Consider the following 54,612-nt stretch of genomic DNA (forward strand, 5'->3'; position numbering starts at 1 on the left):
CCATTATTGTTTTTTTCTTATTTATTAGCCACTTATAGCCACTTCACGCCATTTTTTACGCTGAACTTCCGTTAAAAACCTGCTTATAGTCCTCTTTGCACGCAAAAGACTCAGCTAGTTTTGCAGTATATTTAAGATGCTTTGACAAATCATGCTTCTCATTGTCACTATTTTCTGAATGTGCATAGTACCTCACATTTTCCTCCCACTGTTAGCTGACTCCCAAGTGTCAATGAAATTATTACTTTTGCAAAAACTAACTAAATGTAATTTTACTGTATTTATATAATATCTAAAATGTAGCTTGTTTGCAATACATATATTTAATAAATCATATATTCTGTACATGAATACTTTAAATAATCCCAATTTAAAATATCAAGTAAAAATAAATATTTTTCTTCTATATATGCATTATCTGTAAAAAATAATCATTATTCTAATGATATTAATACACACAATTATAAGCATAAACTCTTAGCTAATACCAAATTGCAGCGGAAGTAAACGCAGGTAGCTGGGAGCAAACGACTCAGGCATACTTTTTCGTACGTTAAAGAGCTTGTGACGATGCCAACAAAGTTAGACGATTGAATTCAACTTGGTATAACAGTATTTTTTTTATTTGTCATTGTGAGGAGCATTTGCGACCATGGGAACCCCCTTTTAGGGGAGGGCAATCTCAGCCTTTAAAAATAATGAACGGAATTATGCACATCGCTATAATTGGAGACCAACTCTATAATTCCCTGCAATTTCATCCCCTCACTACTGTCCCCTTACTATGAGAAATCCATGAGTTGAACTTATCAACGTAGATGTAAAACACAGGTGTAATATAGAGAGTCATAAACTGAGAGAAAAAAAGGCCGCCTACAACACAAATACCAAGGGGCTGGCGTGCCTCACCACCTGCGCCTATTCCCAGGGCGATAGGAAGGGTGCCGAAGAGCGCCGCCATCGTGGTCATCATAATCGGCCTAAAGCGTATTTGGCAGGCTTTAAATATTGATTCCTCAGCGGTAAGCCCCTCATTTCTCTCTGCATCAAGGGCAAAGTCAACCATCATAATCCCGTTTTTCTTAACTATTCCTATAAGCATAATCATACCGACGTAGGCGTACATGTCAAGCTCCTTGTTAAACATCCACAAGGCAAACAGGGAACCAAAACCGGCAAGAGGCAGAGCTGTCAGTATTGTAAGAGGATGAAAAAAACTTTCATAAAGCATTCCCAAAACAAGATATATAATTACCACCGTAACTATGAGTAAAAACCCCATACTTGAAAATGATTTTTTAAAAGCCTGCGCAGAGCCCTGGAAACCTGTGGTAATCGTGGCAGGCAGGGTCTCTTTGGCAAGTTTGTTTATATCTTCCATAGCCGAACCTATGGAGTAGCCCGGTTTAAGATTAAACGACACGGTGGCCGCAGGCACCTGCCCAATGTGATTTATGCTAAGCGGTGAGACTGTGTGTCGAATTTGGGCCACTGTTGACAGTGGTACCAGTTTACCGTTAGAAGACTTAATATAAAGCAGGGAAAGGAGCTCGGGAGATTGTTGATACTCAGGGGCAAGCTCCAATATAACATAGTACTGGTTTGTAGTGGTGTACATTGTTGAGACCTGCCTGTCACTATAAGCGCTATAAAAAGCATCCTGAATCTGTTTAAGCGTAAGCCCCAGCTTTGAGGCCTTGTCTCTGTCAATAATTACTTCTATGGCTGGTTTTCTCATCTGGAGGTCAGACCTGACGTCAGTCAGGGCAGGCAGCTTCCTGAGATTTTCCTCTGTTTGGCTGCCGTATTTAAATAATTCATCTATATCTGTGGTTTGCAAAGTGTACTGCCATTGGGCACTGGTAATCCTTGCCCCGATAGTTATAAGCGGCGGGTTTACTAAAGAGACGATGAGGCCAGGTACCTGATTGAGTTTGGGCCTCAGGCGATTGATGATTTCGTCAACTGAACTTTTACGCTCCTCCTTGTCCTTAAGTCCGACAAATATAATACCTCCGGTATCTCCAGGAAAGCCGGCGGCAGATGCCCCTTTAGCTTCTTTAATATCAGGGTCCTCTAAAATCAGTTTAATTAGCGCCTCCTGATGCTTCACCATATTCTCAAAAGAAATACTGTCTGAGGCTATGGAAAAGACTCTGAAAAAGTTTTGATCCTGAGTCGGAATAAACCCCTTGGGAACAGCTTGTGCCAGATAGACGGTACCAAAGACAATAAAGACTAAAAATATAAGAGTATATTTCCGGTGATAGATAACCCACTTTAACGTGTGGGAATAGAAGTCAATCATGCGCTTAAAAAACGCCTCCGAGTACTGGTAAAGACGGCCATGTGTGTGAGTAATAGCTCCCATAAAGCGGCTTCCCATAACAGGGGTAAGCGTCAGGGAAACAAGCCCGGAAAAAAGTATGGCTGATGTAATGCACACGGAAAACTCCCTGAAAAGGCGGCCTATAATGCCTCCCATAAACATAATGGGAATGAACACCACAACCAGGGAAATTGTCATCGAGAGAATTGTAAAACCGATTTCTTTGGAGCCGTTGAGGGAGGCGGTCATAGGGTCCTCACCCATCTCCATTCGCCGTACAATGTTTTCAAGCACTACGATGGCGTCATCAACCACAAATCCAACAGCAAGAGTGAGGGACATAAGGGACAAATTATTTAGAGAGTAGCCCATCAAATCCATCACGGCAAATGTCCCGATAAGGGACAGTGGAACGCTCAGGCTCGGAATTAGAGTCGGTCTTACGGCTCTTATAAAAAGAAATATGACAACAATGACTAAAAAAATCGTAAGAAGCAGAGTAAACTGAACATCATCGATAGATTCTTTTATAAATAGTGACTGGTCATAGAAAATGGCCATATCCATAGAGGCCGGCATGGAGGCCTTAAGTACCGGCATGAGGGATTTTATCTTATTGGCAAGCTCCACGGTGTTTGTCCCGGGCTGTCTGTTTACAAGAAGAAATATCCCGCGTTTTGCCTGTCCGTTAGCAAAAAACCAAGCTCTCTGTTTTTTATATTCAACGCCGTCAACGGCCTGCCCTATGTCTTTAATCCTAACCGGATAGCCGTTTTGGTAAGTGACAATAAGATTGTTATATCCCTCCGTGTCAAGTATCTGCCCGTAGGGTTTAAGCATAAAGCCGGTGGTAGTACCCTGCAGTTCCCCCCCCGGCAGGTTGACGTTACCTGAGGACAGGGCATCGGAAACCTCGTTTATTCCTATCCCCTTACTTGAAAGCGCATGTGGATTAACCTGCACTCTGACGGCATATCGCTGAGTGCCGACAATACGCACCTGTGCAATACCATTTATAGTAGAAAGGTACGGAGTAAGAATGTTCTCAGCATAATCATTAATGGCTGTAACAGGAAGTGTTTCAGAGATCAATCCTATAAAAATAATCGGCATATCACCGGGGTTAACCTTTATGTATGTAGGCGGATTAGGCAGATTTTTGGGCAGCACACCCATAGCAGATGAAATAGCGGCATTAACATCCTGAGCGGCGGCGTCAATGTTTCTCTCCAGAGAAAATTGAATATTAATTGTCGTCTTACCCTGAACACTTGTTGAGACCATAGAGTCAACACCTGAAATGGTAGAAAGCTGTTTTTCTAAAGGCATAGCAACAGTGGAGGCCATAGTTTCACTGTTAGCGCCTGGTAAAATGGCTGTTACCTCTATAGTAGGGAAGTCAACATTAGGAAGGTTATTAATCGGAAGTTTTTTATAACTTATTACGCCAAAAAACAAAATACCGGCCATAAACAGGATGGTCATAATTGGACGTCTTATCCATATTTCGGAAAGGTTCACGGCTATGGGCCTTTTTTAGGTGGCGGGCTTTGCTCCGGTGCCGGCTGTGCCGTGGAGACGTCATTGAATTTTACTGTTAAGCCGTCTTTTAGCTTTATATGGCCGTCGGTCACAACAGTTTCACCGGCAACGATACCGGATTTGATAACAGTTTCGTCTCTTTGCACTCTGTCAACAACTACCGCCCTCAGTTGGGCAGTCATATCAGGTTTAACAACAAAAGCGTAATTACCCTTAAGCCCTGACTGGACGGAAGCGGATGGAACCACGACGGCATTGGGTGTAACTGACAGGTGCATAACAACATTAACAAACTGCCCGGGCCAGAGAAAACCGTCCTTGTTTTCATACTCCGCCTTAAGCTCTATCATACCGGAGTTCTGGTCAACGGAGTTGCTTATGAAAGTGAGCTTTCCCTCACGCGGTGTTTTTTCGTACTTAGGCGGAAATGCCAGCACTTTAAGAGTATTTTTGTCACTAAACTCTTTGATTTCATTGAGAAACCTTTCCGGCACGGAAAACTTGACCAAAATTGGTTGAATTTGGTTTATTGTGACAACTTTGGTTTTATTTTCCTCAACCACGGCGCCTTCCTTGAGGATAAGAGCGCCTGTTTTACCATCAATGGGGGAGTGGACGGAGCAGTAGGCAAGGTTTAGTCTTGCCTGTTTTACGACAGCCTCATCTGACCTTACAAGCTCCTCCTGAGCCTTGTAACTGCTTGTGCTTTTATCGTAATCAGAGCGGGAGACGGCACCTTTTTCAAGTAGAAACGTGTATCGTTGAGCCTCTTCTTTGGCATACGTCAGATTTGCTCTGTCTTTGGCAAGCGTGCCCTCAGCCTGACTGAGTTTCTCTTTGTACGGGGCCGGGTCTATGGTAATAAGTAAGTCGCCTTTCTTTACAAACTGTCCTTCTTTAAAATGAATTTTCAGGATTTTCCCAGGGATTTGCGGTATAAGCGACAGAGAATTAAAAGCCTCTACCGTACCAAATGCCGTTATTTCAACAGGCATGGACTTAGCAACCGCCTTTTGCACGGAAACAGGCACAGGAGGCTGAGCTTTCTTCTGTCCGGTTGCCATATTATTACAGCTTATAATAAATAGAAATATAAAGGCTGAAACAGTTATCCTTATACTTGTCTTTATTTTCATTTTTATCTTAAATAATAAAACATTTTATTAAATAAGATTATAACCTTAATTTATCGGACTGTGTCAAGGTTTAGTTTTATGCTTACCTCCGATGTTTAACAACACAAACATAAAACCTGAACCTAACCCCAGTACGGCAGTGACGCCGATACTATGTAACGCAGGGTGTTTAGCCAAAATCAGTGAGCCAAACCCAAAAACAGTCGTAAGCACTGAAAGTGCTACTGAGCCGAAGGTACGGTCAAACTTATCACTGCTGTCCTGCTCGCTGCTCCACCCCAGCACTACTGAATAGTCTATAACCAGGCCAAACATGAAAATAACCACCAGGGTTGCCATCAGATCAAAGGGCAAGCCGGCAAACCCCATAACTCCAAAGGTAAAAATAAATGCCTGCAAAAGCGGCAAAATAAAGACTCCCGTTGCTTTTATGCTCCTTGTGAAAATAAACACAATCAACAGCAACAAAACCATTGAAGCAGTGCCCAGTTTGATAAATTCAGAAAACATCAGATTTACCATCTTATTTGTAAAGGACTTACCGTCAACGGTAAAGGCAAAGGGCAGATTTTTTTTTAACATTGTATCAAACGACTCAGGTATTTTGGCGTTGCTGCTCCAGAACTTCGTTAAAAGTATTCCCTCTCCCCGCTCGTTTTTAAATAATGACTGAACAAGCAATTGTTTAAAAAAGGGCTGATCATAAAGAGCATCAAGATTACAGTTGTGGTTATCACCTGGAAGCTTCTTTACGTAATCTACAAAAAACTCCGGACGCATTCCGTACTTTGCACATACAGTTTTCAGGTTCTCTGTAAGCTCTTCTTTACGCTGCTGTGTCCAGAAGTTAATCCAGTTTTTAGTGTTTGCCATAAGAGTATTGTCTGAGGGCAGCAGCCAGGCTACAGAAGTATAACCGTCAATGCCCTGCTCCCCTGAGTGCTCCGACAGCCAACGGTCTGTCTGTTCGTTTTTTGAAAATAAATCATTCTGATTACGCTCCCTTACCGCTATGTAGGAGGCATTCATCAATGAGGGAAAGGTCTGTCTGAGCAGATTAAAATCCCGTTGTGTCTCAGAGGAGGCCATGTTTAGTTTTGCAATTTCACCGTCGAGACGGAGACTTTGAAGGCCGGGAAGTGCAACGAGAGTCAGGACAACGGACATTAACCGGAAAAGTCCCGCATACCTGCCTGCAAGGCGGCGAAACATCTCAGCAACAGGCGTAAACGGCACAAGCGGATGACTACCCTCACTTTTGATTTTTACTATTATTACGGGAAGAACTGTCAGCACAAAAACAAAAGAAGCCGTCAGGCAAAGCATCGAAAAGCGGCCGAGCTGCACATACCCCGGGATATCTGAAAACAGCAAAACACTAAAAGCAATCATAGTTGTTACAAAACACAGTAAAAAGGGTCTGGTAACATCTTTAACTATTCCCGTAAGCATTGCCTCATCGGGGGTGTCCATCCGGTCGGCCTTGTATAAGATAATTATCCCGTAATCAGCTACAATGCCTGAAAGCGCCCCCCCCATTCCCAGCACTATAGCCGATATCCCGGGTAAAAAGGCAGATACCGAGGCAGCAAATAAATTACCAAACAAGGCGGGAAGTAGGGCTATGAGAAAAAAATACTTTCTTGCAAATACCAAAAAACACAACAATGTAATACTAACCAGGGAAACAACAGTTATTACAGTAATGTCCCGCTTAACCGAACCGGCATTATAAACGGCAAATCTGTGCCCGCTTAACCATGTTATCGTCACCATATTATTATATTTATCCGTCACAGTTTTAACAGCAGAGTTGATTTCGTTGACAAGTTCAAGGCCTTTTATGGAGTCTGTCATAGAAACACCGGTTGATGCCGTAAAGAGCAAGGTTTGCTCATCAGATGAAAACACTATGCCGTCTTTTATCTTAAGAGAGCCGGAAACTCCATAGAGGCTTTGAAGCCTTTTCAAAAACAGATGGTTAATGCCCAGAGGGTCTTTTTTAACCATTTGTGTAATATACGGAACCGGCGTCTCTATAAGCATCGCCTTTATCTTAGCCATCATTTTATCAATTGACTCCAATGTTAATGCACTACTGAGAGTTGCGCTGTTTAATTCTGAAAAGAAACAGTGGCTATAGGTATTAAGTTTTTCCAACGCCGTATTTATATCATCTATGTCCCACTTGTACCGCACCTGCTCAATGTATCTGCTGTCTTTTAATTTATCCGAGAGACTCTGCGCCGCATCAGTTAAAACATCATCCCGCATGTTTGTCTGTACCATAAAAACAATCTGGTTCGAGTTTTTGAAATTAAGCAACACATCGGCATAGTCCCTTACGGACTTATCGTTCAGTGGTAAGATATTCATTATATCATCACTTAAATGCAGCCCGGAGGATATCCACCCCATAAGGGCAAACATACACAGACAGACAATAAGCACGATGTTGGAGTGTGCGAAGAGTTTTTTCAGAATGTATGTAAGAATCAACCTTACGGCCTTTTTATAAATCAGGAGTCTTGCTGAGTATAATTTTACTGTTTTTCAGCCCTTCTTTAATATCTGTTATGATAAGGCTGAATTTATAATGATATTCATAATTGGTGACTGTTATTTCTGCGGGTATATTTCCTGCCCAGCCTTCAAATTTTTTCCAGCCTTGATATGTAACCCCCCGTGTAAGTGCGCCGCCGGAAATTTCCTTAGAGTCTGCAATGCTGCCGTTTTCATCAAAAGTATATATGACGGAGCCTCTGAGGGATTTAGTAATAAGGCAGTTTATACCACATGCCTGCGCAGTACCCACAGTGTGCAGTGTGTGCAGGATAAGGCTAATATCCCTTACAGGGCCGTTTTTTACCACCTGATGCGGGATTTGTCCCGGACATGCAAGTACCTCTGTTGTATTGTCATTGAACAGGAAATCAAAAAAACGGCTGCCTATCTCCGCCATGCCAAGTGCCCTGAAATTATCTCCGTCAAAAGCCGTATAGCTTACGAAATCAAATTCAAGCTCATTGAGATTGAGCACAACATGTCCGGTAAAGGTGCCTCTCTCAGGCATTGTATTACGTAATTTTGTAAGCAGCCTGAAATGATCCGGAGATAAGTCGTATGACTCAGGAAGTGTCACTTCCTTTGCCACACAAGAAGCCATAAACACCAGCATGGCAAGTAAAATGTAAACAATCTGTTTTTTCAATTTAGCAGCTCCGCAAAAGACAACAACACAGACACTTTCAAAAGATGTGTTGATATTAAGCTTTTTTTCTCCCTTTATTGTCAATTATGTATATACTTCTGAACCTTATACTATCGCGGGCAAAACAGGACAGTAAACATCAGTAGAATGACCACGGATTTGGAAAAGGTTCAGAGATAAGCTCTGCTTGAAACTCATCGGACTTTATGAGTTCTGTTACCTGTTCGATCTCCTGATGCAGAGGTCTATCTTCTATAAGCTTAGGGAAAACGCTTCTGATAAGTGACCACATTTTTTTATAACCCTCTCCCATAACAGAGCTATCCCCTCTGCAGTCTGCCGCCTGTACCAGAGCCATGGCTTCCACAGCGGCAATTTTCCATGCCATTGGGAGCACTCTCTGAGTGTATTTTGCGCCTGTTAACCCCATGCTTACAATATCCTGATTATTGCCGTTAGTGGGGATGGATTGTATCGAGGCAGGGCTGCCCATCATTCTGGCCTCGGCTGCCAGTGAGGTACACAGGAGCTGACAGCCCGCCATGCCTGAGTTAAGTCCCGGCTCAGCAGCCGTCAGCATAGGGGAGAGCCCCTGTGAATAACGCCAGTTGAGGAGGCGGTCAATCTGCCGCTCGGCAAGCAAAAGCATTTTAATTATACTGAGCCTCAGGTAGTCCGATGCAAAGGATATCTGCTGCCCGTAGAAGTTACCGCCATGCAGGACAGTCTCTGTTTCAGGGAAAATCAGAGGATTATCAGTTGAGGCATTGAGCTCCCGTGTAACAACCTGTTCAACATGCCAGATTACATCCTGACATGCACCCAGTATCTGCGGAACACAACGGATGGAGTACGCATCCTGTATTTCAACGCCGGCTCTTACAGGTTTTTCTCTTGCGCCCCACCTATGTTCTCTTATCTCACAGGCATAGCGATCATTCTTTAGTAGATACTCAGTCATACGCCCGGCCACAGTTGCCTGCCCGCGATGCCCGCGCGCCCTGTGTAACTGCTCACACAGTACCTCAGGCTCTGCAAACATCACCTGAATAAGGCAGGCGGAGAGAAACTCCAGTGTATTTAAGAGCTTCTGAGACTCTACAACAGAAAGACACATCAGCCCTGTCATAGCAGACGTTCCATTTACAAGGGCCAACCCCTCTTTACTTTTCATCCTAATTGGCTTAAGGCCTGCTTTGGAGAGTGCCTCCTGAGCGCTAAGACGCTGCCCTTTATATGAAGCCCATCCAAAACCGGCAAACACACGTGCCATATGAGCCAGCGGAATCAGATCCCCGCTTGCCCCCACCGAACCCTCCGAGGGTATCTCCGGCAGGAGATTCACCTCTAAAGCCTTAATGATGTTGTCAACAACCTCTGAGCGTATCCCTGAAAAACCTCTTGCCAGTGCATTGGCCCTGGCTACCATTATAGCGCGGGTCTCTGAATGTGAAAAAAGGCTCCCCTGGCCGCAACACAGATGATGAAATAGATTTATCTGGTGCTGCTCTAAATCTTCCTTTGATATCCGTGTCCCGGAGAGAGGCCCAAAACCTGTATTTATACCATATATCACTCTTCCATTATTTTCAAAACGCTCCACCAGCTCTCTGGATTTAGCCATTTTCCGCTTAGCACCCTCGCTAAGCTTACACTCAGCATTGGAAATGACTATATCATACACATTACGAAGTGTTAATCCGTGTCCGTTTATTTCTATCACATCCGCCTCATCTCTGTAGTGCTTCAAAACAGTTTGGGATTGGTTTGGGAGAAAATCTCATCCGGCAGTTTTTTATTTTCTGACTCTGTCTTAAAATCTATCTCTATTCTGTCCCCTGTGTTTTTATTATCCTCGCTTTGCTCTGTTATGATTAACCTTGTAACACGGTAATTGGCAGGGTTTATATGGAACGTAAAAGAGCTTAATTTTGACGGCTTGCCGGAGGAGTACGGAGCAAGCATAACCCTGATTTCTTTGTCTTTTTTAACTTCCAGATTATACGTTTTGTTAAGGGATGTAAAATCTCCTTTTATGAATTTCATCATCTGCTCCATCACCTGTGCAAAAAACTCAGAACCCGCAAGTTTCATCTTTCTTGTCTTACCTTCTGTCACCTCATATTTGGAAGCGGCCCCCTGACTAAATATTAAAATACTTTTGTACGGTTCAGTTATCTCCCATCTCATCATATTTGGAGCTTGAAAATACAGGCGTCCCTTAGACGTCAGACGCTCTTCAAAAAGGCTTAAATATCGTGTTTGTGTAAAGGCAGCCTCCAATGATTCCACCTTGCCTAAATTGCTTTTTAGATCTTCCAGCAGTTTTTGATTATTTTCCGTAAACTCCGCCGCCTCTGCTATATTGCATAGCAGTGACACGCAAATGAATATTAATGAGAATGTTTTAAACATTTTCCACCTGTGATTATATAGTTTTGAAAACACTTATCTTTCCCTCTTTTGATTATGATTCTCTCTTGCCGGCCGATTGCCTTACCACTGAGTGTCACCTGTTTGCTTTTAATAACTGCGGCTGCACAAAGGTACAGAGCGTCAACGCAGGGGCTGTAACCGCAAATCCTCTCTATGCCCGATAACTCAGAACTTAAGGAGGGCTCTGAGCCACTATTGCCCTGCGAGATTTCTAAAGTGTACTGAACTGTGCACCCAACGCCATAATCAAAACCACTACTTTGGATTTCCTTTATGCAGCCGTACTTTGCATTGTCATCTTTGCTAAGTACAAAGGAGACAAAGAACTCACCCGGCTCATACACCACATCATCCTGTGCACAGCCCTCCTTAAACAAAGCCGTGGCATAGTTTCTGAGCATGTGATTCTCATCTCCGATACAAGCAAACACATAATCACAAGAGTCTTGTTTAAGCCATGCGGCGGCGGTTTCTATCACCTGGGCTGTGGTTAGCTCAAAGCTGCTGATTGTTGTGACAGGCCCGGTTATCTTTAAAGCTATTGATATCTGAGCGCATATGGAATTATGCACGGAATTTATAAAATCAGTAGGCGATGGGGCACTGTCACCATAATCAATAAGACTATCCTGAAAATTAAAAGAAGCATTTAAACACCCATAACCGGTGCCTGTTACTATCCCGATATTTTTATTAGTATCATCAACTATGCCGGCATCTTTTAAGGCTAATATGGAGCAAAGGAGCGCCTTTTGTGCAAGTGGGTCAATTCTCCTTAGTAATGCAGGCGAGATGTAATCTTTCAATCCCTCAGCCACAGCCTTAAACATGCCAAGTTCTCTTTGGCCCTGTGCCAGATCAATAAGCTCCATTACATATTGCGGTTTCCTCCGGCCTCTAAGCCCCTGCCAAAAATGCTCCACCCCAACCCCAAACGGAGTTATCATGCCAAGCCCTGAGATGCCTGCCTTCACTGCTCTGTCCCTGTAAGCAGCAGAGCTGAGTTTGTACCGCCAAAAGCCAGTGAGGTGGAAAGCGCTGCACTGGTTTTAACTGCTGTTGTCTTTATAGTGGGAGAGAGCATACATTTTTCATCATAATGCTCAAAACCCAAAGTGGCGGGTATCATTCCGTCACACAGCGACTTTACGGAAAACACGGCCTCAAGAGCCCCTGCTGCTCCCAATGTGTGTCCTGTGTATGATTTGGTGGACGTCACAGGTATCTCTGTGCTAAATAGCCGGCTAATAATAGCTCCCTCCGCACAGTCGTTAGCCTCCGTTGATGTGCCATGGGAATTGATGAAGGAAATATCTCTGATATTGAGTGTGCTTTGGCTTAAAGCAAAGGTTATAGCTTTTTTCAAACCGGTACCGTCAGGATGCGGTGAGGAACAGTGAAAAGCGTCCGCTGCCGTGCCGTATCCGGCGGCATAGGCAAGGGCTTTTGCCTTGCGGTTATTAGCGGCGCTATCCCGCTCAAGGACCAACACACCGGCGCCCTCGCCTAAATTTAACCCCTTCCGTCTTGCATCAAACGGGCGGCATGGCTCATCAGATGTTACCAGCAAGGAAGCAAACCCTAAGTATGTTGTGCGGCAGAGTTCATCTGTTCCGCCCGCTATCACTATGTCGCATAAGTCCTGACTCAGCCAGTGCATTGATATACCTATGGCGTCTGTGCCTGATGAGCAGGCGTTAGCCACAGTGGCGGCAGGGCCTTTGAGGTTATACCGTTTTCTGATAAATAAGGCGGGATTATTACTGAGGTATCTCTCTATAGCTTCAAAGCCGGGGGTCTTGTTGTCTTTCCATGCACGGTAAAATTGCTCGTTATTTAATGTACAGGCCACCGTTGTTCCTATGCAAACCCCTACACGGTATCCTGAGGAGAGATCACTCTCTGTAAGTTGCGCCTGATTTAATGCCTCATGGAGTGCCTTTAAGAGAAGTCTGACAGAACGTGTCACCATAGTATTACTTTCCTCAGGCAACCGGCCCTTATACTCAAAGACCGGATATTGCACTTTTAAATCAGCTTCAAACAAGGAGGGCGGTGAGGGATTTCGAATGCCGGCGTACATATTTTGCAGGCATTGTTCTACATTACCGCCGGAGGCACATACCGCCCCTAATCCTGTTATCTTTATTGTTGAAGCCATTGCCCGTTATTGACTTTCATCGTCTTCTTTGGGTGACGTTGTTGTTACACTAAGGCCATTGTCGTCAAAGGCAAGAACTTTCTTTTTACGTGTGGCATACCAGTATGTCCACTTTTTCTTTTCTAATGAAGGGGTGACATGCTCAGGCGGATAACCATATGATATCAAAACAGCTCTTTTTGTCATCCCTGCGGTGACAACACCCCCTTTTATGCTTTTTATCTCTTCCTCCGTTAACCCTGTAACCAGAATTTCAAATGGTTTCTTTGTAAATAACCTCTTTGCAAACGCCTCAGGACTCATGTTCCCATGATGGACAGGGTAGTATTTTATATAATGCCTTACATTATCACTTTTTGTTTGGAACTGTATATATTCAGGTTTTATATCAATATTATAAACCTCTGTACCGGCTGCAATTATGCTGCCCTTTTTGTAGTTAAGACTCCATGCTGTAGAGCGCTCAAACCAAAGATTGTACGACGTATAATATGTCCCTGTACTCATATCCTCATCGTCAGCGGCAGCTAATTGGGTGCACACTATTGTAAGAGTAAGTAGAATAACTGCTGCTGTTATAGAAGAAAGTATTCTTTTCATGTTACACCTCTGTTGTTAAGAGTGTCCAGATAATATTTATCCGTTGGTATAGTACTATGTGGCGTTTTGCACACTACGGATGTAGTCACTCAGGGTTTTAATGGACGTAAATATCTCCCGAACCTTCTGCATATCTTTAATTTCACAGTTAAAATGACGCTGTAATATTACTACCAGCTCCACGGCATCCAGTGAATCCAGCCCTAATCCCTCCTCACCAAAAAGGAAGTCATCATCTTTAATGTCCTCCGCCTTGATGTGGGTAAGCTTAAGGTCCCTGACTATTATCTCTTTTAACTTATCCTCTGTCGTCAAATAAACCCTCCATTTTGTTAAATACTAGTTTAATTATTCTCTTAAAGAGTCCCCATCTTTAAGAGGGCTGCCCCAGAAATTACTGAAATTGTACCACATGTAAGGGTGTTTTGTTAAGAAATCTTCTATGAAGCCGGCATAACTCCTGACAAGGTATTTTTCGGCATCAGCCCGGGGCATATCTGAGGTCTTAAGTTCATCAGTCAGGCACTTGTACTCTATATAATACTTCATAGGGCCTATGCGTGAAGTTAGGAGCACAACTATGTCTGAGTTTGTAGCTGTTGCCAGCCGGTATGGATAAGCCGGGAAATGGGCATCATCCCCTAAAAAAGGTGTTACTACAGTGTCGGTTGTTGATATCCGGTCGCCCATTACGCATAAGCATTGTCCCTTTAACAGCACATTGGTTGCTTCTATCATTCCACCCATGAAATTACGCGGAGAGATCACACTGAAATTCTTTTTTTTGTTGTTCAGATCAAAAAAGTGTCCCCCTTGCCAGTTTTCCGTATCGAAGTGGAAGTGTACATTGCAGTGCATTTTATCATAAGTGGCCATTATGTTTTGCCACGGTCCGATATGTGTTGTCAGAAGAATCAACCCCCGGTTCTTTTTAACAAGCCCGGCAAATTGCTCCCTCTGTGGAAACTCCACCCCTATGCCCTCAGTTCCAACTATACCTAAGGCTACCTGTTCAATAAGCACTGCTCCGTATGTATAGATATATTTAAAACATGTAAGATAACGTGCGATAAAACCTCTTTGAGGAAAACGCCGCCTTAAATAGTGATCTGAAATTTTAAATACCGACGGCCGTAATAATATGTAATAGGGGAGTATTATTAATAATAAAACATAGGCAGCCCCGAGCCCTCCAATTTTAAGCAGCAAGTGAAAGATAAGAAAACCCGGCCTGTTACCATAAGTTGAGTTTGGCATATTACGTCTTTATGTCCCTGCAGAGGGCCTTTACAGGCAGATAGATAATTAACCCGCACAGCAGCGCCAACAAGGGAGCAAGTATAATTGCACCGGCCACATACTCAAAAAACAGCTCACCTGCCACAGCCCACAGTTCCCTTGTTGTATGGATGTTGCCAAGGTCGGACATTTTCCATAGAAGTTTTCCATGTAAGATAAAATAGCCGGCCTCAAGAGCTAATACCGGTACAAACGGCGGTGCGCAAAAATGCTGCATGTTGATGGCTATCAATCTGTTTAATCTCAGTCTGGTCGCAACAAAACCAATAGTGACAGTATGCATAAAAAACAGCGGCAAAGTGCCGATAAATATCCCTGTCATGGCGGATATTATTATCTCCTGAGATGATGTTGCCTCAGTAAGGAGACGTTTGAGGCTTTTGACAGGTGTCTTTATCGAGAGCTTTCTTTTTTTCCTCTCCTCGGTTTCAAAATACTTCTTATGTGGGATGGGTAGGAAATTACGTATCACCAGGGCTGTGTAAGTAATGGAAATAAGCGCATTATCTGCAACCGCCCTGAAATGAGACGCCTTTATTGTTTCCTCGCTGTACTTAACTGATACGTCCGTCTGCTGTGTATCCAACCCTGCCCATATGCCTTTGACCAGAATTTCGATTTCAAAATTATAGTGTCTGGCACTGACACTCAGCCTCTCAAATAGTGCTACAGGGTAGGCTCTGTAACCGCTTTGTGTATCTTTCAATCTCAATCCCGTGCAGACCCATACCCAGAAATTAGAGAACCGTCTTCCAAATCTGCTGGAGCCGGGTACGCCCGTTTCAGGAAATACTCTGTTACCCAGCACTATGGAAAGGGGATTATCCTCAATTGCTGCAACAAACTTGCGGGCCTCTGCAGGGTCATGCTGTCCATCAGCGTCCATAGTTATTATATGAGTATAGCCATTATTGCGGGCCTTGTTCGCCGCTGCTAAAAGAGCGGCGCCTTTACCCTGATTGCTCTCCCAGCCCTCAATAAAAAGCCTGTCGTGTGCCGGCAGAACAAACATTGCACCATCTGTGCTTCCATCGTTAAACACAAGCACATCATATCCGCTCTCCAGTGCCCTTAGTGTTATATCTAAAAGGGTCCCGGCATTATTATAAGTCGGAATAACTATCAATATGCGCAGATTCTGCTCAGTTAACATTGTTTTTTTATCACCGTTAGTTCTACGGGAATCACTTCTCCAAAAAAATCCAATACAAATATACTTTTGCGTTTTACTATAAAACAAAAAAGCTGCTACTTTTTTATAATAAAAAAAGTTTACAACAATATTATTATCTTTTTCAACTCATACCAAGCAGCAGTAAAAAGAGTAACGAGGCGGCTGGGAGAAAGCGACACCTCCCCTTACAGGGGATTCCCCTTTAGGGGAGACGTCAAGGAGTTTTAGACGAAGCCAACGAAGTTAATCGAATGACTGCAACTTGGTATCATACATCTTTCATATCCTTTACCTAGCCAAAGGGTGGCTTTTGTCGTATGTGTCCATGAGGTGTTCGATATCCAGATGCGTGTAGCGTTGAGTGGTGGAAAGTGAGGAGTGTCCAAGCAGCTCTTGTATAACTCTGAGGTCGGCGCCGCCGTGAAGCAAGTGTGTCGCAAAGGTATGTCTTAAAGTGTGCGGACCCATCTTTCCCTGTATCCCGATAAGGCGGGCAAATTTTACCACAATCCTTCTGATATGCCGCACTGTCAGACGCCTTCCGCCTGAATTTAAAAAAAGAGCACCTGAGTCATCCTCAGTCGTTTTCTTAGAGGCGGCGCCTTTAGCCCTTGTCTTTTTAATCAGCAAACGCTCAATCAGATAAATCTTTACAGCCTTAACAGCAGGTTCACCAACCGGAACAATTCGCTGTTTTTTCCCCTTTCCCATGACCTTTATGAGTCCCTGATTAAGGTTTATATCCTCCATGTTAGTGCCGGTAAGTTCGCTGATTCTGAGGCCGCTTGAATAGAAAAGCTCAACTATCGCCCTGTTTCTGGCCATGATAAATCCCATCCCTGAGGTTTTCTCTATCAGGTTAAATACATCATCAACACTTAAGAATTTAGGAAGCGCTCTGGGCGCCTTTGGGGTCGGCACAAGCCTGGTGGGATTGTTTGCTACAACCCCCTGAGCACGGAGATACTTAAAAAATGACTTAACAGTGGCAAGCCTTCTTGCAACAGTTGACTTAGCAAGCCCCGCCCGGCTTTGTGACGCTACAAAGCCCCTTATATCATATAAATCGGTATCTCCGGCATCTTTTTCCGCTGCTGTTTTCAGGAATTCATCGAGGTCCTTGCCGTATGCCCGCAGGGTGTGCTCTGAGGCGTTAACCTCTGTGGACATATACCTTAAAAAATCATCTATATGCTGCTTTAATGAACCCATCTATATCCGTAAGCGCCCTTTCCACAATCAGTTTTCGCCGTATGTTCTTGTCTTTTGTCTTAACCTCAAGCTGTGGAAACAGACTGAAATTTATATTGGAAGGTTGAAAAGCCCCGTGCTTTTGCTCTGTTGTCACATATTTAATAAGCGCTCCTGTTGATGTGGTCTCGGCAGGAAGGATGTGGGGAAGCGACTTAACTTTTCTTGCCGCCGTAATACCGGCAAAAAGTCCCATTGCAGTTGACTCGACATAGCCCTCAACTCCGGTAATCTGTCCGGCAAGAAGAATATGTTCATGTCCCTTTATGGCAAGTCCACTGTTGAGATATGTGGGGGAGTTGATATAAGTGTTTCTGTGAACACTGCCAAATCTGAGAAATTCGGCATTTTGCAGCCCAGGAATCATCCGAAAGACCCTCTGCTGCTCAGGGTACTTAAGTCTCGTTTGAAATCCAACCATGTTGTACGCACTCTTTTGCGTATTTTCCGTCCGCAACTGAACCACTGCCCATGGTTGTTTCTGAGTTTGAGGGTCAATAAGGCCAACCGGTTTCATAGGGCCAAAGCGTGGTGTATTTATGCCGCGTGCGGCCATTGCCTCTATAGGCATACAGCCCTCAAACACTCTGCTGTCTTCAAAATCCCTGACAGCCACCCTGTCAGCGGCAACCAGTGCATCATAAAAGGCACTATAACACTGCGCATCCATCGGGCAGTTAATGTAATCATCCCCGCCTTTACCATATCGTGAGGCACTAAAGACCTGTGAGTAGTCAATGGTATCAGCGTCTATCACAGGGGCAATGGCATCATAAAAAAATAACGCCTCCTGTCCCAGCATTTCAGTGAGGCTCTTTGACATAGTGGGTGAGGTTAGAGGCCCTGTGGCTAAAATATATACTTTAGGAGTACCGTCGGAAGCAACAGGGCTAAGCTCAGACAAATTCGATAGTTCCTCTCTGATAACCCTGATGTTTGGGTTTGACTCCACGGCGTTTGTAATAAACTCAGCAAAGCGTGTCCTGTCAACGGCAAGTGCGGAACCGGCAGGTACGGAGGTCTGACGTGCAGCCTCCATAATTAAAGAGCCGAGTCTGGTAAGCTCCTGCTTAAGCAGACCATGTGCAGTATCGGGTAGGTTGGAGCGCAGGGAGTTTGAACAGACAAGCTCACCCAGAAGCCCGGTTCTGTGCGCCTCAGTCTGCACGTTGGGTCTCATTTCGTAAATGGTAACGGCTATGCCGAAACGTGCCGCCTGCCATGCCGCCTCAGAGCCTGCCAGGCCGCCCCCTATTACAACCACCTCAGGCATACGTTATTGGTTTAAGTCTTTTATGTAGGCGTCTTTGTCCGCCCTGTGGCGTATCATTTGCCCCTCTACCATGTAAATTACCATCTCAGCAATATTTGTTGCATGGTCTCCGATTCTTTCCAGATACCTGGAGATGTAACCCAACTTTGTGGCCGGTATGGCCGAGTCACAATCGTGTAGCATCATATCAATGAGATCGCGCAGCACCTTTTCATTTATATCATCCACCTCTGTGTCCCTGGACATTACATTGAGGGCAAGGGATTTATCCTCTTTAATGAAGGAATCCACCGCATCTCTTACCATACCGCAGGTTATATCTCTGAGAATCGGGATATTTAAGTGTGTGGCAATGTATTTTTCATCGGCAAGCTCGATGGTTCTATTGGCAACGTTTGCAGCATTGTCGGCAATACGCTCTAAGTCAGTGGTTATTTTCATTGCTGTTGTGATAAGACGTAGATCTCTTGCCACCGGTTGTCTTAAAGCGATGAGCTTTATACAGTGTTCATCTATTTCAATATCAAAGGTGTTTATGAGAGCATCGCCCACTGTAACTTTTTTGGCTAATTCCAGGTCTCTGGCAACCAAAGAAATAACAGAATTTCTTACGGCGTCCTCAACGAGTTTGCCCATTTCCTGGATTTTACCTTTAAGCTCAGCAAGCTCAGCTTCCCTTAGATACATCCCGAATCCTCCAAAAACTTATACCGAGTTGCATTCTATCGCCTAACTTTGTTGGCATCGTCGAAAGCTCCTTGACGTCTCCCCTGAAGGGGAATCCCCTGTAAGGGGAGGCGTCGTTTTCTCCTTGCCGCCTCGTTATGCTTCTGACTGCAACTCGGTATTAATAAGTAGAACCTCAGCTTTTTTTAGGTTTTTAAATGAGAGATATCTGCCATGTGCCGGACTATTTTGCCCTCCACCATATAAATCACAACCTCTGCGATGTTTGTCGAATGATCGGCTATTCGCTCCAGATTTCTTGAAATATATATGAGTTGGGATGCCTGTATGATGCTGTCAGGGTTAAGGGTCATAACGGAGAGTAACCCGTCAATAATAGTGTCATTGAGATCATCCACCTCGTCATCCCTGTTGATTACGGCCAATGCAAGCGCTCTGTCGCCGTTTACGAAAGCATCAATTGCGTCTTTAACCATCATCTGGGTGATTTCCCTTAGCCGTGATATTTCCGAGTAACTCATAATCTGTTGAGTTTCCATCAGAGCAATAGACTTTTCGGCTATATTTACAGCATGGTCGGCTATTCTTTCAAGGTCTGTGGTTATTTTCATCCCTGTAGTTAAAAATCTGAGGTCTTTACCCATGGGTTGGCGGCGTGCTATCAGCCGGATACATTCCTCATCAATATTAACATCCAGAGCGTTTACTATGTGGTCGTTTCTTATTACGCTCTGGGCCAAATCTGCATTGCTTTCTATCAGAGAACGCACAGAGTCCCTTATAGCACTTTCAACCAATGAGGCCATCTTTAAAATGGTCTCTTTCAGAGACTTTAGTTCATCATCCCTTATCGGCATATTCTATCCGAACCTTCCCGTTATGTAATCCTCCGTCAACTTATTTGACGGGTTTGTAAACATAGTGTCAGTCTTATCGTACTCAATAAGGTCGCCAAGCATCATAAAGCCGGTGTAGTCGGAAATTCTTGCGGCCTGCTGCATATTATGCGTTACAATAATTATTGTCACCTCTCTTTTTAATAAAATAGCAAGGTCTTCTATTTTAGAAGTGGATATAGGGTCAAGGGCTGATGTGGGCTCATCAAAAAGCAGCACTTTGGGTTTAACCGCCAGTGAACGTGCGATAACAAGGCGCTGCTGCTGCCCGCCTGAGAGAGCATAAGCGCTTTCATTTAACTTGTTTTTCACCTCATCCCACAGGGCTGCCTGCTTCAGGGCGTTCTCGACGTGTTCGGTCATCTCGCTTCTTTTTTTAATGCCGCGCAATTTAAGTCCGTAAGCAATATTTTCAAATATTGACATCGGAAACGGAGTCGGTTTCTGAAACACCATACCAATCTGACACCGCAGGTCTATAAGGTCTATGTCTTTAGCCAGAATGTCCATCCCGTTAAATGCTATTTCTCCCTCGTATCTGCACCCATGGTACAGATCGTGCATACGGTTAAAACACCTCAACAGTGTGGTCTTACCACATCCTGAGGGGCCTATCAAAGCCGTCACAGAGTTCTTGTATATCGGAAAAGTTACATCCTTGAGCGCCTTAACTCCGGTTGAGTAATAAAAACTTAACCCTTTAACCTCAATGTCCGTTACCTGTTCCATTTGCTCCTTAACAATAAAACATACTATATTCTATAAGTTGCAGTAAATCAATCAAATTCACAGCAATATCAGCATAAAAATATTTTTCACATATGTATTATAGATTATCTCATGTTACAATTGCATTAACACCATGTTACAAATAAATTAATTTTTATTTCAAAGCAATCTATGAAAAAAATTTATTGAAATAATTAATTATTTGTGTTATTATAACTGCATTCAAGCAGGTGCGGCTCTCTGTTAACAATTATAAATCAAATTAAAGGAGGATTTAATGGTTACTAAGACTATGAAAGATTTTATGGGTATGGCCGGTAAGTTTGTAGAGATGAACAAGGGGCAGTGGGACCATAATGCATGGCTGGATTTTATATCTGAATCCAAAAAGATGGGCATTGACATGTGTGACGATACAAAGACATGTGCAGGTGCGGTGCTTGAGGCCATGAAAAACTATTACACCACAATGATGGGTACCGAGAGTATGGCAAGTGTAATGTCGGAGGCGACTGACGCCACATTAAAGCTGATCAAAAACCCTAAGGCTATGATGGACAAGTCGGAATGGGACAACTATATGGCCGGCATGAAGGACAAGGGCATAAAAATGAACACAGAGGCACAGAATTACCTGAAAGCTATGATGGAGGCGACAAAGGAATTTGCAAATGTTGCCAGGATTGACATCCAATAGTTTTTTTTCTTAATGTACACTTCTAAAAACCTGGACAGATACTGTGACAGCTCAGCAGAGCAGGCGGATCGGTTCAGGTTTTTAGTTTAAACCAGCAGGGAATTTAGGACTTATACATCTTTACTCGATTGAACATATCACCAATATTGCCCAATAATTCTCCTTTGAGCAAAACCACCTCCTTGTGTAGTATTTCTTTGGAACGTGCCGGCAATTGCAGTATATAGTTTCTTCACATCTTTAAAATATCTTGTTTGTTGTTAGAGCTATCCGGCGCATCTGCGCTTAAAACGCCACCTTCTACAAAAAAGCATATGTAAAATAAATAGAATCCTTGACAGAAAAAATTATAGTTGTATATGATAATCGGGTATAATGTCAAGGTGGAAGAGTTCATGAAAATAGCAATAGGCTGCGACCATGCCGGCCTTGAATTAAAAGAGGTGATAGTAAAGGAACTGGAGCAGTTGGGAATAGACGTTTTAGACGTCGGTACTCATAATTGCGATTCTGTGGATTACCCCGACTATGGGAAGATGGTGGCTCAGAAGGTCTCAGGTGGAGATGTGCAACGAGGTGTCCTGATCTGTGGAACCGGAATAGGCATGTCCATAGTGGCTAATAAATTTAAAGGTGTGAGGGCGGCTCTTTGCCATGACCACAACACAGCCATTATGAGCAGACAACATAATGATTCAAACATAATGGTTTTAGGAAGCAGAGTAATTTCTAAAGAATTAGCTGTGGAAATGCTACATCTGTGGCTTGATACTCCTTATGAAGGCGGACGGCATCAACAAAGGCTTCAAAAATTAAAACATATAGAGGATAGTACTAAACATGGATAGGTTAGACGGTAAGACATTAAAGCATACGGACCTGGATGTATATGAAGCCATCATGGGAGAGCTCAGGCGCGAAAATGACAATCTTCTGATGATAGCATCTGAAAACTATGCAAGCTATAGTGTAATGGAGGCTCAGGGGTCGGTACTGACAAATAAATATGCTGAGGGATATCCATACAAGCGTTACTACGGCGGTTGCCAATATGTTGACATTGTTGAATCCCTTGCAATAGAGCGTGCAAAGAAGCTCTTTGGCGCCGAACATGTAAACGTACAGGCACACTCCGGATCCTCAGCCAACATGGCGGTTTTTTTTAGCGTCTTAAAGCCCGGAGATACGATTCTGGGCATGGATTTAAGACATGGCGGGCATTTGACACATGGGGCGGCGGTGAGCTTTTCCGGAATGTTATATAAAACCTGCTTTTATGGGGTACACAAAGATACCGGTTATATAGATTATGAGGAAGTAAGGGCTTTGGCGCATCAGTGTAAGCCCAGGATGATAGTGGCAGGTGCCAGTGCATATTCAAGAGTCATTGATTTTTCAGAGTTTGCCTCCATAGCGAAGGAGGTTGGTGCGTATCTGATGGCCGATATTGCCCACATAGCCGGACTGATAGCAGCCGGAGTGCATCCTTCACCGGTAAAGTATGCTGATTTTGTCACATCCTCAACACATAAGACGTTAAGAGGCCCCCGGGGTGGCATGGTAATGTGTAAGGCAGACTATGGAAAGGCACTTGATAAAATCATTTTTCCCGGCATACAGGGCGGCCCGCTTATGCATGTAATAGCGGCAAAGGCTGTAGCGTTTAAAGAAGCGCTGACAGAGGAGTTTAATATTTACCAGAGAAATGTCGTAAAAAATGCCTCACGGCTGGCCGCTGAGTTGATTAAGAGGGATTATAAAATAATTTCAGACGGCACGGATACCCATCTTATGCTTGTTGATTTAAGAAATAAAAAAATAACAGGGGCGCAGGCTGAGCAGTTACTTGATTTGGCCGGAATCACGTTAAATAAGAATTCCATACCATACGATGATAAACCTGCAACGGTGACAAGCGGCATCCGGTTAGGCACTCCGGCTTTGACCACACGCGGATTTATGGAAGATGACATGGAAGAGGTGGCAGATATTATAGACAGTGCACTAAAACACTACAGTGATGAGGGCAATATGGATGCTCAGCGCAGGAAAGTGCAGGCACTTTGCAACAAATACCCTGTTTATTAGGAGTGGCTGCCGGCTAAGATGAAAGAGTAAAAGTTTTTTAATAGTGTATTTGACTAAAGGAGCTAAGATCAGATAGTATAGTGGTGGTTATTATGTTGGGGAGTCGTCTAATGGCAGGACAGCAGACTCTGGATTTGCCTGTAGGGGTTCGAGTCCTCTCTCCCCAGTATAAGTGAAATTGTGGTCCCATCGTCTAGAGGTCCAGGACATAGCCCTCTCAAGGCTAAGACACGGGTTCGATTCCCGTTGGGACTACTTAATAAGTGCTTGGTATTAATCAATAATTCTTCTAAAAACTCTCTGAAATACCGTCACCAGCTCTTTTTGTGAACTCTTTTTTGCTGGTATTATTAAACCTAAAAACGGCAGTTGTTGGTCACACAAAGCCGGTATTATGGGTTAAAATGTATGAGCGAGAGACGAAACTATCAATTTAGCAGCCTGTGAAAGTAAATGGCGGTACAGGGATTTGAAACACTGTTTTTATAACTTATTGATAATGTTAGATAATATGCTGGAGTGTAAGTATTAACACTTGAGGTTCTATCCGATTTGTGGACCATGTCGAGGACCATTATATGATGCATAAAATGCTTTAGCCAAGGGTGTTATGGATAATTTCTTATCTGAATAATTATGCGATTTGCTGAAACTTGCTGGTATGATATCTGCGGTATTATAAACACGTTTATTGATGTAATATTTGTTTTTAAAACCTGCTTTGATAAATTATATGACCATGCATGTTATAATAAGTAAACCTAAGAAAGGGTTTCACGTGCCACAATATTATGATATTACATTAAAAAGTATTTTGAAAGAGTTGCCACGAAAATTCATGAAGATATTAACGGGGTTTGATACGGCAAAGTTTTTGGACGTGCAATTTCCTAGTGTTACATACAGGCAACCCGACTTGCTGGTGGAACTTCCAGATGAGACTTTGTTTCATATGGAGATGCAAGCGCAAAATGCACGTGATATGGATTGTAGAGAGTTGGAGTATTTATATCTGATATACTGTGAGTTTAGAAAATCTATTCGCCAATTAGTTTTATATGTCGGTGATGAAAAAGTAAATATGCGAAATGAAATTAAAATGCCAGGGTTACATTTCACTTATCGGATAATAGATATCAGAACTATAGATTGCAGGGATTTGCTTGAGAGTGATGATCCAGGTGATAATATTTTGGCAATCCTTTGTAAAACAGAAGATGCTGATGGAACCATAAAAGGAATTCTTGCAAAATTATACGAATTACCACCTGATGAAAGAGAAGACTACATTCTAAAATTATTAACCCTATCAAGATTAAGGGGTTTGACGAAATCCGTAAAAAGGGAGGTTAAGAAGATGCCGGTAACTATAGACATAACAAAAGATGAACTTTATTTGGATGGTGTGGAGAAAGGATTGTTTGAGGGTGAACTGAGAGGTAAGCGGGATGGATTACTTGAAGGTGAACTGAGAGGTAAGCGGGAAGGGTTACTTGAGGGTATTGAAGGGATGCTTGAACTCAAATTTGGTTATTCCGGACTTGAGTTGATGAATATGGTTAAGGCAATAAACACTATAGATAAATTAGAAGCATTCAAGAATCTTATAAAGAAAGCCGGTTCAGTTGATGAGTTGAAGGTGTTTCTGGTAAAAAACGTATAAGTACCGGGGGACGGTGCCATAACACCATCCCCTCGCACAGAATTTTTAACAGTCAGTCAGTAAGCAAACTTATTAGTACCATCCTCGCAGGTATGACCAACCAAATTACGTTTAGGTGATGTTGTGCCTTAAAAACAACTCATGGGAACATCGCTACACGTTACAGTTGAAGACGTTATAGCCCCACCAAACTCACTATCCCCGCCTGAGCTAGCTCCTGTAAATGCTAATTTACCGCTATATCCTTTCGAACTGCCTGACGTTAAATCGGATAATGTGATTGTTGTACTACCTGTAGTCATGGTGTTGCCTGAAAATGTCATCAGTTGAGTTGTCTTAGCATCTACGGTAAAGCTGGTGTCTGTTGTTTGATTTGCTGAACCACTTTCTACCGTCATTGTTGTAAATGACCCTGTTACCGAACTTGTCGATACATTAGATACAACACAATAAACCACATTATTCGTATTTGTATGAATATACGGCATATAATATGTTGCTGAACCGGCTTTATCTGCCATTGTTAAATTTAAAGTTATCAGTAATGCTATTAATGTATATGCTATTATCTTTTTCATTTGTATTGTCTCCTTGTTATAACAATTATCAATAGTATGTTCGTATTAATTTTTTAAAAGATGAGATTACCACGTCGCTAACGCTCCTCGTAATGACAAATAAAAAAACGTTGGAGCAACAACCCCGTGCCGTCATTGCGAACCCCCGCAGGGGGTGTGGCAATCTCAGCCTTTAAAGTTGCCAACGGAATTTTGCAAACCACTATAATCTTAATGAGCATAATAACTGCTGCCATCGTAACAGAGAATTCCTAACAGATTCCTCTTAGGGCTTGTGGTTCCCTGAAAACATGCCATTCCTATAGTGCTGCAACTAGCCGATGAATCATTAGAGGCAAATGTTAATTTAGTTCCATACATTACAGAGGCGCTTGATGCCCCGCCTGTATTGTTAAGCAAACTTATTGACGTTGAACCGGTTGTTACGGTTTGCCCCAAAAATGTAATCATCTGAGTACTCTTGGCAGAGAGTGAGAAAGTTGTGCTTTCGTATGATTGCGTAGGCTTTAATGTGGCACCATTTGCCAAAACCATTACATAACCTGTAGCAGATGAGGTTGTCATGTTACTTGCCATGCAATAAAGTACCTGATTTGTATGTGTCTGTAGGTACGGCATAACATAACTTATATTTTTAGTGGTGCCTGTTGTGGTTAAAGAAGTCGTTGTTGTGGTTGTACCACCACCTGTTGTTGAGGCGGTTGTTGTGGTTGTTGATGTGGTGCCACTTGATGATGATACTCCGGTATAAAAATATTGTGTAGCACTTCCATCATGTCCTAACGCTGCTATTTTTGAACCATCAGATGATAAAGCGACACCAATCCAATATGCTAATCCTGCACTACCAGCACCAGTCTCAATATTCCATGTAGAACCGGAATCAGATGAAGTATATACATATCCCCCTGATTGTCCCTGTGAATGTACAATAGCGAGTTTTGTTGCATCAGATGATGATGCAGATGCTTGCCAATAATTGCTTCCAACACTATTTCTTTCAGTCCATGTAACACCAGAATCTGTAGAAGTATAAATATAGCCTGGATAACAAGCAGCAATCAGTTTTGACCCATCTGCTGACGATGACAAATGATTCCAATATTTTGTACCTGAATTTGTTTGTATAGTCCATGTAGTACCTGAATCTGTTGATGTATAAATGTATCCTCCTAAGACAGCTGCTGCAAGCTTAGAACCATCTGATGATGATGTAAGAGCCCACCAGTATCTTGCACCTGCACCTGTCAAAGTCATCCAAGTAGCACCAGAATCTGTAGATGTATAAATATAACCACCAGAACCAGCACCGGAACCATAATCAATAGCGGCAAGTTTTGAACCGTCTGATGATGCTGCGATATGTAACCAATTTCTACTACCAGCATTAGTTCTTGCAGTCCAAGTAGCACCTGAATCTGTAGATGTATAAATATAACCACCAGAACCAGCACCGGAACCATAATCAATAGCGGCAAGTTTTGAACCATCTGATGATGAAGCTATTGCTTGCCATGATCTGCTACCAGCGCTTGTTCGTGCAGTCCATGTGTAAGTATCTGCCGATGCTAAATCACCAATCCACATGGACGTAGCAAAAAAAGACATTGTTACAAGAAATACTAATAAGCCTTTGGAAAACCTCCGTGATTTAAAAACAACCTCCATATTCCACCTCCAAAAAATCATTGGTAGTCATGCTACCATTCAAATTCATTCACACACAAACCATTTTAAAAATGTCGAGTCGTCATAATATATTCCTCCCATAATTAAGTTACATAATTTATAAATAGCGCCTTTATTTCAATATTGAGATTTTTTGAGACGTTTTTTCCTCCTCTGTCATTCCCGACTCCGAGCGGGAATCCAGTCTTTTATGTTTTTTACAAGGAACATGGATTCCGGCTTTCGCTCGGAATGACAAAAAAAGAAAAAGGAATGACAGCTTAGAAGGCTCTTTGATTGTTTTACAACGGAAAGTAAAAAAAGACGAAATATTTATGATGCAATACATGATGACACTAAAGAAGAAATGAGACAAAAGTATTTTGTAGGAGGATTGTGGCGTTATTAGAGGGGATGTTATTCTACTGCTTTTGCGATAGATAGATAGATAGATAGATGTTGACTGATTAATTGCTCTTTTTTAGTTAAAAGCATATAAAAGACTTCCGCCTGCTGCCTCCCTACGTTTTGGAGCTAAGTATAGAAAATATTTAGAAAAAAGTCAAGGGAAAAATTATTGTGTACTACCAAAATATTTTTATTTCAGGCAATTCGAGATGTTGCAGTATTTTTTGTAAATCTTTATAATTCATAAGAGAGGGTTTTTAGATGCCACTATAGTGGATCCCATTGTCAAGACCACATTTAAGTGGAATTAAGGTATAACCCTCTAAGAGGGTGTTTAAGTTGTTAGTTACAGGGGTCAGTATAGATCCACTATACATTTTTAAATGACAAAAAGCAGTCCAATCTATTATACTATCAATTATACCAAGTTGCAGTCGGAAGTAAACACAGGCGGCTGGGAGCAAGCGACGCCTCCCCTTACAGGGGATTCCCCTTTAGGAGAGAGAGTACGCCCCGGAGCTTTTGACAAAGCCAACGAAGTTAAACGATTGAACGCAGCTTGGTATTAGTCTGATAAATTGGGGGAGATATGAAGATACTGGTAATAGGTGGAGGGGGACGGGAACATGCTATTATATGGGCTTTGAAAAAAAGTAAAAAAGTGGATAAGGTCTATTGCTGTCCTGGTAATGCCGGTATTGCCGCCATCGCTGATTGTGTTGATATAGATGTTGATAATGTCTCCGGTCTTGTAGATTTTGTTAAATACGAGTGGATTGACTGCACAATTGTAGGTCCTGAGGTTCCGCTCTGTAACGGCATTGCAGATACATTTGAAAAAGAAGGGTTAAAAATATTCGGGCCTAACAAAAGAGCCGCCCAACTGGAATGCTCTAAGGCATTTTCCAAGGATTTCATGAAACGCAACGGTATTCCCACCGCAGACTACAAGGTCTTCTCATCATACATCCATGCCGAGGAGTACGTGCGCATCAAGGGTGCTCCAATTGTCATTAAAGCCGACGGACTTGCCGCAGGTAAGGGTGTTGTTGTTGCCGGTAACGCCGATGATGCCGTCTCCGCCATCAGAATGATTATGAAAGACAGGGTCTTCGGCACAGCTGGTGATAAACTCGTTATTGAGGATTGTATCGAAGGTGAGGAAGCCTCTTTCATGGCCTTTACCGATGGTAATACCATTATCCCTATGGTCTCCTCCCAGGACCATAAGCGGGTGTTTGACAACGACATGGGAGCAAACACAGGAGGTATGGGCGCTTACAGCCCGGCCCCGGTTATGACCCCTGAAATTGAACACATTGTCATGGAAAAAGTTATGAAACCCACTATCCACGCTCTGTCCAAAGAGGGTATAAAATACAAGGGCATCCTCTACGCAGGTCTTATGATTAAAGACGAAAAACCATATGTGCTTGAGTTTAACTGCCGCCTGGGCGACCCTGAAACACAGGCTGTCCTCATGCGTCTGGACACCGAGCTGATTGACATCGTTTTTGGTGTCATCGAGGGCAATCTGGATAAAGTCAAAGTTGAGTGGTCAAACAGACACTCCGTCACCGTGGTGTTAGCCTCAGGCGGCTACCCCGGAAAGTTTGAAAAGGACAAACCGGTTACAGGCCTTGATAAGGTAAAGGAACTGGACGATGTGTTTGTCTTTCATGCCGGTACCGGTTATAAAGACAACTCAATAGTAACTGCCGGGGGCAGAGTGTGTGCGGTAAGCGCTCTGGGAAGAAACATCAAAGATGCTCTCGATAAAGCCTACTCCGCTATTAAAATGATACACTTTGACAACATGCACTACAGAAAGGACATCGCCCACAGAGCTGTTATTCTTAAACCAACAGAACATCGTGAAAATGGGGTCAAGGGGTCTTAGACACCTTGTGTGATAGGGTTTAGGGGAAAGCCCTTTCCCTTATTTGTTGATCATGGAATTTAAATTAGTAAGTGAATACCAACCAGGGGGAGACCAGCCGGAGGCAATAGAGAAGCTTTCACGTGGGGTTGGAAAACATCCGCATCAGGTACTTTTAGGAGTAACCGGCTCCGGAAAAACCTTTACAATTGCCAATGTTATATCTAACGTACGGAAACCGGCTCTCGTCATAGCCCACAACAAGACACTGGCTGCTCAACTGTATGGCGAATTTAAAGAACTCTTCCCTGAAAACGCTGTGGAGTATTTTGTCAGCTACTATGACTATTACCAGCCTGAGGCATATATTCCCAAAACCGACACCTACATTGCCAAAGATGCCATGATAAACGAGGACATTGACAGACTGCGCCACAGCGCCACCATGTCCGTGCTTGAGAGGAGAGATACCATTGTGGTAGCTTCTGTCTCGTGCATATACGGCATCGGCTCACCTGAGGACTACCTTGGGATGCACATTATAATCACCGAGGGTGCGGCACTATCGAGAAAAGAGCTGTTAAGGCGGCTTTCGGAGCTTCAATATCAACGTGTAGAGGTGGACTTTAAGCGGGGAACCTACAGAGTCAGGGGGGACACTGTTGAAGTGTATCCGGCCTTTTCTCTTGAAAAGGGAATCAGGATTGAGTACTTTGGTGATGATATAGACGCTGTCTTTGAGTTTGATCCACTCACCGGCCAAAAAAGCAGAAGACTTAGAAGTGCCGCCATTTATCCGCGTTCACACTGGATAACTCCGGGCTATAGAATTGAGCCCGCCCTTAAAGCCATCAAGCTTGAGATGCAGCAGAGGGTGGATTATTTCCTGAAAGAGGGCAAGATTATCGAGGCACGGCGCATAGAGCAGCGAACCCTCTTTGATCTGGAAATGCTCAAGGAGTTTGGATTTTGTAACGGCATCGAGAATTACTCAAGGCACCTTAGCGGCAGGGCTCCGGGTGAGCCGGCCTACTCGTTAATAGATTACTTCCCGCCGGATTTGCTTATTGTGGTGGATGAATCACACGTCACAATTCCTCAGATAGGCGGCATGTATGAGGGAGACCGCTCTCGCAAGCAAACGCTGATTGATTACGGCTTCAGGCTGCCCTCAGCGCTGGATAATAGGCCACTTAAGTTTCATGAGTTTGAAAAACGGATAGATAATGTTATTTACGTCTCGGCCACACCGGGAAAGTATGAGATACAAAAATCCCGTGGCTGCATAACAGAGCAAATTATAAGGCCCACAGGACTTATTGATCCTCCAATGGAGGTGCGCCCTGTGGCCGGGCAGGTTGATGACCTTGTAAAGGAAATACGTGCGGCGGCAAAGAGAGGCGAGCGCGTACTTGTCACAACGTTAACCAAAAAAATGGCTGAGGACCTCTCCGAATACTATAACGATATTCATATAAAGACCAGGTACTTACATTCTGACATAGACACACTTGACAGGGTGAAAATCCTGCAGGATTTAAGAATGGGGGTTTTTGACTGCCTGATAGGAGTTAACTTATTAAGGGAGGGGCTGGACTTACCGGAGGTGTCATTGGTGGCTATTTTTGATGCCGACAAGGAGGGGTTTTTAAGGAGCGAGAAATCTCTGATTCAGACCGCAGGCAGGGCTGCCCGCAATGTTAACGGTAAGGTGGTTTTGTATGCAGACAGTATAACGGGTTCTATGACCAGGGCAATGGAAGAGACTGACAGACGCCGTAAAAAACAGCTTACATACAATGAGGAGATGGGAATTACACCGACCACGATTAAAAATAACATAAAGAACATTCTTGCCTCTATCTATGAGTCCGATTACTGGACAGTGCCGGAGAGATATGCCGATGTTGTGGCAGACGGTGAGACTTTGGATGAGGAGACGATAAGAAAACTTGAGGCGCAGATGAAAGAAGCCGCCAAAGCCCTTGATTTCGAGCGGGCTGCTGTGTTAAGGGACAAAATAAGAAACCTCAGAAACAGACTCCTTGTTCTTGGAATAAAATAACAGAAAAAGAAATTATACAAGGTTAATGTGAACTTGCCTGATACCAAGTTACAATCAAAAAAGTAAAATTCAAAAGGATAAGGCAATTAAAGCAACTTAACAATAATCGGCAGGGTAAACAGAGAGCAGGCGGTGGTAGAGACAATCATAAAAGCAGAGAGGGTAACGTCAAGATTAAATCTTGCGGCAATCAGAAGTGATACAACCATAGTGGGCATAGCGCCCTCAACAGCACATGCATTAAGGGCAATGCCGTCAAGACCCAGCTTTTTTGCCACAACATAAGCAAGCATCGGTGAGATAATCAGTTTGATAACCCCTGAGACAGCGGCACAATAGACATGACTAACCTTTGGAATGGTTATAGCAAGACCGATACTAAAAATCATAAGCGGCACAACAAGAGAACCTAAAAGCGACAGAGCTCTAAATACGGGCTCAGGTAACGCAATGCCGGCAGTCTGAATAATTCCGCCAATGATGACTCCCCAGATAGGGGGAAGTGATAGCACGGTTACTACAGACGAATACAACATTTCCTTCCTGCACACTGAGGTTTTCTCAGATTGTCTCTCACAGTTGCCGTACCTTGCCGCGACCTGAGCACCGATTAACCATAGAATCGGTGTAGCAGTCATCAGATCGTAGTATAGGACATATTTCTGAGCTGCAGGACCATAAAGTTCAGTTATGACTGGAAGCCCCAGGTAGGTGGTGTTACCAAATGAGGCGCATATGATGAGTGCCCCGACTTCCGCCATGGAGATGCTTTTAAATTTACCGAGTATTTTAAATACAAAATGAGTGACAGCCATCAGAGTGCAAATAGTAGCGGCAGCCGTTGCAGGTACAAGCACAGCCTCAATATCAAGTGTAGTTTCAGAGAAAATCTTTATACACAACGCAGGCAGAAAGATATTTAATACGGTGGCATTTATAGAATTTCGGGCTGTATCTGCATCAATCCCGCCGGGTTTAAGCCGCCTGAAAACAACACCGCTTAGCACTATCAAGGTGAAAGATATAAGTGTCGCATACATAAGAGATTTGTATTATAGCAGAAGGTATATAAAATGATGACGGGCTGCATTTATATAAAACAATGTATTACCACCTTCTCCTAACTCTCCCTGTATCTTTCTTCATACAAATATCCGACAAAAACATAAAAGTTTCATAGGCTGTGCGTTGCCAGCTGTAGCGCTCTGATAGTTCATAACTGCGAAGTGCATTTTTGTATCTCAACTCAGGATTATCCATCAGGGTTTTCATGGCGGCAGTAATCGTGGCGGTATCCTCAGGGTTAAAGTATATGCCGCCGTCTTTCAGTGTCTCTTTCATCGAACTCATATCAGAGCATGCTATCGGAAGCCCCGCCGACATGGCCTCAAGCAGGATGTTTGAAATCGTCTCACAACTGGAGGCAAAGACAAATCCATCAGCTTCCCTGTAAACCAGGGAAAGTTCCTCATATGGGATTGATTTTTTGTAATTTACAAATTCATGCAGGGGGTCACTTGAATCAATTTCTTTCAAAAGTTTTTTTAAGGCAGGCTTATAGTATGGACCGGCCAGTGAGAGTGTGGCCGGATAGCCCGCCGCTCTTAGTTGTGAAACAGCCTTAACTACATTGTCCTGATGTTTATACACATCGACAATTGATACATAAAGCCATTTAAACGGACTCTGTGCCGTTGTTATTTTCTCATAGTCAGGTTTGTTTTTAAATGCCGGTGAGACTCCGTGCGGGATTACCACAGTTTTGCATGGTAAATTTCCTGAAAGTTTAAAAACCGTGTCTTTGGTGTATTCCGTCAGAAAAATCAGCCCGTCCGCTTTTCTAAATGTACTAATCTGTGCCTTACGCAAGAGCATTAGCCTTAAGGTCATAAGTGAGGGGCCGTAGCGTAATAATTCTTTAGTCTCAAAAGGCAGCAGGTTTCTTGCCATAGTTACAAACGGTTTAAAGTTTCCGTTAAAATTTCCACCTGGTACAAACAGAATATCCGCACTCTGCTCGGCCAATTGTGGCAGCACTCTGCTTTGCCAGTAGAGCCTGTACGGAAGCGGTTTGTCAAGCATAGGTTCATGGCAAAGAGTAAGGCCTTCTTTGGGAGATATCTTACTGAGAGTGTCTGAACCCGCCCAAAGCTTCACATTGCTAAATCCACAGGATTTAAAATCCGCCGCCTTAAAAAGCTCCGTCAGATGGGTTAGGCCGCCTCCCATCCTTAAATTAGAGCAATCAACGCCAAGCCTCACTGTGACATGTCTCTCCTGTAAAAATCAACGAGTACGGCCACAGCCCACAAAATAGAAGCGGCGTTTCTGTGGCCGCTTAAGTGAGAATTAAAAAGTTTCAGAACCTCGTTTTTATTGAGATACAGCGCCTTAAGCGACTGCTCATCGTTAAACCTCTCCAGCGCCCAGTCCTTAAGACCGCCCTTAAGCCATATTGCAACAGGGGCGGAAAAACCCTGCTTAGGCCTGTCAAGTATGCTCCGTGGAATGTAGCGGTAGGCAAGTTTCCTAAGCAGATATTTATTAGTTAATCCTCGTACTTTCCAAGCACAAGGAAGTTTCATCGCCCAATTTACAACCTCAGGATCAAGCAGCGGTGCACGCGCCTCCAGTGAATAAGCCATAGAGGATACATCAACCTTCTGAAGATAATCATCCGGCAGTGTAAACAGAGTATCAAGGCGCATGGCTTTTCCGGTTGCTGTAAGGCCACCTGCAAATTCACCTGTGGCCCTGGTAAAACACTCTGCAATACCCTCTGTGTGCTCTGTCAGTTCTGTAAGCATTATAGATGAGAAATCCTTAACTATACTTCTTGAAAACGCAAACGCAGTGATAGGATCGTTTTTTATAAGCATTTGTGAAAGCAGTTTTATCTTGTGGTTTGAAACCCTTGACAGGGCCTCCGATGTTAACTTTCTGAAGACCTCCGGCATTTTAAATAAAGCCTCAACTCTTTTCAGTATGACGTAGTAGTGGTAACCTCCAAACAATTCATCCCCGCCATCCCCGGTTAGCGCAACAGTTACACTTTCTTTAGCTAGCTCAGATACCGCCATTGAAGGAAGCGCCGAGTAGTCAAAAAACGGCTTGTCAAACTCCACCATAAATCGTGGAATTAAGTTAAGCAGATCATCCACACTCATGGTTTGGCTGTGGTGTTCTGTGTTAAGATGCCTTGCAACCAGCAGAGCATGTGCGCTTTCGTCATACTGTTTTTCCTTAAACCCAATTGTGAATGTCTTAACACTGCCGGCAGAGAGTTTTCTCATCATAGCTACAACAAGCGAGCTGTCTATGCCACCTGAGAGAAATGCCCCAAGCGGGACGTCACTTATCATTTGTAGTTTTACCGCACTCAGAAGTGTCTCTTCAAGCTCTTCAAGTAAATCCCCCTCCTTTACCCTTAAAAGTGCTCTGTCCGGTTCCACCTGTCTGAAATCCTGATACCGCTTTATAATGAGACCGTCTTTGTTAACTAAGAGGTAATGGGCTTGCGGGAGTTTTTTGATTTCCTTATAAATAGTGAGCGGAGCAGGGAAATATCCTATTTCGATGTAGTATCTGAGTCCCTGAGTATCTATCTCACGGCTTAGCCCGGGCAGTATTTCATAAATAGCCTTTGAGCGGGAAGCAAAAGTAAAGATACCACTGTCGTAGTAATAGTAAAAGGGTTTTTCACCCATTCTGTCACGAGCGGCAAAGAGGGTCTTCTCCTGCCTGTCCCAAATGGCAAATGAAAACATGCCTCTGAGGCGTTCTAAACAACCGGCTCCCCATTTTTTGTATGCCTCCAGTAACACCTCAGTGTCACTGTTGCTGTTCCACTTATTAATACTAATTACGTCAAGTTCTGTCCGCAGTTGCCGGAAATTATAAATCTCACCGTTATAGACAACAACATAGCGTCCGCAGTGTGACAACATCGGCTGATGCCCCTCTTTAGTGATATCTATAACCGAGAGTCTCCTGTGTGCCAGCCCTGCAATGCCCTCCATCCAGATTCCTGCGTCATCGGGCCCACGGTTTGACAGCAGGTCACGCGCTTTTTTCAGCCTCTCGGAGTCCACCCCTGCGCCCTTAAAAGCTACCATACCGGCTATCCCGCACATATTACCGTGCACCCTTACCAAAGATGACAGTCTTTACAGTTTCAAAAAGAATTATCACATCCAACATAAAAGAAAGCCGTTTTATATAAAACAGGTCATACTGCAACTTTATGACGGTGTCTTTATAAGAGGCGCCGTAGCCGTACTTTATCTGAGCCCAGCCGGTAATTCCCGGCCTCACGCTGTGTCTTAGTGAGTAGTAGGGAATGCTGTGGTTAAAGCCGTGTACAAAGTCCGGACGTTCCGGGCGCGGCCCTATAAAGCTCATCTCACCCCTCAGCACGTTTATCAGCTGCGGCAGCTCATCTATTCTAAATTTTCTTATAATCCTTCCAATTCCGGTCACCCGCGGGTCGTTATTACCCGCCCACTGCGGTCCATCCGTTTCGGCGTCTGTTTTCATAGAGCGAAACTTCAGGATTTTAAATACATGGCCGTTAAATCCCACACGTTGTTGAGTAAAAAACACCGGCCCCTCAGAGTCCAGCTTAATTAAAACAGCAGTCAAAGCAGCAATTGGTGCTGAAATTATCAGGATTACAACTGAAATAATTTTATCCATAATGTGCTTTAACCTGACATTGTAAATGTTATTGTTTATTCCGTAAAAGGAGGCGTAACTTAGCCATATATCGTCAAGGTTAAAGACCGGCACCATTGTAGTTAGCTCCTCATACATCTCAGGCATTGCGTATATTTCAACACCCTTGAATTTGGCTTCAACAATTGCAGCAAATGTCTCAGCCGTATGAGGCAAATCGCCGGCTATGACTATCCTGTCAACTCTTTCCTCCTCAACGAGGTTTTTTAAAAGGACGGCAGTGTCGGCTTTCATGGGGTTGTCTGATAGCATGGAATCTCCATCAAGGAGTCCGGCAAGCTCAAAACCGGAATGTTTCTTCAGTTCATCTGAAAGAATATCACCTTTTTTGCCGCCGCCTATAATAAGCACACGTGTTTTTATTTTTGTTTTCTCAATGATGGCTCTGAAGGCTGCTCTCCAAAGAGATATTAAAATGAAAACAAACGCTGCATTTAGTATAAATATACCTCTGTGCCAAAATGGGATAACATAAAACAAGACTGCATTAAACGCAGAGGCAAGAAACACGGCTGAGGCCACCTGTAACCAGTACCTCCGCCCTGAGCGTAACTCCGCTATTGAATACAGGTTCAGAGTATAGAAGCAAAAAATGTGAACACCTGTGCTTACAGTAAGAGCTTTAAAAAAATAAGCCGGATTAAAAAACTGATCAAGTCGTAGATATGTAGCCAGATACATGGATGCTGCGATTAAAAGCACATCGCCAACAACCAACAAAATGGCTTTAACCGGAATAATCCTGAAAGAGTTGCCAGTCATACAGTGCTATTTTAGCATAGATGAGCATCCTGAGAAATCTTTGATTTGATGAGAGTACATGTCCAGTGGATAATCCTGAGTGCATTTATTGGTCCATGCTTCTTTCCGGTTGCCTTGAGGTCTTGTTCCACCTGAACACGTAGTAGTAGTCCACTGAGTGCAGGCGATGTGTTTATCGCCATAGGTTATTTTAGACACAGAATCGGGAGCTTATAGCCTAATATCATATATCTTTCGTTTAAATTACTTTTTCTTCTTTTAGTATTTCTCTGACTTTGCTTGTTATATGTCTGTCCAGCTCTTCCCAACCGTATGAGTATATTGCAGGGTCATTTTGTAAGCTGTCCTTTAGTAAATATTTAAACTCACCTCTTTCAGGACGTTTAGCTAACTCATGGTTTACTATAACTAATTCATTGCTCATACGCTCCAGCTCATTGCTCATATGTTCTTGCTCTTTACGAATATGTTCCTGCTCTTTACGAATATGTTCCTGCTCTTTACGAATATGTTCCTGCTCTTTAATCATGCGCTCTTGTACTTTTTTGATACCTGTTACATCTTCAACCAGGGGAAAGAGGATGTTTTTAATTTCAAGTATATCTTTTGCTAAAGGTTTTACGACGTCTTTTATTGCCTCGATTATTTCGCTTTTCCCAAATTTCACTTCCATGTTATCCCTCCACTGTATTACTTTAACAGAAACAGCACTTAAAATCAAGTTTTTTTATCAGTGTAAAGGCCGACGTATTAATCAAGCTTATTGAGTGTAAAAACTATCTTGCCGCTAATCCTGGGAAAAAAGGTTGACACGGTTAAGAAAAATGCCCTGAAACCGTTTATAGGAAAGTACATACTTGATGAGGTAATCTATGTTTGAACAGATGCTGAAGTGCCAGGCTAATGATGAATTTCAGATAAAGACTGATACCCCTTATGGTATAACACAAAACAAAACACTTGACAGTTATATTATTATTTATGTTAAATACAGTGAATTCTTCCATCAAAATAAGGAGATACATAAAGTGCTAAGCAATCAAAAAAGAGGAATACCTGTATGAAACAAGAAATGAAAAGATTGATAGCGCTTGGCGGCGGCGGTCCTGCGGTTGGATTAGGCCTTGGTGTGCTCAGAAGAATCTCAGAGTCTCCGGATATGCGCTTTGACGTATGGACTACCGCCTGTGCCGGCGCATGGCTTGGTATGGCTTATAACATTGCTCCCCCCGGCAAAGAATACGATAACGCTCTGAAGTTTTGCCAAAACAATATGAGACCGGACGATCTGATCTCAGCCTTTCCCATACCAGGACAGTTTGTGCCGGATTTCACCGGAATAATGGAAAACATCAGGGAATTCCTTAACGACCCGAGGTCACTCGAAAATCTCTACGTGCCTCAGCACTGGCCAAAAGCGTTCAAGCACATGATGGAAATCCTCAATGACAGCTCACGCTGGAACAACTGTGAGCTAAACCCTATGATATTAAACGATATAATGGCGGTAAATCCTATAAGCCGTCTGATGGCCTCTCTTTTATACAGAAGCCGAATTACCGGCCTTGCTAAAATGTACTATGACGATTGCAACTACAAAGACAATGCGCTTAACTATAATATAGAAGATATATTTAAACCCGGTAAACCTACTATATATCATAACCTATACAACATCACCAAAAGCCGTGTGGAATTACTTATAAACTCAAAAACACACCCAAAATATAAGCCCATGACGATGAAGAGCCTGAGAGCCGGCTCCGCCTTGCCATACATAATTGAGCCGATAGAAATAGACGGCGATATGTGCTGTGAGGGAGCGATGGTGGACACTATCAACTTTAAAGACGTGATTAGAAACCACCCTGACCTTGACGAGATATGGGTAGTCCGGCTTTTAAACCTAAGCCAGATCAAAGAGCCGAAATCCCTTCTCGATGCTCTGAATAACCTGATAATGCTCTTTGCCGCCACTATGTCTGAGGATGCTATCGCTATGCTCAGATTCAGGTTGGAGAAACGCCGTATGAGAACCAGAGTAATCGAGGTGCCGGTTACAGGAGACATACTTTATGAGTGGTCTGAGAGTAACCTTCAAAGGAGTATAGAGCACGGCTACCGCCATGCCGACAGCATCATTAGTAAATATAAACCTCGTTTTATTCTCAGCCCTCAGTTTGAAACCATGAAGGTGATAACCCGCCATGCCACAACGCATGAAACCATTGGCGATGAGTATGCAATGGAGGAATTGTCGTTTTATAATAAAATTGCAAACACACAAAAACCGTTTAGTATTGTTATTTCGGAGTTGGCTGAGCTTCTATCACTGGTTGTCAAACATATGGATGTTGCACGCAAGGCCGGCGAGGGTAAGAGAGACAATGAAATTTCATCATACGAGGACGAAATTGAAACTCGAGCCACAATTATCACTGAGGCACTACAGATATTCTACTTTGACTCCACCAATGCTAAAAGCGGTGAATTGATCAAGATTTGTATAAACCTCACAGAAATGGTGTATAGTCTAAGCAGAGACATAGCGGAGTTTGTTCTAACCGTCGGCGCCCATGCGGATAACGAACATACAGTCAAACACAGCCGGATATTTATTGAATCTATGGACATAGTGCTTATGACACTTTGTGATACATTAAAAGAGCCTTTAAAAGAAAACCTCGATCTGCTTGCTAAAATGGTGTTTGACCATAGCGAGATGATGATAGCCTACAGAAACGACAATCTGGGTTTGACAAAAGAGCATAACACAAAGCAAAGCTCAGGGCTGTTTGTGCTGACCGATCTCGTTGAGAAATATTTTGATAATGTCAACAGAATAATCAAAAGATTTAGGCGCTACCTCGACTTTGAAAAAATATTAAAAGATAACAAGGTTATTTAATGTCCGGCAAGATTATCGACAATAAACAGCAGTGGTTTATAGTGTTTAGTCTTTCTGTTGGAATCCTGATGGCATCCCTTGACTTTGCTATAGTAAACGTCTCACTGCCGACTATCACGGCGTATTTTAAGACAACCACTGAGCATGCCTCGTGGGTCGTACTGACATATTTTCTTGCCAACATGGGACTAACCCTGGTAATAGGGCGACTTGGCGATATATGGGGCTTTAAGAGGCTATACATATGGGGCATGGCTATCTTTACACTATCGTCACTTGCCTGTGGTGCTTCACTATCTGTGGAGATGCTTATAGTTGCAAGGGTGCTTCAGGGAATAGGGGGAGCGATGTTTGCCACACTGGTGCTGGCTATGATAACCTCATACCTGCCCTCGGAATACCGCGGTAAGTACATCGGCATAGTGAGCATGTGTAAGTCTCTGGGGGTGATGATGGGCCCGGGGGCCGGCGCCATGATTACCTCCTATGTAAGCTGGAAGTGGATATTTTTTGTGAACATCCCTTTTGGTATAGCAGCTTTTGCAAGCGCTGCAATGTTGTTGCGTAAAGACGTTTCACAAAGCAACGTTAAGAAGCTCCGGTTAGGGGAGTTTGTCATTGCAATCGCAGCCATTACCTTATTTTTTTACACACTCTCTATAGGTGACAGCTATGGATGGTTCTCCCCGTTGGTGTTGACATTACTTGTGGTATCAGGCTTTGGTCTGGTATTTTTCGTAAGAATGGAATTGAAGTTGGAAGCGCCGCTTATAAACCTTTCTCTGCTTGGCAATATTGATTTGTCTATGGGGCTTATTGCTAATACACTTAGGTTTGTAATTGTTTTTGGTGTGAATTTTGTCTTTCCTTTTTACTTTGAAATAGCAATGGGTTATTCTTTAAAGATTTCGGGGATACTTCTGATGATACCCTCGGCACTTATGATAGTGATGAGTCCCTTTATGGGCAGGGTGTCGGATAAAATCGGCTCCCGAATGCTCTGCGTAACAGGAATGTGCCTGAGTTTAGTCTGCTTTTTGATGCTTGTTTTATATCCCGGCGCAGGGTTTTGGTATATATTGGCATCCATGGTGGTGCTTGGCCTGAGTTCGGGGCTGTTTTCATCGCCAAATGATGCCTTGATAATGGGACACGCTCCTAAGGGTATGGAGGGGCTGGCCTCAAGTCTCAACATTTTGGCAAACAGAGCGGGTGGCACTTTCGGCATAATCGTTTTTCAAAATATCATTGCTTTGTCTCTACCGGCAGGGGTTGACATCAAACCCGGTGTTTCACCTCAAATCCTTCACAGAGTGTTTGAAAACACATTTATCGCTGCCGCTGTGCTGTCTGCCATGGTTATTGTTTTCTCTTTTTTTGCAAAGGATGCCAAACGGGAGTAAATACAGGTTTTCTATCTTTGATGTAGTAAACTTTGATAGGAGGGGAGTAAAATGTTCGATATAAATGTAACTTTGGAAAAATCCTATACGGTGTTTGACATGGACCGTGCGGCACTGGACGGTGATTTGCCGGTTGGTATAAAGTATATGCGTTTTTTGGCAGCACATAACAAAACGCTCCAAGGCGGCAGTGATATCGTTGCCATCTTCCACGGTGATGCCTGCCATATGGTACTAAATGACGATTCATACAACACGTTGCGCAAGGTCTCTTACGGTAATCCATATGCTGCGATGATTCAGCAGCTGATTGATAACGGAGCTGGAGTCGAAATATGTGGAGTCACCATGAGAAACCACTTATGGACTAAAGACAATATCCTGACCGGTGTAAAAGTAAATTCAAACGGACTGCTTAGGCTGATTCAGTTAGCACAGCAGGGGTATGTTATGATTCGGCCATAGGTTTTAAGAGGAGTTTAATAATAATGCCGAATCCATTTGACAGAATTTCAAAAAATGCCTGTTTAATGTAGCTTATATATTGCTGGAAGAGGTTTTATACCAAGTTGCAGTCAATCGTCTAACTTCGTTGGCTTCCTCAAAAGCTCCTCAACATACTAAACAGTACGCCTGCGTCGCTTTCTCCCAGCCGCCTGTGTTTACTTCTGACTACAACTTGGTATTAGTATGAGATGGTAATGAGAAAGTATTTTTGAATAAAAAAAGAATAAATGAAAAATGAGGCACCTTAGTAACAATATGTTATAATGTCGGTGGCTGGTGCGTACCGGAATGTCCTTATCAAAGGATGGATTTTATACCAGGGAGATTCTAATATGGGATTGTCCGAACATGAGCTAAACCGTTACAAGAGACAAATGATGATGGATGGATGGGGTGAAGAAAACCAACAGAAGCTGAAAAACTCCACAGTTTTTGTGGCGGGGGCAGGCGGCCTCGGCTCTCCAGTCTCTATTTATCTTGCCGTGGCAGGCGTAGGACGCTTAAGGATATGCGATTTTGATTCCCCGGATTGGTCAAACTTAAACAGACAAATTCTCCACGACCACACTCGGATTGGAATGAACAAGGCACAATCGGCTAAAGTTACCCTTAATAAAATTAACCCTGACGTAGAGATAATTGCCTTTACCGACACCATAAACAGTGACAACGTTGACAATCTTGTCGGTGATTCCGCAATTATTGTTGATTGTATGGATAATTTTAAGACAAGATATGTACTTAATGAATGTGCTATAAGGAAAAATATTCCTCTGGTCTATGGCAGCATCTGGGGTATGGACGGCAGGCTCTCTTTTATCCACTATCCTGAGACACCGTGTCTGATGTGCCTCTTCCCGGACCCGCCTCCACAGGAGATATTCCCCGTTATCGGCACCACCCCTGGTGTTATCGGCTCTCTACAGGCCCTTGAGACTATTAAATACCTCACTGGGCTTGGAAAGCCTATAAAGGGAAAACTGCTGGTGTGGGATGGCAGTATCTGTGAGTTCAAGACATTTAAAACACATAAAGACCCCCACTGCTTTACCTGTGGGGGCCTTTAGTTTTCTTAAATTATTTATTTTAAACTATTTGTTCTCTAAAAGGGGCGTCTGGACCTTACGTCTAACCTTGGAGGTCTCAGTGTAAGCGGTTCCTCAGGGAAAGTCATACGATAATCCCTGATCTTATTAAAAAGCGTCTTGTAGTCAACCTGTAGGAGGCTTGCCGCCTTCTTTTTATTACCGCCTGTTATATTAAGAACATGGCATATTGCATCTTTTTCTACTGATTCTATAGCCTTATTTGTTATTTCCCGTAGCGATTTGTAGATTTTTTCACTCTTTCTGCCGGTAGGCGCAGGGCGATAACCTTTTACATAAGCACGTAGAAATGCCAAATCGCCATGGTCTATTATATCACTCTTACAAATCAAAATAGCCCTTCTTATGACATTTTTAAGTTCCCTTAAGTTGCCCGGCCAGTCGTGAAATCCCAATAATGCAATAGCATCATCAGTGAACCCATAAATCACCTTTTGTAGCTCATTTGTCAACTCCGTTAAAAACCTGCCGGCAAAGAAAGCAATATCTTCCTTATGGTCTCTTAAGGCAGGAATCTTTATCAAATATTCATTAAGCCTGTAGTATAAATCAGCGCCGAAACTATCTTGTTTAACCAGTTCCTCAAGGCTTCTGTTTGCTAAAGCTATAATCCGTATATCAATTTCTCTGGACTGCTGAGACCCTAAAGGGGTGATCTTTCTGTCTTCCACTGCACTGAGAAGCTTATTTTGCAGATGTCTCGGTACGGTCTGTAATTCGTCCAAAAGTATTGTGCCGTAGTTGGCCGTTTCAAAAAATCCTTTTTTGCTTTTATCTGCTCCTGTAAAAGCACCCTTTTCATATCCAAACAATTCACTCTCTACCAGCGCCTCAGGGATAAGACTTAAATCCACCTTTACAAGAGGCTTGCCTGCTCTCTTACTTAAGCTATGGATCAGCTTTGCGATATAGCCTTTCCCTGTGCCGGTCTCACCCTCGATAATCACCGACATGCCGGTCTCCGCCACTGTTATTATGTCATTGCAAATTTTAGACATCGCCCGGCTATCACCCAGATGGACCTTAATTGAGTCTGAAAGAATAGAGGTTAGCAACTTTACCTTTTTCTTTGCCGATATATGGTCAACAGCGTTTCTCACCAAAATACCAAGTTTATCAAAATCCGGCGGCTTTGTCATAAACTCATAAGCACCCGCCTTCATAGCTTCCACAGCTGAGGGAATATCACCAAAGGCTGTGAGCATTATAACCGGCAGGTCGGCACTATCTTTTTTAATATCCCTGAGAGTTTCTATTCCGCTTTTGCCGGGCATCAAAAGATCAAGAAGCACTACATCCGGCTTATGCTTACTAATCATCTGTAAACCCTTATCACCGTTTCCGGCCTCCAGCGTCTTAAAACCCAACTCCTTCAAATACCCTGCATAAGTTAGCCTCACCATCTCCTCATCATCCACTATCAATACACTTTTTACATCTTCCTGTACTTTCATCCTGTCCGCTCCTTTAACTGTTATAAAAAAGTTTTAATGTTTTCTTGTTAAAGTCCCCCGTTATTGTATTACGCTGCAAATGTCAAAAATGTATTATAATTACTTACAGGAATAAAGTCAAACCATTTTTAAAAGTCAAAGGAGTTAAAGATTAGTGTAGATGCATTGTACTATAGTTATCAGATTCACGTAACTTATTTAGATAAGTGAAGATAAGATCATTAAATTTTGACTTTATTTTCTATCCCTTTACATTGCTTTATTATCGCCACAAGATAGATTGAGGTTAAGTATTTAAACACTCACTCTATAACCCACACCGCACAGTCCTTAGCAAGATGCACAAGCCTGTTTGAGGTGCTGCCCATTAGAAACTCCTCACGCTTTGATATCCCGCGCCGCCCTGTCACTATGGCTGAGCACTGAGCACTCCGCTGTTCCTTTAATATACACTCAGCTACAGTGGGTTCGCTTCTTATCTCTGACTTTGTAATTATATCTTCCTCACGTATGCCGCTTTCCATTAACATGGATTTATACTCTTCCAAAATTTTTGTTTTTTCTTTAACCGCTGATTTTATAAACTCATTACATTCCAAATCACAGACAAAGTCATCGTCATCAAATAAATTGACAAGGTTATACAATATAAAGGTAAAGCCTGAAACTCCTCTGAACATTTCGCAGATAAAAGACACGGCACGCTTTGAGCTGATGCTCTCGTCAACGGCAATTAAAATCCGCCGCCGCCCCGCAAAATGTAATAATCTCTCTTTGTCGCCTATACATTCCATCGCTAAATATATTATACCTTTTTTTTATGGATTAAGTTTTGCACCGGCCTCAAGCAAATCACTGAGAAACTCACCGGTTGTCTCATAAAATACCTCGGCTCCCTTTGAAAAATGCAAAAGTATGTAATTCAGCTCATCTGCAATGTAAGGATAGATTTTCTTCAGATTGGCAACCCTGTTTTGAATAACCACATTAAGGTCATCATCAGTCAGGCTCTCAAATGCCGGATGCTGCCGGTTACTTAACTGCTGAATTGTGACATCCCCTCCACCGGTTAGAAACACCAGAATGTTACCAAGGCCAAAGAGGTCAAATCCAAATCTGCTTTCACTGTTTGTGTATGTGTAGTCAAAGTCAATCCATCTCGCAATGCCGGTCTCACTGTCCATTATCACGTGGTCACGCCTTATATCGCCGTGTTTTTCCCCGCTGTTATGCAAAAACTCTATCGCCCGTACCAACTCTATATACTCGTTAAGGATAGCTTTAAATTTCGTAAAATAGTATTCTTCATGATTTTTGCTCTGTCTGACCACGTAATCCGCCAGATTCATTCCCTTTATATAATCTATCACTCTGATGGTATTACCGGCTTTATCATGGATTCCAAAGCCGTGCATAAAACGTTCATGGTTACTTACTTTTTCCAAAACTCTGGCCTCTTTTTTCGGGCTCCTTATGCATTTAAACAAGAGCCCTCCGATGTTAGCCATGTAATCCTCATGAAAAACCATTTTTATAATCTTTGTCTTTCCGTCTATAAGGTCTATCGCATTTCTGACCCAAAACTTGGGCTCATCATCTATACCAAAGCGCCCCTCCTTTTGATTACCTCGTATTAAGTATAGTCTGTCCCCTAAAATTACAACATTATCGTATGCTACTGCAAAAAAATCGCTTAGGTCCTCGATTATTTCAGGTGCTTTGATGACACCTGTCATACCGGTATAAAACCTTATCAACTCTTTTAATCTGTCTTGATTAATATCCTTTGTTATATTTCCCATAATTGTAGTTATTGCCCTTATTTCAAAGTATTACCATCTTATGTTGATTTTAACACAGAACAGGGTACTTTTACTTAGTGAGCATATCAAAGCCGTATGTGTAAGCGGCCATGATTAAAATAAATAAAAATACAAATTTATAAATTTGCTTCTTTTCTATCTCTTTGTACGTTACCCTGAGCTTAAGGAGGTTATCCCATGAGGCTGTTCCCGTAGATTTTAATAGTTTATACTCCTTTGCCATAAAATAAAAACAAATAAAAGGAACTCCAAAAGTAAATCCATAAACATACACCCTGAATTCCCTGCTGAGTGCCTCACTGAATGTCAAATTTTTTCCTTTTGCATTTAACAGTCCTATGCCAAGCAGGTACTTGCCTGCTGTTGTGCCGGTAGCTGCTAAGATAACAGATTCCATGATTGTGATAGTCAACACGGTAAAAAAAAACTGCCCGATATAGCTCTCGAGAAACGTGTTTTTTATTATTGCACCGGCTATAAACCCACAGGGCATACTTAAGCTGTACATATCAAACACCCTTGCCAGAAGCCTTGCCCATTGGCGCTCTAAGACATAGATGTCAGCCCGTTTTGCCGCTTTGACAGTGGTTTTGCCTGATTCCCCGGATTCAGCTGTCTTTTTTTCTTTGTGCTCTGTGGCACTGCCGTCTTTCTGAGCATATGCCTTAGGATGCAGTGATTCCTCATCTGTGGTGGTCTCAATTTTCTTGTAGTCTTTTAGGCAGTGATATGCCTCGTTTATTTCGCTGAGTTTATCGTTTGCCTTTTTTTGAAGTTTAGGGTCATGTACAAACCTATCCGGATGCCATACCTTTACAAGGTCCTTATAGGCTTCTTTTATTTCATCCGGGCCTGCATTGGCATCCAGCCCCAGCACCTCAAGTGATCTGTTAATATTATTTACTTCCATCGCTTTGTATCTGTATTTTATATGTTTTCAGCATTAAAACAAAATACCCGCAAGCTTTATATCAAACACAGGCTAAAAGAAATAATCATACCGAGTTGCAGTCGGAATTAAACAATCTATAAATATAATATCATGCAAAAACAATGAGATCGCAAGAAAAATATTAATGAAAATAGTGCGAAAACCGATTTTTGCAACTGTCTCAACTTGGTATTAGTAGTTTGCTTTGCTTGAGGGAATGCAATAAAAGTTGTGATGTGTATTTTTTATAACAAAAAAATACCTTTTAGTAAATTGGGTAAGATCCAGTTCGGTATATTTTTCAATTTTAATACCAACGTATTCATATTGTACGTTTGGAGTGTAGAGTTTAATTGATAAAGGCTCGGCTTCAGCCGTTTTACTAAATTTTGACCAATCCGCTTTATTTACAAATAAATAAACAGCTAAATCATGCCTTGGTAAAACCGGCAAAAAACCTGTGTTTTTTACTTTTCTGAATTTATCCTGATATTCCGGCTGAGTAAAAACCTCCTTATCCGCTGTGATAACCGATTGGGGATCAAAATAATATGGCAGTGCAGCCCGTTTATCCCCTAAAGCATTCACAACATCTATTACCAGGGCATCTTTTAATATTTCGTTAAAATCAATAATCTTCACATAAAGCATGTCTGTCCATACCGGCCTTGCTTTAGCTACATAACCTATATGTCTCAAATTCAGATTCACTCCCGGAAATACAAATTTTGCAGCATTTTTTTTCCAATTATAATTTTGCGTGCTGCCTGCCGCTTCCTCTAAGGCCTCCTTTGTCAGGCTTATGCTGTAACTGTTTACCATTGGCTCGCTAAAATAGTACTCATATGGACTGTTACAATACACCTGAGTGAAAAGAATTTTCCATCCATAGGTGTTATAGTTGGCGTTTATCCTTACCGGCATCTCCCTGCAATGTAAAATGTTAATATAAAACAGAAATGCAAAAAGACAGAGAAAAACAGTTGAAAATACCCTCTTAAACCTCACAAGCCGCAATGTTATAAAGAGAAAGAGAAAAATGCTTAAAAAGTTGGCAAAAACCTCCACCCACAGATAATCTCTTAAAATAAAGCGTGTACCCATAAAAATATGTATGTAACAAAAAAAACAAACTGATAACAGTAAAACAAATTCTCTCCATTGAGCTCTTATAAGCTTTAAGAAATACCCTGAGAGCAGGGAAAAAAACAATAGTGCATTAATAATAAATAAACCGGGATTATACATGAAATGCTCTTTTGTTTTAGCAAAATAGCCCATAAAACTTCCTGTACCCATAAACAATGGATTAAATAGCACTGCTTTAAGATCGGCTAAAAGATACACATAACATGATGAAGGGCTTTTGAGCAATAAGTAATGGGAGAAAACAGCCAAAATAAACCCGGAAATTATGAGATTCATAAATACAACTGTCTTGACAATGCCGCCGTAGCCGCTCTTTTTCAAAAATACAGCCGTTGTGAAAATAAAAAGACTAACAAGCATTGCCGTAAGAGACACTGAGATTTTAGTAAATCCATAAGCACCGCTATACAGAAGTGTAAGCTCCTCCGGCATTATAAAATTGTAGGAATTAAAAAGTAAAATTCCCATAGCAGCTGTATTTAAAACGCTCAGAGCAAACAACCAAAGCGGCAATTTCTCAGATTTTATATCCGGTGTTTCGAGCTCCTGCCGGTATAGAACAAAACATGCCAGCAGTGGAAACAAAAATGCCGCCAACACGTAGGCTTGCACTTTCGTCAGAATTGCCAACCCTGACAGTGTCCCGGCAATTACTAAACATACAGCTTTTGCACTTAACTTATGTGTTTTACCTGCAAGCAAAATAAAAAACACTCCGGCACTCAAATAAAAAACACTGTAAAGCTCACTTCTTATCATGCTGCTATGGTAAATAAACGACTCTTGCAGTCCAAAAAAAAGCAAAATAAAAATACTGACTTTAAAATCAGGTTTATAACAAACCTCTAATGATGCCCAAAGTAAGATTACAATAGATAAAGCTAAAAACGGAGATACCAGACGATTGAAATCAGTCAATTCAGCAATGCAAATAATCGGATTAAGAGAAAAATTCAAGCTGGACAGATCGCTGACTGAAAGAAAGCCTGTCCAAAATCCTATTTTCTGTATAAAAAACAAAAGGAATTTTAAACCAAACCCAGGATGTGATAAATTGCTTGGAAGTCTGCCGCTTTGTAAAAAAAGCAAATCCACTGTAACCGAATGGTCCATATCCCAGATAAAATAAAAAGGATAACTCCGGTTTATTCCCACATAAATAAAAGCTAAAGATACTACAATAACCGAGAAAAGTATATTTCTTATAAAGCTTTGATTCATAATTTGAAGGAGCTCTCAGCCTTCTTTAATTCCAACTCTAATTCAAAAGTAAACGCAGGCGGCAAGAAACAAGCGACGCAGACGTACTGTTTTGTACGCCCCGGAGCTTGTGACAAAGCCAACAAAGTTAGACAAATGAAATAGAATTGGAATAACATCAATAATAATACAACTCAAAACTCAGGCGATTTATTGATTCAGCTAAACTACCGGTAAAAAAACCATAGTACAAAATTTTTAGCGCACTAATAATAATTGTCAATTGACATCATTAGAGTTAATCTTGCTCTTAGCTATACTGTCTGTCTTTGCAAAAACATCAGGACGCCACCTGCTGTAAGAGTGGAAATGCTTTGCCCAGTAAGAATGCCAATCTCTGGAGTTAGTTGAGGTTTCAATAACACCATAGTCGGATGATGCATGGGTAAAGTAGATAGTGTCACTCTTTACTTTTGTTATAATTCCGACGTGGTAAATTCTCTCTCCGGTTTTTACTTTTACAGATTTCTTGCCTTTGCCCTTTCGTTGCTTTGTATAATAAGCCTTTTTAAAGAAAATAAGATCTCCGGGTTTAACATCCTCTTTTTCTATTTTAAAGCTGTGGCTGGCATACATGGTTTGTGACGGAGCATAGTGAGGAGCAAATGAGTAGCCTGAATTGGCCAGGCTTTTTCTTGTTATAGCACTGACCAGATGTGAGCAGTCGGAATAAGAGGTCATATCCGGGTCAGAACCACGTCTGTACCTTAAGCCTAAATAGCTTAGTGACACCTTGGGAACATTTGCTTCTAATATCTTCTTTCTGTCGGTAAAAATACCTTCCGCCGGTTCAGCCGTTAGTTTTTTATAGTAGTGGTCGGCGGTATTGGTAGAGTAAAATTCATCAAAACCTGAATCATTTTCCAGCTTGCTATTGAGTAAATTTATTTTCAGATCATCATCTTTCCATGATTTTCCTTCAGCATAATGAAAATCTCCTTTGTTTACCTGATGTTCCGCACAACCATAAAGAAATATAAAGACAACGCTTAGTATTACAGATTTTATTAAAAGTTCTTTTTTCATAATAAATTCCTTATTAAACCACGATAAAATCAAATCTAAAAGTTAGATTTTTACTCCCTGAGATAAAGCTCCCATCGCTTCATTTCAGGTTAAAGTACAGCTCGGGCCAATGATACCATACTATTTTAAATATGTCAAGTAAAAAATATACATTTTTTTATTTTTTTTTTTATTTTAATTTTTGGTGCTTTTTTAAGGTGAGAAGTTCTATTCAGATAATAAAAAAACACTCATACCAAGTTGCCTTCAATCGTCTAACTTCTTTGGCTTCGTCGATGTACTCTCCCCTAAAGCTTACTCACTCCCTATTGAAACATACAAGGGAAATCCCTTGTAAGGAGATGTGTCGCTTTCTCCCAGCCGCCTCGTTACTCTTTTGACTGTTACTTGGTATAAGTTTTCTGCTACTCCGGAGCTTTTTCAGGAATATTAACCTTTATATAAAGATCACGTAACTGTTTTTTATCAACCTCAGATGGGGCGCCGCTTAGTGGGCAGGCCGCCTTTTGAGTTTTGGGGAATGCTATTACATCTCTGATTGAGGATGCTCTGACCATTATCATTACAAGTCTGTCAAGCCCAAGTGCCAAACCGCCATGCGGGGGGGCCCCGTACTTCAGGGCATCAAGCAAAAATCCGAATCTTTCTGAGGCCTCAGCACTGTCTATTCCTATCATTTCAAGTATTTTTTTCTGAAGCTCCGGCCTGTGAATACGAATACTGCCGCCACCAATCTCACTACCGTTTAACACTATATCGTAAGCCTTGGATTTGATGCCAGATAGGTCCTCAATGCCTCCCTCAGCGGAAAGTATTGCCTCAATGTCTGCATCTGACGGCGATGTAAACGGATGATGTATTGCTTCAAAACGGTTTTCATCCGTGTTGTACTCAAAAAGCGGAAAATCCGTTACCCATACAAAACGGTTTTTGTTTTCTATAATGCCGGAGCGCTTTGCAACATCAAGCCTTAAGCGGCCTAAAACCTCATTTACAGTTTTTCCGGCATCAGCCACAAAGAGCATCATATCCCCGGGGCAGGCCTGAAGTTTAGCAGCCATAGACCTCATAGTTTCCTCGTCAAAAAACTTGGCTATCGGAGAGTCAAACCCCTCTTTCACTTTTATCCACGCAAGCCCCTTAGCGCCATATGACTGTACCTCCTGCGTGAGCATGTCCACCTCTTTGCGTGAAAGCCCCGCCATACCCTTCCCTAAAACTGCCTTTACACGGCCACCGGATTGTAACACGTCAAGGAAAACCTTAAAGTTGCTATGTGATGCCTCCTTAGCCATATCACAAAGCGGCAAAGCAAATCTCAGGTCAGGCTTATCGCTGCCATACGTTTCCATTGCATACTCGTAAGTCATACGCTCTATTGGAGTGGCAATATCCTCACCGTTTATTTCCTTAAACAACCTCTTTAGCAGGCCCTCGACAAACCCCATCACATCCTCTGAGTCCACAAAAGACATCTCAAGGTCAACCTGTGTGAATTCCGGCTGTCTGTCGGCGCGCAAATCCTCATCCCTGAAGCACTTGACTATCTGAAAGTACCTGTCCGCCCCGGAAATCATCAGTATCTGCTTAAATAACTGCGGTGACTGGGGCAGTGCAAAGAAAGCTCCCGGACTTGTTCTGCTAGGCACAAGGTAGTCCCTTGCACCCTCCGGCGTTGATTTTGTCAAAACCGGCGTTTCAATTTCGAGAAATCCCTCACTATCCAGATAATCCCTGATGAGCTTACAAGCCCTGTGGCGTATTATCAGGTTTTCCATCATCTCCGGCCTTCTAAGGTCAAGGTATCTGTACCTGAGCCTCAGAGATTCCGAGGCCTCTCCGGCCTCTTCTATAGTGAAAGGAAGCGGCTCACATCTGTTTAGTATGTTAAGTGCTTTTACGTAAACCTCTACCCTGCCTGTTTGAATGTCCGGGTTTTCAGTGCCCTCCGGCCTCTTTCTGACCTCACCGGTCACTGAAATAACATATTCCCCTCTTAACTGGTGGGCTGATTCATGAGTCTCTGCGCTTACATCAGGGCTAAAGACAAGTTGTACCAAACCGCTTCGGTCTCTTAAGTCGGCAAAGATGAGCCCGCCGTGGTCACGGCTTCTAAAAACCCATCCGCTTAGGTTTATATCGGTACCTATGTCTTCCACTGTTAATTTCCCGCATCCCTTAGTCCTGAACATGTCTGCTTCTTCCTCCTCGTCTCTTTCCAGCGTCTAAGCTGTCCACTTTTACAAAAGTCATTTTTGGTTTTTTAGGTTTGCTTCCGGTATCAGGCCCATACTTGTTATCTATGTTTTTTGATTTTCCGGCAACTCCGGCTCTGTCAAACGATGATGATGTTCTCGTTTTCAGCTTATCCGTTCTGTTGGAAGGGTATGGTTTTGTTTTAGGTTTATCGGTTTTATCAAAGTAAGACGTTCTCTCCCCTGGTTTATCAGTTTTGTCAAAGGAGAGGTTTCTCTCTTTCAGTTTTTCGGTTTTGTTGAAAGAATATGTCCTGTCCCTTTGTCTTTTAGGTCTTTCAACGGGGGATGATACCTCCGCCGGTTTATCTATAGTCATGGTTTCATCAAACAGAGATTTTTGTTCCTTAGGTGTGAGCAGTGCCCACTGTCCCGGTTTTAGTGAGCCCAGTTTAATGCCGTTTATAGCGACACGTTTAAGTTTAGCCACAGGGTGTCTGAGCTGTTGAAGCATTCTCCTTATCTGCCTTTTTCTGCCCTCAAAGAGGGTTATCTCGACCCATGTGTTTGTCTCCGTGTCAGTGTCCTTCAGTCTTCTGACCTCGGAAGGGGCTGTCATACCATCCTCAAGCATGACGCCTTTACGTAGTTTTTCTATTGCGGCATCCGAAATCTCCCCTTTAACTTTTACGTGGTATCTTTTAGGGATTTTCTTAGAAGGGTGGAGCACCCTGTGGGTAAGCTCACCGTCATTAGTCAGCAGCAGCAGTCCCTCGGAGTCATAATCCAACCGCCCAACGGGATATACTCTTGAGCCTATACCCTCGATAAATTTAAGGATTGTACGACGTCCCTCGGGGTCCTCAAGGGTTGTCATCACCTGCCGCGGCTTATAAAATTTTGCGTAAATCTTATCCTCTGCAGAACCGGCATGTAAGAGCTTACCGTCAACCTTTATGTGGTCATGCGAGATGTCCGCCTTATCGCCTAATTTTACTACTCTGCCGTTTAGAGTAACACGGCCCTCTTCAATCATTTCCTCTGCTTTTCTCCGTGAGGTTATACCCAAGGAGGCTATTATTTTTTGAATCCGTTCTTCCATACTTTAATTTTAACATAAAACGTTTGTTTTTAATGCCTTTTTAATTCAGAAGGGTTCCGTTGTTTTTAATGTTATAATAATGGTACTTTGAGTAAAGCTGATGAATGGTGTCTTTAGGAGGATGTGCACATGAGTGAAATTATATTTATCGTTGAGAAAGCTATTGAGGGCGGCTTTTGTGCTCATGCCCTCAATCACTCTATAATTACAGAAGCCGAGGATTTGGCTGAACTAAAAATGAACATTAAGGATGCTATTCAATGCCATTTTGACAACGAAGAGGAAATCCGATATAGAGGAGAGAAAACCGAGTAAAGGAGTTGAAATAAAAGGAGATAATAGGAAGTAAGAAATCACCCGAGAGGTTAAGCAAAAAAAAGGCTCTTAACCGAAGGAGTGGGTAGAAAAGTAAGAAGTAACCTCTGTCGCCTTAGACACAGTAGCCTACAGTTAAACGGGGAGGTCAAGTTTTGCTTTCGCAA

General features: G+C 42.6%; 46 protein-coding genes and 2 tRNA genes. 14 read left to right on the forward strand and 34 right to left on the reverse strand.

The window, feature by feature from the left end:
• Positions 1-757 precede the first annotated feature (757 nt).
• From H7844_11320 to pstB, 17 genes are all read right to left on the reverse strand, one after another.
• Complete coding sequence (locus tag H7844_11320; protein ID MEO5357873.1) at positions 758-3,850, reverse strand: efflux RND transporter permease subunit; 3,093 nt, start codon at positions 3,848-3,850, stop codon at positions 758-760.
• Between the two features lie 2 nt (positions 3,851-3,852).
• Positions 3,853-5,007, reverse strand: coding sequence for an efflux RND transporter periplasmic adaptor subunit (locus H7844_11325; protein MEO5357874.1), 1,155 nt, complete (start codon positions 5,005-5,007; stop codon positions 3,853-3,855).
• 63 nt (positions 5,008-5,070) lie between these two features.
• Positions 5,071-7,506, reverse strand: coding sequence for a hypothetical protein (locus H7844_11330; protein MEO5357875.1), 2,436 nt, complete (start codon positions 7,504-7,506; stop codon positions 5,071-5,073).
• Between the two features lie 13 nt (positions 7,507-7,519).
• A complete protein-coding gene (locus H7844_11335) occupies positions 7,520-8,218 on the reverse strand; it encodes a hypothetical protein (protein MEO5357876.1) in 699 nt (232 codons plus the stop codon).
• Positions 8,219-8,357: 139 nt separating this feature from the next.
• The gene (locus H7844_11340) at positions 8,358-9,968 is read right to left on the reverse strand and encodes an aromatic amino acid ammonia-lyase (protein ID MEO5357877.1); all 1,611 of its coding nucleotides are present in this window, start codon (positions 9,966-9,968) and stop codon (positions 8,358-8,360) included.
• The gene (locus H7844_11345) at positions 9,965-10,633 is read right to left on the reverse strand and encodes an outer membrane lipoprotein carrier protein LolA (protein ID MEO5357878.1); all 669 of its coding nucleotides are present in this window, start codon (positions 10,631-10,633) and stop codon (positions 9,965-9,967) included. The genes H7844_11340 and H7844_11345 overlap by 4 nt, the downstream gene beginning before the upstream one ends.
• Positions 10,612-11,628: a beta-ketoacyl synthase chain length factor gene (locus tag H7844_11350; protein MEO5357879.1), complete on the reverse strand. Its 1,017-nt coding sequence runs from the start codon at positions 11,626-11,628 to the stop codon at positions 10,612-10,614. The genes H7844_11345 and H7844_11350 overlap by 22 nt, the downstream gene beginning before the upstream one ends.
• Positions 11,625-12,815 (reverse strand): beta-ketoacyl-[acyl-carrier-protein] synthase family protein, encoded by a 1,191-nt coding sequence (locus H7844_11355; GenBank protein ID MEO5357880.1) that lies wholly within the window; start codon positions 12,813-12,815, stop codon positions 11,625-11,627. Before H7844_11355 ends, H7844_11350 begins: the two co-directional genes overlap by 4 nt.
• A gap of 6 nt (positions 12,816-12,821) precedes the next feature.
• A complete protein-coding gene (locus H7844_11360) occupies positions 12,822-13,415 on the reverse strand; it encodes a hypothetical protein (GenBank protein ID MEO5357881.1) in 594 nt (197 codons plus the stop codon).
• A 54-nt stretch (positions 13,416-13,469) separates the two neighbouring features.
• Positions 13,470-13,730: a phosphopantetheine-binding protein gene (locus tag H7844_11365; protein ID MEO5357882.1), complete on the reverse strand. Its 261-nt coding sequence runs from the start codon at positions 13,728-13,730 to the stop codon at positions 13,470-13,472.
• 33 nt (positions 13,731-13,763) lie between these two features.
• Positions 13,764-14,672 (reverse strand): hypothetical protein, encoded by a 909-nt coding sequence (locus H7844_11370; GenBank protein ID MEO5357883.1) that lies wholly within the window; start codon positions 14,670-14,672, stop codon positions 13,764-13,766.
• A gap of 1 nt (position 14,673) precedes the next feature.
• Positions 14,674-15,867 carry a DUF2062 domain-containing protein gene (locus H7844_11375; protein MEO5357884.1) on the reverse strand — a complete coding sequence of 398 codons (1,194 nt, stop codon included), beginning with the start codon at positions 15,865-15,867 and terminating at the stop codon, positions 14,674-14,676.
• A gap of 309 nt (positions 15,868-16,176) precedes the next feature.
• Positions 16,177-17,100, reverse strand: a complete 924-nt coding sequence (locus H7844_11380) for a tyrosine recombinase XerC (GenBank protein ID MEO5357885.1) — start codon at positions 17,098-17,100, stop codon at positions 16,177-16,179.
• The gene (gene trmFO, locus H7844_11385; protein MEO5357886.1) at positions 17,072-18,412 is read right to left on the reverse strand and encodes a methylenetetrahydrofolate--tRNA-(uracil(54)-C(5))-methyltransferase (FADH(2)-oxidizing) TrmFO; all 1,341 of its coding nucleotides are present in this window, start codon (positions 18,410-18,412) and stop codon (positions 17,072-17,074) included. Before trmFO ends, H7844_11380 begins: the two co-directional genes overlap by 29 nt.
• Before the next feature lie 3 nt (positions 18,413-18,415).
• Positions 18,416-19,099, reverse strand: a complete 684-nt coding sequence (gene phoU / locus H7844_11390; protein ID MEO5357887.1) for a phosphate signaling complex protein PhoU — start codon at positions 19,097-19,099, stop codon at positions 18,416-18,418.
• A 185-nt stretch (positions 19,100-19,284) separates the two neighbouring features.
• Complete coding sequence (gene phoU / locus H7844_11395) at positions 19,285-19,956, reverse strand: phosphate signaling complex protein PhoU (protein ID MEO5357888.1); 672 nt, start codon at positions 19,954-19,956, stop codon at positions 19,285-19,287.
• Between the two features lie 3 nt (positions 19,957-19,959).
• Entirely contained in the window at positions 19,960-20,724 is a 765-nt protein-coding gene (gene pstB / locus H7844_11400; GenBank protein ID MEO5357889.1) for a phosphate ABC transporter ATP-binding protein PstB, read from the reverse strand.
• 277 nt (positions 20,725-21,001) lie between these two features.
• Between pstB and H7844_11405 the strand changes: the two genes are divergently transcribed.
• The 6 genes from H7844_11405 (at position 21,002) to H7844_11430 (ending at position 25,172) form a co-directional block, all read left to right on the forward strand.
• Entirely contained in the window at positions 21,002-21,421 is a 420-nt protein-coding gene (locus H7844_11405; GenBank protein ID MEO5357890.1) for a hypothetical protein, read from the forward strand.
• A 395-nt stretch (positions 21,422-21,816) separates the two neighbouring features.
• Positions 21,817-22,269, forward strand: coding sequence for a ribose 5-phosphate isomerase B (rpiB, locus tag H7844_11410; protein MEO5357891.1), 453 nt, complete (start codon positions 21,817-21,819; stop codon positions 22,267-22,269).
• 52 nt (positions 22,270-22,321) lie between these two features.
• Positions 22,322-23,509 (forward strand): serine hydroxymethyltransferase, encoded by a 1,188-nt coding sequence (locus tag H7844_11415; GenBank protein ID MEO5357892.1) that lies wholly within the window; start codon positions 22,322-22,324, stop codon positions 23,507-23,509.
• A gap of 96 nt (positions 23,510-23,605) precedes the next feature.
• Positions 23,606-23,676, forward strand: a tRNA-Gln gene (locus tag H7844_11420).
• Positions 23,677-23,691: 15 nt separating this feature from the next.
• Positions 23,692-23,764: transfer RNA gene (locus H7844_11425), tRNA-Glu, on the forward strand.
• Between the two features lie 583 nt (positions 23,765-24,347).
• A complete protein-coding gene (locus H7844_11430) occupies positions 24,348-25,172 on the forward strand; it encodes a hypothetical protein (GenBank protein ID MEO5357893.1) in 825 nt (274 codons plus the stop codon).
• A 128-nt stretch (positions 25,173-25,300) separates the two neighbouring features.
• On the opposite strand, the gene H7844_11435 is transcribed toward H7844_11430, so the two are convergent.
• The 3 genes from H7844_11435 to H7844_11445 all read right to left on the reverse strand — a co-directional run bounded on the left by H7844_11435 (position 25,301) and on the right by H7844_11445 (position 27,418).
• The gene (locus tag H7844_11435) at positions 25,301-25,750 is read right to left on the reverse strand and encodes a hypothetical protein (GenBank protein MEO5357894.1); all 450 of its coding nucleotides are present in this window, start codon (positions 25,748-25,750) and stop codon (positions 25,301-25,303) included.
• Between the two features lie 77 nt (positions 25,751-25,827).
• Positions 25,828-25,971 carry a hypothetical protein gene (locus H7844_11440; protein ID MEO5357895.1) on the reverse strand — a complete coding sequence of 48 codons (144 nt, stop codon included), beginning with the start codon at positions 25,969-25,971 and terminating at the stop codon, positions 25,828-25,830.
• A complete protein-coding gene (locus tag H7844_11445) occupies positions 25,961-27,418 on the reverse strand; it encodes a glycoside hydrolase (GenBank protein MEO5357896.1) in 1,458 nt (485 codons plus the stop codon). Before H7844_11445 ends, H7844_11440 begins: the two co-directional genes overlap by 11 nt.
• Before the next feature lie 997 nt (positions 27,419-28,415).
• Between H7844_11445 and purD the strand changes: the two genes are divergently transcribed.
• On the forward strand, positions 28,416-29,726 hold the full coding sequence (purD, locus tag H7844_11450; GenBank protein ID MEO5357897.1) for a phosphoribosylamine--glycine ligase: 1,311 nt from the start codon (positions 28,416-28,418) through the stop codon (positions 29,724-29,726).
• A gap of 49 nt (positions 29,727-29,775) precedes the next feature.
• Positions 29,776-31,770, forward strand: a complete 1,995-nt coding sequence (gene uvrB, locus H7844_11455) for an excinuclease ABC subunit UvrB (protein MEO5357898.1) — start codon at positions 29,776-29,778, stop codon at positions 31,768-31,770.
• Between the two features lie 86 nt (positions 31,771-31,856).
• Here uvrB and H7844_11460 read toward each other — a convergent pair whose 3' ends face one another.
• The 6 genes from H7844_11460 to H7844_11485 all read right to left on the reverse strand — a co-directional run bounded on the left by H7844_11460 (position 31,857) and on the right by H7844_11485 (position 37,939).
• Positions 31,857-32,810 carry an AEC family transporter gene (locus tag H7844_11460; GenBank protein ID MEO5357899.1) on the reverse strand — a complete coding sequence of 318 codons (954 nt, stop codon included), beginning with the start codon at positions 32,808-32,810 and terminating at the stop codon, positions 31,857-31,859.
• Between the two features lie 67 nt (positions 32,811-32,877).
• Positions 32,878-34,032 (reverse strand): glycosyltransferase family 4 protein, encoded by a 1,155-nt coding sequence (locus tag H7844_11465; GenBank protein ID MEO5357900.1) that lies wholly within the window; start codon positions 34,030-34,032, stop codon positions 32,878-32,880.
• Positions 34,029-35,885 carry an asparagine synthase (glutamine-hydrolyzing) gene (asnB, locus tag H7844_11470; protein ID MEO5357901.1) on the reverse strand — a complete coding sequence of 619 codons (1,857 nt, stop codon included), beginning with the start codon at positions 35,883-35,885 and terminating at the stop codon, positions 34,029-34,031. The genes H7844_11465 and asnB overlap by 4 nt, the downstream gene beginning before the upstream one ends.
• 19 nt (positions 35,886-35,904) lie before the next feature.
• Positions 35,905-37,266: a sugar transferase gene (locus tag H7844_11475; protein MEO5357902.1), complete on the reverse strand. Its 1,362-nt coding sequence runs from the start codon at positions 37,264-37,266 to the stop codon at positions 35,905-35,907.
• 6 nt (positions 37,267-37,272) lie between these two features.
• Positions 37,273-37,464, reverse strand: coding sequence for a hypothetical protein (locus H7844_11480; protein ID MEO5357903.1), 192 nt, complete (start codon positions 37,462-37,464; stop codon positions 37,273-37,275).
• Between the two features lie 40 nt (positions 37,465-37,504).
• Positions 37,505-37,939 (reverse strand): hypothetical protein, encoded by a 435-nt coding sequence (locus H7844_11485; protein ID MEO5357904.1) that lies wholly within the window; start codon positions 37,937-37,939, stop codon positions 37,505-37,507.
• 199 nt (positions 37,940-38,138) lie between these two features.
• Here H7844_11485 and H7844_11490 point away from each other — a divergent pair, with 199 nt between their 5' ends.
• The 5 genes from H7844_11490 (at position 38,139) to H7844_11510 (ending at position 43,151) form a co-directional block, all read left to right on the forward strand.
• Positions 38,139-38,330 (forward strand): hypothetical protein, encoded by a 192-nt coding sequence (locus H7844_11490; GenBank protein MEO5357905.1) that lies wholly within the window; start codon positions 38,139-38,141, stop codon positions 38,328-38,330.
• A complete protein-coding gene (locus H7844_11495; GenBank protein MEO5357906.1) occupies positions 38,327-40,174 on the forward strand; it encodes a patatin-like phospholipase family protein in 1,848 nt (615 codons plus the stop codon). Before H7844_11490 ends, H7844_11495 begins: the two co-directional genes overlap by 4 nt.
• Positions 40,174-41,577 carry an MFS transporter gene (locus tag H7844_11500; protein ID MEO5357907.1) on the forward strand — a complete coding sequence of 468 codons (1,404 nt, stop codon included), beginning with the start codon at positions 40,174-40,176 and terminating at the stop codon, positions 41,575-41,577. Before H7844_11495 ends, H7844_11500 begins: the two co-directional genes overlap by 1 nt.
• A 51-nt stretch (positions 41,578-41,628) precedes the next feature.
• On the forward strand, positions 41,629-42,042 hold the full coding sequence (locus H7844_11505) for a DsrE family protein (protein MEO5357908.1): 414 nt from the start codon (positions 41,629-41,631) through the stop codon (positions 42,040-42,042).
• A gap of 374 nt (positions 42,043-42,416) precedes the next feature.
• Positions 42,417-43,151: a HesA/MoeB/ThiF family protein gene (locus H7844_11510; GenBank protein MEO5357909.1), complete on the forward strand. Its 735-nt coding sequence runs from the start codon at positions 42,417-42,419 to the stop codon at positions 43,149-43,151.
• 35 nt (positions 43,152-43,186) lie between these two features.
• Here H7844_11510 and H7844_11515 read toward each other — a convergent pair whose 3' ends face one another.
• From H7844_11515 to H7844_11550, 8 genes are all read right to left on the reverse strand, one after another.
• The gene (locus tag H7844_11515) at positions 43,187-44,644 is read right to left on the reverse strand and encodes a sigma-54 dependent transcriptional regulator (protein MEO5357910.1); all 1,458 of its coding nucleotides are present in this window, start codon (positions 44,642-44,644) and stop codon (positions 43,187-43,189) included.
• Positions 44,645-44,946: 302 nt separating this feature from the next.
• Positions 44,947-45,438 (reverse strand): universal stress protein, encoded by a 492-nt coding sequence (locus H7844_11520; protein MEO5357911.1) that lies wholly within the window; start codon positions 45,436-45,438, stop codon positions 44,947-44,949.
• A 24-nt stretch (positions 45,439-45,462) separates the two neighbouring features.
• Positions 45,463-46,446: a hypothetical protein gene (locus tag H7844_11525; protein ID MEO5357912.1), complete on the reverse strand. Its 984-nt coding sequence runs from the start codon at positions 46,444-46,446 to the stop codon at positions 45,463-45,465.
• Positions 46,447-46,516: 70 nt separating this feature from the next.
• Positions 46,517-47,377, reverse strand: a complete 861-nt coding sequence (locus H7844_11530) for a DnaJ domain-containing protein (protein MEO5357913.1) — start codon at positions 47,375-47,377, stop codon at positions 46,517-46,519.
• A 213-nt stretch (positions 47,378-47,590) separates the two neighbouring features.
• The gene (locus tag H7844_11535; protein MEO5357914.1) at positions 47,591-49,768 is read right to left on the reverse strand and encodes a hypothetical protein; all 2,178 of its coding nucleotides are present in this window, start codon (positions 49,766-49,768) and stop codon (positions 47,591-47,593) included.
• A 258-nt stretch (positions 49,769-50,026) separates the two neighbouring features.
• On the reverse strand, positions 50,027-50,833 hold the full coding sequence (locus H7844_11540; protein MEO5357915.1) for a C40 family peptidase: 807 nt from the start codon (positions 50,831-50,833) through the stop codon (positions 50,027-50,029).
• 404 nt (positions 50,834-51,237) lie between these two features.
• Positions 51,238-53,025: an aspartate--tRNA ligase gene (gene aspS / locus H7844_11545; protein MEO5357916.1), complete on the reverse strand. Its 1,788-nt coding sequence runs from the start codon at positions 53,023-53,025 to the stop codon at positions 51,238-51,240.
• Complete coding sequence (locus H7844_11550; protein ID MEO5357917.1) at positions 53,012-54,130, reverse strand: rRNA pseudouridine synthase; 1,119 nt, start codon at positions 54,128-54,130, stop codon at positions 53,012-53,014. The genes aspS and H7844_11550 overlap by 14 nt, the downstream gene beginning before the upstream one ends.
• 129 nt (positions 54,131-54,259) lie before the next feature.
• Here H7844_11550 and H7844_11555 point away from each other — a divergent pair, with 129 nt between their 5' ends.
• Positions 54,260-54,445, forward strand: a complete 186-nt coding sequence (locus H7844_11555) for a 2-oxoisovalerate dehydrogenase (GenBank protein MEO5357918.1) — start codon at positions 54,260-54,262, stop codon at positions 54,443-54,445.
• The last annotated feature ends 167 nt before the right edge of the window (positions 54,446-54,612 follow it).

The sequence above is a fragment of the Nitrospirae bacterium YQR-1 genome (genome assembly GCA_039908095.1).
Classification (GTDB): domain Bacteria; phylum Nitrospirota; class Thermodesulfovibrionia; order Thermodesulfovibrionales; family Magnetobacteriaceae; genus Magnetomonas.

Bases quoted from the DNA above. Each gene is read 5' to 3' on its own strand.
- H7844_11430 (MEO5357893.1), top strand. From the start codon at position 24,348: ATGAAGATATTAACGGGGTTTGATACGGCAAAGTTTTTGGACGTGCAA.
- phoU (MEO5357887.1), bottom strand. From the start codon at position 19,099: ATGTATCTAAGGGAAGCTGAGCTTGCTGAGCTTAAAGGTAAAATCCAG.
- trmFO (MEO5357886.1), bottom strand. From the start codon at position 18,412: ATGCCTGAGGTGGTTGTAATAGGGGGCGGCCTGGCAGGCTCTGAGGCG.
- H7844_11435 (MEO5357894.1), bottom strand. From the start codon at position 25,750: ATGAAAAAGATAATAGCATATACATTAATAGCATTACTGATAACTTTA.
- H7844_11550 (MEO5357917.1), bottom strand. From the start codon at position 54,130: ATGGAAGAACGGATTCAAAAAATAATAGCCTCCTTGGGTATAACCTCA.
- H7844_11440 (MEO5357895.1), bottom strand. From the start codon at position 25,971: ATGCTCATTAAGATTATAGTGGTTTGCAAAATTCCGTTGGCAACTTTA.
- asnB (MEO5357901.1), bottom strand. From the start codon at position 35,885: ATGGTAGCTTTTAAGGGCGCAGGGGTGGACTCCGAGAGGCTGAAAAAA.
- H7844_11505 (MEO5357908.1), top strand. From the start codon at position 41,629: ATGTTCGATATAAATGTAACTTTGGAAAAATCCTATACGGTGTTTGAC.
- H7844_11520 (MEO5357911.1), bottom strand. From the start codon at position 45,438: ATGGAATGTATAGGCGACAAAGAGAGATTATTACATTTTGCGGGGCGG.
- aspS (MEO5357916.1), bottom strand. From the start codon at position 53,025: ATGTTCAGGACTAAGGGATGCGGGAAATTAACAGTGGAAGACATAGGT.
- H7844_11515 (MEO5357910.1), bottom strand. From the start codon at position 44,644: ATGAAAGTACAGGAAGATGTAAAAAGTGTATTGATAGTGGATGATGAG.
- rpiB (MEO5357891.1), top strand. From the start codon at position 21,817: ATGAAAATAGCAATAGGCTGCGACCATGCCGGCCTTGAATTAAAAGAG.
- H7844_11540 (MEO5357915.1), bottom strand. From the start codon at position 50,833: ATGAAAAAAGAACTTTTAATAAAATCTGTAATACTAAGCGTTGTCTTT.
- H7844_11490 (MEO5357905.1), top strand. From the start codon at position 38,139: ATGTTTGAACAGATGCTGAAGTGCCAGGCTAATGATGAATTTCAGATA.
- H7844_11535 (MEO5357914.1), bottom strand. From the start codon at position 49,768: ATGAATCAAAGCTTTATAAGAAATATACTTTTCTCGGTTATTGTAGTA.
- H7844_11355 (MEO5357880.1), bottom strand. From the start codon at position 12,815: ATGGCTTCAACAATAAAGATAACAGGATTAGGGGCGGTATGTGCCTCC.
- H7844_11530 (MEO5357913.1), bottom strand. From the start codon at position 47,377: ATGGAAGTAAATAATATTAACAGATCACTTGAGGTGCTGGGGCTGGAT.
- H7844_11475 (MEO5357902.1), bottom strand. From the start codon at position 37,266: ATGACTGGCAACTCTTTCAGGATTATTCCGGTTAAAGCCATTTTGTTG.
- H7844_11510 (MEO5357909.1), top strand. From the start codon at position 42,417: ATGGGATTGTCCGAACATGAGCTAAACCGTTACAAGAGACAAATGATG.
- H7844_11500 (MEO5357907.1), top strand. From the start codon at position 40,174: ATGTCCGGCAAGATTATCGACAATAAACAGCAGTGGTTTATAGTGTTT.
- H7844_11415 (MEO5357892.1), top strand. From the start codon at position 22,322: ATGGGAGAGCTCAGGCGCGAAAATGACAATCTTCTGATGATAGCATCT.
- H7844_11380 (MEO5357885.1), bottom strand. From the start codon at position 17,100: ATGGGTTCATTAAAGCAGCATATAGATGATTTTTTAAGGTATATGTCC.
- H7844_11405 (MEO5357890.1), top strand. From the start codon at position 21,002: ATGGTTACTAAGACTATGAAAGATTTTATGGGTATGGCCGGTAAGTTT.
- phoU (MEO5357888.1), bottom strand. From the start codon at position 19,956: ATGCCGATAAGGGATGATGAACTAAAGTCTCTGAAAGAGACCATTTTA.
- H7844_11555 (MEO5357918.1), top strand. From the start codon at position 54,260: ATGAGTGAAATTATATTTATCGTTGAGAAAGCTATTGAGGGCGGCTTT.
- H7844_11325 (MEO5357874.1), bottom strand. From the start codon at position 5,007: ATGAAAATAAAGACAAGTATAAGGATAACTGTTTCAGCCTTTATATTT.
- H7844_11485 (MEO5357904.1), bottom strand. From the start codon at position 37,939: ATGGAAGTGAAATTTGGGAAAAGCGAAATAATCGAGGCAATAAAAGAC.
- H7844_11495 (MEO5357906.1), top strand. From the start codon at position 38,327: ATGAAACAAGAAATGAAAAGATTGATAGCGCTTGGCGGCGGCGGTCCT.
- H7844_11375 (MEO5357884.1), bottom strand. From the start codon at position 15,867: ATGTTAACTGAGCAGAATCTGCGCATATTGATAGTTATTCCGACTTAT.
- purD (MEO5357897.1), top strand. From the start codon at position 28,416: ATGAAGATACTGGTAATAGGTGGAGGGGGACGGGAACATGCTATTATA.
- pstB (MEO5357889.1), bottom strand. From the start codon at position 20,724: ATGGAACAGGTAACGGACATTGAGGTTAAAGGGTTAAGTTTTTATTAC.
- H7844_11360 (MEO5357881.1), bottom strand. From the start codon at position 13,415: ATGAAAAGAATACTTTCTTCTATAACAGCAGCAGTTATTCTACTTACT.
- H7844_11460 (MEO5357899.1), bottom strand. From the start codon at position 32,810: ATGTATGCGACACTTATATCTTTCACCTTGATAGTGCTAAGCGGTGTT.
- H7844_11525 (MEO5357912.1), bottom strand. From the start codon at position 46,446: ATGGGAAATATAACAAAGGATATTAATCAAGACAGATTAAAAGAGTTG.
- H7844_11445 (MEO5357896.1), bottom strand. From the start codon at position 27,418: ATGGAGGTTGTTTTTAAATCACGGAGGTTTTCCAAAGGCTTATTAGTA.
- H7844_11370 (MEO5357883.1), bottom strand. From the start codon at position 14,672: ATGCCAAACTCAACTTATGGTAACAGGCCGGGTTTTCTTATCTTTCAC.
- H7844_11345 (MEO5357878.1), bottom strand. From the start codon at position 10,633: ATGTTTAAAACATTCTCATTAATATTCATTTGCGTGTCACTGCTATGC.